Annotated in this window: 46 protein-coding genes, 1 tRNA gene and 4 pseudogenes (2 of these 51 running past the window's edge); 30 read left to right on the top strand and 21 right to left on the bottom strand. The window is 60.5% G+C overall.

Going from position 1 to position 57,017, the window contains the following annotated elements; genetic code table 11:
• From ACNQP3_RS19180 to ACNQP3_RS19155, 6 genes are all read left to right on the top strand, one after another.
• On the top strand, nucleotides 1-297 hold the 3' portion of the coding sequence (locus ACNQP3_RS19180) for a helix-turn-helix domain-containing protein (protein ID WP_012273275.1). Its footprint begins 93 nt before the window's first position; the window shows 297 of its 390 coding nt (coding positions 94-390); the start codon falls outside the window, past its left edge; its stop codon occupies nucleotides 295-297.
• Nucleotides 298-360: 63 nt separating this feature from the next.
• The gene (uvrY, locus tag ACNQP3_RS19175) at nucleotides 361-999 is read left to right on the top strand and encodes a UvrY/SirA/GacA family response regulator transcription factor (RefSeq protein WP_023047491.1); all 639 of its coding nucleotides are present in this window, start codon (nucleotides 361-363) and stop codon (nucleotides 997-999) included.
• Between the two features lie 6 nt (nucleotides 1,000-1,005).
• Nucleotides 1,006-2,829: an excinuclease ABC subunit UvrC gene (gene uvrC, locus ACNQP3_RS19170; RefSeq protein WP_264316334.1), complete on the top strand. Its 1,824-nt coding sequence runs from the start codon at nucleotides 1,006-1,008 to the stop codon at nucleotides 2,827-2,829.
• Nucleotides 2,830-2,862: 33 nt separating this feature from the next.
• Nucleotides 2,863-3,423 (top strand): CDP-diacylglycerol--glycerol-3-phosphate 3-phosphatidyltransferase, encoded by a 561-nt coding sequence (gene pgsA, locus ACNQP3_RS19165; protein WP_060492890.1) that lies wholly within the window; start codon nucleotides 2,863-2,865, stop codon nucleotides 3,421-3,423.
• A 63-nt stretch (nucleotides 3,424-3,486) separates the two neighbouring features.
• Nucleotides 3,487-3,562 (top strand) — tRNA-Gly (locus tag ACNQP3_RS19160).
• A gap of 226 nt (nucleotides 3,563-3,788) precedes the next feature.
• Nucleotides 3,789-5,732 carry a tyrosine-type recombinase/integrase gene (locus ACNQP3_RS19155; RefSeq protein WP_012614046.1) on the top strand — a complete coding sequence of 648 codons (1,944 nt, stop codon included), beginning with the start codon at nucleotides 3,789-3,791 and terminating at the stop codon, nucleotides 5,730-5,732.
• A gap of 66 nt (nucleotides 5,733-5,798) precedes the next feature.
• Here ACNQP3_RS19155 and ACNQP3_RS19150 read toward each other — a convergent pair whose 3' ends face one another.
• Nucleotides 5,799-6,440, bottom strand: a complete 642-nt coding sequence (locus tag ACNQP3_RS19150; protein WP_012614047.1) for a substrate-binding domain-containing protein — start codon at nucleotides 6,438-6,440, stop codon at nucleotides 5,799-5,801.
• Between the two features lie 104 nt (nucleotides 6,441-6,544).
• Here ACNQP3_RS19150 and ACNQP3_RS19145 point away from each other — a divergent pair, with 104 nt between their 5' ends.
• Nucleotides 6,545-6,838, top strand: coding sequence for a helix-turn-helix domain-containing protein (locus ACNQP3_RS19145; protein WP_024082527.1), 294 nt, complete (start codon nucleotides 6,545-6,547; stop codon nucleotides 6,836-6,838).
• A 26-nt stretch (nucleotides 6,839-6,864) separates the two neighbouring features.
• On the opposite strand, the gene ACNQP3_RS19140 is transcribed toward ACNQP3_RS19145, so the two are convergent.
• Together ACNQP3_RS19140 and ACNQP3_RS19135 are read right to left on the bottom strand one after the other, a co-directional pair.
• Nucleotides 6,865-7,758 (bottom strand): LysR family transcriptional regulator, encoded by an 894-nt coding sequence (locus tag ACNQP3_RS19140; RefSeq protein WP_012614048.1) that lies wholly within the window; start codon nucleotides 7,756-7,758, stop codon nucleotides 6,865-6,867.
• A 320-nt stretch (nucleotides 7,759-8,078) separates the two neighbouring features.
• Nucleotides 8,079-8,648, bottom strand: a pseudogene (locus ACNQP3_RS19135) (4-hydroxyphenylpyruvate dioxygenase family protein); the annotation flags it as partial.
• Between the two features lie 25 nt (nucleotides 8,649-8,673).
• On the opposite strand from ACNQP3_RS19135, the gene ACNQP3_RS19130 reads away from it, so the two are divergent.
• Both ACNQP3_RS19130 and ACNQP3_RS19125 read left to right on the top strand, forming a co-directional pair.
• Nucleotides 8,674-8,892, top strand: coding sequence for an Lrp/AsnC ligand binding domain-containing protein (locus ACNQP3_RS19130; protein ID WP_017511446.1), 219 nt, complete (start codon nucleotides 8,674-8,676; stop codon nucleotides 8,890-8,892).
• A gap of 100 nt (nucleotides 8,893-8,992) precedes the next feature.
• Nucleotides 8,993-9,187 carry a heavy-metal-associated domain-containing protein gene (locus tag ACNQP3_RS19125; protein ID WP_012614049.1) on the top strand — a complete coding sequence of 65 codons (195 nt, stop codon included), beginning with the start codon at nucleotides 8,993-8,995 and terminating at the stop codon, nucleotides 9,185-9,187.
• A 74-nt stretch (nucleotides 9,188-9,261) separates the two neighbouring features.
• On the opposite strand, the pseudogene ACNQP3_RS19120 reads toward ACNQP3_RS19125, so the two are convergent.
• From ACNQP3_RS19120 to ACNQP3_RS19105, 4 genes and pseudogenes are all read right to left on the bottom strand, one after another.
• A pseudogene (locus ACNQP3_RS19120) lies at nucleotides 9,262-9,998 on the bottom strand (MauE/DoxX family redox-associated membrane protein).
• Nucleotides 9,999-10,221: 223 nt separating this feature from the next.
• The gene (gene fdx / locus ACNQP3_RS19115) at nucleotides 10,222-10,560 is read right to left on the bottom strand and encodes an ISC system 2Fe-2S type ferredoxin (RefSeq protein ID WP_012614051.1); all 339 of its coding nucleotides are present in this window, start codon (nucleotides 10,558-10,560) and stop codon (nucleotides 10,222-10,224) included.
• 15 nt (nucleotides 10,561-10,575) lie between these two features.
• On the bottom strand, nucleotides 10,576-11,055 hold the full coding sequence (gene cueR / locus ACNQP3_RS19110; protein WP_012614052.1) for a Cu(I)-responsive transcriptional regulator: 480 nt from the start codon (nucleotides 11,053-11,055) through the stop codon (nucleotides 10,576-10,578).
• A gap of 15 nt (nucleotides 11,056-11,070) precedes the next feature.
• Nucleotides 11,071-13,566, bottom strand: a complete 2,496-nt coding sequence (locus tag ACNQP3_RS19105; RefSeq protein WP_017511447.1) for a heavy metal translocating P-type ATPase — start codon at nucleotides 13,564-13,566, stop codon at nucleotides 11,071-11,073.
• A 235-nt stretch (nucleotides 13,567-13,801) separates the two neighbouring features.
• Here ACNQP3_RS19105 and ACNQP3_RS19100 point away from each other — a divergent pair, with 235 nt between their 5' ends.
• A complete protein-coding gene (locus ACNQP3_RS19100) occupies nucleotides 13,802-14,158 on the top strand; it encodes an ArsR/SmtB family transcription factor (RefSeq protein ID WP_015912826.1) in 357 nt (118 codons plus the stop codon).
• 109 nt (nucleotides 14,159-14,267) lie between these two features.
• On the opposite strand, the gene lpdA is transcribed toward ACNQP3_RS19100, so the two are convergent.
• The 6 genes from lpdA to ACNQP3_RS19070 all read right to left on the bottom strand — a co-directional run bounded on the left by lpdA (nucleotide 14,268) and on the right by ACNQP3_RS19070 (nucleotide 22,322).
• The gene (lpdA, locus tag ACNQP3_RS19095) at nucleotides 14,268-15,695 is read right to left on the bottom strand and encodes a dihydrolipoyl dehydrogenase (protein ID WP_015912827.1); all 1,428 of its coding nucleotides are present in this window, start codon (nucleotides 15,693-15,695) and stop codon (nucleotides 14,268-14,270) included.
• A gap of 105 nt (nucleotides 15,696-15,800) precedes the next feature.
• Nucleotides 15,801-16,199: a hypothetical protein gene (locus ACNQP3_RS19090; protein ID WP_015912828.1), complete on the bottom strand. Its 399-nt coding sequence runs from the start codon at nucleotides 16,197-16,199 to the stop codon at nucleotides 15,801-15,803.
• 53 nt (nucleotides 16,200-16,252) lie between these two features.
• A complete protein-coding gene (locus ACNQP3_RS19085; RefSeq protein WP_012614056.1) occupies nucleotides 16,253-19,399 on the bottom strand; it encodes an efflux RND transporter permease subunit in 3,147 nt (1,048 codons plus the stop codon).
• 13 nt (nucleotides 19,400-19,412) lie between these two features.
• On the bottom strand, nucleotides 19,413-20,528 hold the full coding sequence (locus tag ACNQP3_RS19080; RefSeq protein WP_003821159.1) for an efflux RND transporter periplasmic adaptor subunit: 1,116 nt from the start codon (nucleotides 20,526-20,528) through the stop codon (nucleotides 19,413-19,415).
• Nucleotides 20,525-21,076 (bottom strand): hypothetical protein, encoded by a 552-nt coding sequence (locus tag ACNQP3_RS19075; RefSeq protein WP_015912829.1) that lies wholly within the window; start codon nucleotides 21,074-21,076, stop codon nucleotides 20,525-20,527. The genes ACNQP3_RS19080 and ACNQP3_RS19075 overlap by 4 nt, the downstream gene beginning before the upstream one ends.
• A gap of 34 nt (nucleotides 21,077-21,110) precedes the next feature.
• A complete protein-coding gene (locus ACNQP3_RS19070; RefSeq protein WP_223656232.1) occupies nucleotides 21,111-22,322 on the bottom strand; it encodes a TolC family protein in 1,212 nt (403 codons plus the stop codon).
• Nucleotides 22,323-22,720: 398 nt separating this feature from the next.
• Here ACNQP3_RS19070 and ACNQP3_RS19065 point away from each other — a divergent pair, with 398 nt between their 5' ends.
• The 11 genes and pseudogenes from ACNQP3_RS19065 to ACNQP3_RS19015 all read left to right on the top strand — a co-directional run bounded on the left by ACNQP3_RS19065 (nucleotide 22,721) and on the right by ACNQP3_RS19015 (nucleotide 37,368).
• Nucleotides 22,721-22,978 (top strand): metal-sensing transcriptional repressor, encoded by a 258-nt coding sequence (locus ACNQP3_RS19065; protein ID WP_003821156.1) that lies wholly within the window; start codon nucleotides 22,721-22,723, stop codon nucleotides 22,976-22,978.
• Nucleotides 22,979-22,987: 9 nt separating this feature from the next.
• Nucleotides 22,988-24,298 (top strand): MFS transporter, encoded by a 1,311-nt coding sequence (locus tag ACNQP3_RS19060; protein WP_003821155.1) that lies wholly within the window; start codon nucleotides 22,988-22,990, stop codon nucleotides 24,296-24,298.
• 133 nt (nucleotides 24,299-24,431) lie between these two features.
• Nucleotides 24,432-25,454 (top strand): cation diffusion facilitator family transporter, encoded by a 1,023-nt coding sequence (locus ACNQP3_RS19055; protein WP_003821153.1) that lies wholly within the window; start codon nucleotides 24,432-24,434, stop codon nucleotides 25,452-25,454.
• A 43-nt stretch (nucleotides 25,455-25,497) separates the two neighbouring features.
• Entirely contained in the window at nucleotides 25,498-25,875 is a 378-nt protein-coding gene (locus tag ACNQP3_RS19050; protein WP_003821152.1) for an ArsR/SmtB family transcription factor, read from the top strand.
• Between the two features lie 229 nt (nucleotides 25,876-26,104).
• Nucleotides 26,105-26,674 (top strand): DUF4148 domain-containing protein, encoded by a 570-nt coding sequence (locus ACNQP3_RS19045; RefSeq protein WP_034018378.1) that lies wholly within the window; start codon nucleotides 26,105-26,107, stop codon nucleotides 26,672-26,674.
• Nucleotides 26,675-26,840: 166 nt separating this feature from the next.
• On the top strand, nucleotides 26,841-29,555 hold the full coding sequence (locus ACNQP3_RS19040; protein WP_012614060.1) for a heavy metal translocating P-type ATPase: 2,715 nt from the start codon (nucleotides 26,841-26,843) through the stop codon (nucleotides 29,553-29,555).
• 111 nt (nucleotides 29,556-29,666) lie between these two features.
• Nucleotides 29,667-30,972: pseudogene (locus ACNQP3_RS19035) on the top strand (efflux RND transporter periplasmic adaptor subunit).
• Entirely contained in the window at nucleotides 30,969-34,145 is a 3,177-nt protein-coding gene (locus ACNQP3_RS19030) for an efflux RND transporter permease subunit (RefSeq protein WP_012614062.1), read from the top strand. The pseudogene ACNQP3_RS19035 and the gene ACNQP3_RS19030 overlap by 4 nt, the downstream one beginning before the upstream one ends.
• Before the next feature lie 20 nt (nucleotides 34,146-34,165).
• Nucleotides 34,166-35,671, top strand: a complete 1,506-nt coding sequence (locus tag ACNQP3_RS19025) for an efflux transporter outer membrane subunit (RefSeq protein ID WP_003821143.1) — start codon at nucleotides 34,166-34,168, stop codon at nucleotides 35,669-35,671.
• A 49-nt stretch (nucleotides 35,672-35,720) separates the two neighbouring features.
• The gene (locus ACNQP3_RS19020) at nucleotides 35,721-36,107 is read left to right on the top strand and encodes a MerR family transcriptional regulator (RefSeq protein WP_015912830.1); all 387 of its coding nucleotides are present in this window, start codon (nucleotides 35,721-35,723) and stop codon (nucleotides 36,105-36,107) included.
• 79 nt (nucleotides 36,108-36,186) lie between these two features.
• Complete coding sequence (locus ACNQP3_RS19015; RefSeq protein WP_012614063.1) at nucleotides 36,187-37,368, top strand: MFS transporter; 1,182 nt, start codon at nucleotides 36,187-36,189, stop codon at nucleotides 37,366-37,368.
• 163 nt (nucleotides 37,369-37,531) lie between these two features.
• Here ACNQP3_RS19015 and ACNQP3_RS19010 read toward each other — a convergent pair whose 3' ends face one another.
• Nucleotides 37,532-38,104, bottom strand: a complete 573-nt coding sequence (locus ACNQP3_RS19010) for a TetR/AcrR family transcriptional regulator (protein WP_017638772.1) — start codon at nucleotides 38,102-38,104, stop codon at nucleotides 37,532-37,534.
• A 122-nt stretch (nucleotides 38,105-38,226) separates the two neighbouring features.
• Between ACNQP3_RS19010 and merA the strand changes: the two genes are divergently transcribed.
• Both merA and ACNQP3_RS19000 read left to right on the top strand, forming a co-directional pair.
• A complete protein-coding gene (gene merA, locus ACNQP3_RS19005; RefSeq protein WP_003821139.1) occupies nucleotides 38,227-39,681 on the top strand; it encodes a mercury(II) reductase in 1,455 nt (484 codons plus the stop codon).
• A 377-nt stretch (nucleotides 39,682-40,058) separates the two neighbouring features.
• Nucleotides 40,059-40,904 carry an MFS transporter gene (locus tag ACNQP3_RS19000; protein WP_024082530.1) on the top strand — a complete coding sequence of 282 codons (846 nt, stop codon included), beginning with the start codon at nucleotides 40,059-40,061 and terminating at the stop codon, nucleotides 40,902-40,904.
• A gap of 46 nt (nucleotides 40,905-40,950) precedes the next feature.
• Here ACNQP3_RS19000 and ACNQP3_RS18995 read toward each other — a convergent pair whose 3' ends face one another.
• The 4 genes and pseudogenes from ACNQP3_RS18995 to ACNQP3_RS18980 form a co-directional block, all read right to left on the bottom strand.
• Nucleotides 40,951-41,454, bottom strand: coding sequence for a ClbS/DfsB family four-helix bundle protein (locus ACNQP3_RS18995; protein ID WP_003821138.1), 504 nt, complete (start codon nucleotides 41,452-41,454; stop codon nucleotides 40,951-40,953).
• A 181-nt stretch (nucleotides 41,455-41,635) separates the two neighbouring features.
• Nucleotides 41,636-42,169: a nuclear transport factor 2 family protein gene (locus tag ACNQP3_RS18990; protein ID WP_223656234.1), complete on the bottom strand. Its 534-nt coding sequence runs from the start codon at nucleotides 42,167-42,169 to the stop codon at nucleotides 41,636-41,638.
• Nucleotides 42,170-42,277: 108 nt separating this feature from the next.
• A pseudogene (locus ACNQP3_RS18985) lies at nucleotides 42,278-44,011 on the bottom strand (efflux RND transporter permease subunit); the annotation flags it as partial.
• On the bottom strand, nucleotides 44,008-45,240 hold the full coding sequence (locus ACNQP3_RS18980; RefSeq protein ID WP_073661980.1) for an efflux RND transporter periplasmic adaptor subunit: 1,233 nt from the start codon (nucleotides 45,238-45,240) through the stop codon (nucleotides 44,008-44,010). The pseudogene ACNQP3_RS18985 and the gene ACNQP3_RS18980, both read right to left, overlap by 4 nt.
• Nucleotides 45,241-45,359: 119 nt before the next feature.
• Between ACNQP3_RS18980 and ACNQP3_RS18975 the strand changes: the two genes are divergently transcribed.
• Nucleotides 45,360-46,389 (top strand): IS630 family transposase gene (locus ACNQP3_RS18975; protein WP_161789755.1). Its coding sequence is split into 2 segments (ribosomal slippage): nucleotides 45,360-45,814 and nucleotides 45,813-46,389, totalling 1,032 coding nucleotides; the frame shifts between segments, so codons are not numbered across the junction.
• Between the two features lie 230 nt (nucleotides 46,390-46,619).
• On the opposite strand, the gene ACNQP3_RS18970 is transcribed toward ACNQP3_RS18975, so the two are convergent.
• Entirely contained in the window at nucleotides 46,620-50,060 is a 3,441-nt protein-coding gene (locus ACNQP3_RS18970) for a molybdopterin-dependent oxidoreductase (RefSeq protein WP_073661981.1), read from the bottom strand.
• Nucleotides 50,061-50,202: 142 nt separating this feature from the next.
• Here ACNQP3_RS18970 and ACNQP3_RS18965 point away from each other — a divergent pair, with 142 nt between their 5' ends.
• Nucleotides 50,203-50,898, top strand: a complete 696-nt coding sequence (locus tag ACNQP3_RS18965; RefSeq protein WP_003821135.1) for a FadR/GntR family transcriptional regulator — start codon at nucleotides 50,203-50,205, stop codon at nucleotides 50,896-50,898.
• 155 nt (nucleotides 50,899-51,053) lie between these two features.
• Here ACNQP3_RS18965 and ACNQP3_RS18960 read toward each other — a convergent pair whose 3' ends face one another.
• The gene (locus ACNQP3_RS18960) at nucleotides 51,054-51,464 is read right to left on the bottom strand and encodes a hypothetical protein (protein ID WP_012614065.1); all 411 of its coding nucleotides are present in this window, start codon (nucleotides 51,462-51,464) and stop codon (nucleotides 51,054-51,056) included.
• Between the two features lie 180 nt (nucleotides 51,465-51,644).
• On the opposite strand from ACNQP3_RS18960, the gene ACNQP3_RS18955 reads away from it, so the two are divergent.
• The 3 genes from ACNQP3_RS18955 (at nucleotide 51,645) to kdsA (ending at nucleotide 53,661) form a co-directional block, all read left to right on the top strand.
• Nucleotides 51,645-52,346: a DUF305 domain-containing protein gene (locus ACNQP3_RS18955; protein ID WP_003821133.1), complete on the top strand. Its 702-nt coding sequence runs from the start codon at nucleotides 51,645-51,647 to the stop codon at nucleotides 52,344-52,346.
• A 10-nt stretch (nucleotides 52,347-52,356) separates the two neighbouring features.
• On the top strand, nucleotides 52,357-52,614 hold the full coding sequence (locus ACNQP3_RS18950; protein WP_003821132.1) for a glutaredoxin family protein: 258 nt from the start codon (nucleotides 52,357-52,359) through the stop codon (nucleotides 52,612-52,614).
• A gap of 174 nt (nucleotides 52,615-52,788) precedes the next feature.
• Complete coding sequence (gene kdsA, locus ACNQP3_RS18945) at nucleotides 52,789-53,661, top strand: 3-deoxy-8-phosphooctulonate synthase (protein WP_003821131.1); 873 nt, start codon at nucleotides 52,789-52,791, stop codon at nucleotides 53,659-53,661.
• A gap of 50 nt (nucleotides 53,662-53,711) precedes the next feature.
• Here kdsA and mobH read toward each other — a convergent pair whose 3' ends face one another.
• A complete protein-coding gene (gene mobH, locus ACNQP3_RS18940; RefSeq protein ID WP_003821130.1) occupies nucleotides 53,712-55,583 on the bottom strand; it encodes a MobH family relaxase in 1,872 nt (623 codons plus the stop codon).
• Between the two features lie 316 nt (nucleotides 55,584-55,899).
• On the opposite strand from mobH, the gene ACNQP3_RS18935 reads away from it, so the two are divergent.
• Complete coding sequence (locus ACNQP3_RS18935; RefSeq protein ID WP_003821129.1) at nucleotides 55,900-56,526, top strand: integrase; 627 nt, start codon at nucleotides 55,900-55,902, stop codon at nucleotides 56,524-56,526.
• Between the two features lie 12 nt (nucleotides 56,527-56,538).
• A protein-coding gene (locus ACNQP3_RS18930; protein WP_012614066.1) for an RES family NAD+ phosphorylase crosses the window boundary here: on the top strand, nucleotides 56,539-57,017 show its 5' portion. The gene runs 154 nt beyond the window's last position; only the first 479 of its 633 coding nucleotides appear in the window; the start codon lies at nucleotides 56,539-56,541; its stop codon lies off the right edge, out of view.

The raw sequence follows: 57,017 nt of genomic DNA, 5'->3' as shown, positions 1-57,017 counted from the left end.
GCCCAGGGTAAGTACGAAAGCGGTGAGCGCACGCCGCGGGTCGACTACCTGGCGGCACTGGCGGCCAGGGGTGTGGACGCGCTGTACGTGCTCAGCGGCCTGCGTACCCCGGCACCGCTGCAAGGCTTGAGCACCGACGAGTCGGGTTTGCTGGGGGCTTTTCGACAATTATCGCTGGACGATCAGGCGGCGCTCTGGCATCTGTTGGGGCGGTTGGCCGACAACGCCAAGCCTAGGCAAACAGTGAGGCCGCTTACCGTTGAACGTCAGGCTTTTCTGAAGGAAGTAATGCGCTAGGCCCACCGGGAAAAATTTTGTTAAGGTGGCGGGATCCAATCGCCCTGTTTACGAGGTGTGTGCTTGATTAGGGTCTTAGTGGTCGATGATCACGATCTGGTACGAACCGGTATTACCCGCATGCTGGCCGACATCGATGGCTTGCAGGTGGTGGGTGAGGGGGATTCAGGCGAGTCGGCACTCAAGCTGGCCAGAGAGCTGAAGCCGGACGTGGTGCTGATGGACGTGAAAATGCCAGGCATCGGCGGGCTGGAAGCCACCCGCAAGCTGCTGCGCAGCCACCCGGACATCAAGGTGGTGGCGGTGACGGTGTGCGAGGAAGATCCGTTCCCCACACGTTTGCTGCAGGCCGGCGCTGCTGGCTACCTGACCAAGGGCGCAGGCCTCGATGAAATGGTTCAGGCCATTCGCTTGGCTTTTGCCGGCCAGCGTTACATCAGCCCGCAGATTGCCCAGCAGCTGGCGCTGAAACCGTTCCAGCCACAGGGCTCGCCGTTCGACACATTGTCCGAACGGGAAATCCAGATTGCCCTGATGATCGTCGGCTGCCAAAAGGTGCAGATCATCTCTGACAAATTGTGCCTCTCGCCCAAGACCGTCAATACTTACCGTTATCGGATCTTTGAAAAACTCTCGGTCACCAGCGACGTCGAACTGACCTTGCTGGCCGTTCGCCACGGTATGGTTGACGCAAGCCTGTAACCCCCCATGTCCCAAGATTTTGATGCCAGCGCATTCCTGGCGACCTGCAGTGGTCGCCCAGGCGTTTACCGGATGTTCGACGGCGAGGCCCGGCTGCTTTACGTGGGCAAGGCCAAGAACCTGAAAAAGCGTCTGGCCAGCTATTTTCGCAAGACCGGCCTGGCGCCCAAGACTGCCGCCTTGGTCGCGCGTATCGCCCAGGTCGAAACCACCATCACCGCCAACGAAACCGAGGCGTTGCTGCTGGAGCAGAACCTGATCAAGGAATGGCGGCCGCCCTACAACATTCTGCTGCGCGACGATAAATCCTACCCCTACGTGTTCCTGTCCGACGGTGAGTTCCCACGATTGGGCATTCACCGTGGGGCGAAAAAAGCCAAGGGCCGCTACTTCGGCCCTTACCCCAGCGCCGGGGCGATCCGCGAAAGCCTCAGCCTGCTGCAAAAGGCCTTTTCCGTGCGCCAGTGCGAAGACAGCTACTACGCCAACCGCACCCGGCCATGCCTGCAGTACCAGATAAAGCGCTGCAAAGGGCCTTGTACCGACCTGGTGAGCGCTGAGGAATACGCCGAGGACGTGCGCCATTCGGTGATGTTCCTGGAGGGCCGTAGCCAGCAACTGGGCAACGAATTGAATGCCGAAATGGAAAAGGCCGCCATGGCCCTCAATTTCGAAAAAGCCGCCGAACTTCGTGACCAGATCGCGCTGCTGCGCCGCGTGCAGGACCAGCAGTACATCGAAGGCGGCAACGGCGATGTCGACGTGATCGCGGCCTTCGTCAACCCAGGTGGTGCCTGTGTGCACTTGATCAGCGTGCGTGGCGGACGAGTGCTGGGTAGCAAGAACTTCTTCCCGCAGGTGGGCATCGAAGAGGAAGTGGCCGAGGTCATGGCCGCCTTCCTTTCCCAGTACTACCTGGGCAACGCAGAGCGCGAACTGCCAGGCGAGTTGATCGTCAACGTTGTTCACGAAGACTTCGACGCCATTGCCGAAGCACTGCACACACTGCGTGGCCGCGAGCTGACCATCAGCCACCGGGTGCGTGGCACCCGCGCCCGCTGGCAGCAGCTGGCAGTGACCAATGCCGAGCAGGCGCTGAATGCCCGCCTGGCCAACCGTCAGCACATGGCCGCACGTTTCGAAGCCCTGGCCGAAGTGCTGGGCCTGGACGAAGTGCCGCAACGCCTGGAATGCTACGACATCAGCCACTCCAGTGGCGAAGCCACCGTGGCCAGTTGCGTGGTGTTCGGCCCCGAAGGCCCGCTGAAATCCGATTACCGGCGCTTCAATATCGAAGGCGTCACGGCGGGTGACGACTACGCCGCCATGCACCAGGCCCTGACCCGTCGCTACGGGCGTATCAAGGATGGCGAGGGCAAACTGCCTGACGTGCTGCTGGTGGACGGCGGCAAAGGCCAGCTGAACATGGCCCGCGACGTGATGCAGGAGCTGGGCTTTACCGACCTGACCCTGCTCGGTGTGGCCAAGGGCGTAACGCGCAAGGCGGGTTTCGAAACCCTGTACCTGAACGACGTGCACTACGAATTCACCCTCAAAGGCGATTCCTCGGCGTTGCACCTGATCCAGCAGATCCGCGACGAAGCCCACCGTTTTGCCATCACCGGCCACCGCGCCCGCCGTGGCAAGGCCCGTCGGGTGTCCAGCCTTGAAGATGTAGCCGGGGTAGGGCCGAAGCGTCGCCGCGACCTGCTGAAACATTTCGGCGGCCTGCAAGAGCTCAACCGCGCCAGTATCGATGAAATAGCCAAAGCGCCCGGCATCAGTAAAAAGCTTGCCGAATCAATTTATGCCAGCCTGCATAGCGAGTAGAATGCCGGGCTCAACTTGCAGCCAGTCGTACCGATGAATATTCCAAACCTGCTCACCGTTCTACGCGTCCTGCTCATCCCGATCTTCATTCTGCTGTTCTATGTGCCTTATCACTGGAGCTACATGGCCGCCAGCAGTGTGTTCGCCGTCGCCGCCGCCACCGACTGGCTGGACGGCTACCTGGCGCGTCGCCTGCAGCAGAGCACGCCGTTCGGTGCCTTCCTGGACCCTGTGGCCGACAAGCTGATGGTGGCGGTGGCCTTGGTGCTGCTGGTGCAAACCCACGCCAACTTCTGGCTGACCCTGCCTGCGGCAGTGATCATCGGTCGCGAAATCGTGGTGTCGGCACTGCGCGAGTGGATGGCCGAGCTGGGCGCACGGGCACATGTGGCGGTGTCCAACCTTGGCAAGTGGAAGACGGCGGCGCAGATGCTCGCCCTGGTGATTCTGTTGGCCAACCCGCCGGCAGTGACCTTCTGGGTGATCCTGGGCTACGGCCTGCTGCTGGTGGCGGCGGGGCTGACGCTGTGGTCTATGGTGCATTACCTGCTGGCTGCCTGGCCGCACCTGCGCGAAGGCTCGGAACAAAAATAAAACTTTTTTGAATCAAGGGGTTGACGCTGTTTTAGAAATCGCTAGAATGGCTCCCATCACGACGCGGGAATAGCTCAGTTGGTAGAGCACGACCTTGCCAAGGTCGGGGTCGCGAGTTCGAGTCTCGTTTCCCGCTCCAGATAGTGATCTACAGACTTCTACTGACGTCTGTAAGTCGTTGAAAAGAGGGGCTTTGGCCCCTTTTTTCATTCCAGCGAGCGCCACGGAAATCCACCCACAGCTACCGTTTTTGAGTGACCAATTGAGGCACAAGAATACGGTTGGGACGGCTACCGGATAGTTGCTGGGGCTGAGCGGGAACCATGACGAGCATTAGGCCTAAGTCATAACTTAGGAGCCTCGAAATGGCACTCTCTGATCTGACAGTCCGGCAGGCAAGAACCACCGGCAAGCGCTACACCCTCTCCGATAACGACTGCCTGGGCCTGATGGTCTCTGCCGCAGGCGGCAAGTCGTGGATCTTCCGATACTACTGGCTGGGCAAGCAAAAGCGCATGTCCCTGGGTGGCTATCCCGCCCTCAGTCTGCGCGAGGCCCGCGCCGAGCGGGACAAGGCTCAGGTTCTGCTCGCCAAGGGCATTGATCCCCAAATCGAACGCGACCAGCGCCGGCACGCGGCCAAGCTGGCGGGCGAATACACCTTCAAGAACGTCTTCGATGCTTGGGTCGAGCATCGCCGCAAGGAACTCAAGGAAGGCCGTCAGAGCACGCTTTCGCAGATCCTGCGCATCTTCAACAAGGACGTGCTGCCTACCCTGGGGAAGATGTCGATCTACGACATTCGACGGCCCCAGCTCGTGGGCGTCGTGGCGGCGATCGAGAAACGCAAGGCGTTCACCACCGCCGAGAAGGTCCGCACCTGGTTCAACCAGATGTTCCGCTATGCCCTGGTCATCGCCGAAGGGCTGGAAGTCAATCCGGCCGCGGACCTGGACGTGGTGGCCGAGCCCAAGCCCCCGGTGGCCCACAACCCCTATCTGCACCTGCCCGAGCTGCCCGAGTTCCTTCAGAAGCTCCGGCGCTACAACCCCCGGGGCTGGCAGACCCAGCTTGGCGTCCGGCTGCTGTTCCTGACGGGGGTGCGCACGGGCGAGTTGCGCCTGGCCGAGCCTGAGCAATTCGACCTCGACCGCGGCTTGTGGATCATCCCGCCGCAGGTCGTCAAGCAACTCCAGGACGAAATGCGCAAGGCCGGCAAGCGGCCGCAGGACGTGCCGCCCTACATCGTGCCCCTGTCCCTGCAGGCCATCGAGATCGTGCGCTATCTCCTGGGCGTGATGCGTCCAGCGCAGAAGTACCTGCTGTCGCATCGCAGCGAACTCAAGAAGCGCATCAGCGAGAACACCCTCAACAAGGCCGTGCAGCTCATGGGCTACGAGGGGCGCCTGACCGGCCACGGCATCCGCGGCACCATCTCGACCGCGCTCAACGAGATCGGATACCCGAAGATTTGGGTGGACGCTCAGCTTTCGCACTCCGACCCCAACAAGGTGAGTTCGGCCTACAACCACGCCAAGTACGTGGAGCCTCGGCGTCGCATGATGCAGGACTGGGCAGACCGTCTTGACCTGCTCGAACAGGGTGAAGTCGAAGCCGCGAGCGCGCATCTGACCATCCGTATCGACGGGGTGCCGGCAATGGCGGAAGTGGAGGAAGTGGTGGGCGCGGTCTCCACGACTGCTGAGCCTGTTGTCCCCGGCGTGCCGCCCGTGGTGGCCACGCCTATCGTCGTGACCCCCAACAGCGGCGGAATCATGTTCCAGCGGCTGTCGCAGGTGCCGCCGCCTCCGGTGCATGCCCCGGAGCCGGAAGTCTCCGCGATCCAGCGCGAGCGCGAGGAAATGCTGGCCATCTACGAGTCGCCGAACAATCTGCCGGTCCCGCTGTTCGGCAAGCTGGCCGGGAAGTCCAAGGACCAGATCAACCGCGAGCTGAAGGCGGGCAAGCTGCTGTCGATCAGCCTGGGCAACCGGGGGCAGCGGGTTCCCGACTGGCAACTGGTGCCGCTCAAGCACAAGCTGGCCCAAGTGCTCATGAACCAATGCCCGCACGCCGATTCGTGGGACCTGTACCGCATGCTGACCCAGCCTCACCCCGACCTGGGTGATCGTGCGGCCATTGATGCGGTCACGCCAACGAACGTGCCCGCAATCATCCGGGTTCTCATGGGCGACTACCAGCACCATGCGGATGTGCCCGAGGCCGTTGCCCCGCGGCCCATCCCCGAGGACGTGCGGCAGAGCGTCCGCCGACTGGTGGACAGCGCAGCGGTGCTTGAAGGGGTCTAGTCCGGTCTAGTCCCATGCTGCAACCTATGGCCGGGATGAGACGGCTCCGGCCTATAGGAGTGCCTGCTACAGGGCGCCTGCCTCGGCGATCTGCAGCGCCCTGCGCTCGAAACGCTTGGCAGCAGAATCTGCTTGCGCGTGGGGCCGTTGGAGGTACGTCACGATCTCATAGGGGCCATCGGCGAGCGGTCGCATGCTTACCCCCCATTGATGGGCACGCTCGATGCGCGATTGCGCGCATACGCCGATGCCGTAGCCGGCTGAAACCCACAGCGCCATCATCTCGAATGAAGTTGCAGGCAGGATGTTCTCTTGGTCCACTGGCATCAGGGAGGCCAACCTCTCGTCCAGCAAGGGACAAGCCTCCGCCTGCCAGCGATAGATTGGATAGTCCTGAAGATCGGAGATGGTGAGCTTCGCCTGATCAACCAAACGGAACCGCGGTGGTATCGCGACGGCCATGCTTTCGCACCACAGCCTCCGGCTACTCGTCAGGTGATCCCCCGCACTGCTAAGAGATAGCCCCGCGTCGTAGCGGCCCTCATGCAGGCCCGTTACCAGCTCTTGATCCGAAACTTCACGCACGGCGATCGCGACACCCGGCTCGTGCGCTCGCTGCAGTGCAAGCAGCGCCGACAGCCGTGAAGACGGCACACCTGGCGCTATGGCGAGTGTGAAATTCGGGGACGGTCTGATGGCGTTGTGCATGGATGCCCCCAAGAGGCAACGGGATCGAAAAGAGCAGCCGACATCATACTCAAGAGATATCTTTAACGTGGTTAAAGATCAGTGATTCCATGACGCTTCTGCGAATGCAGAAGCGCACTATTCGGCCTGGACGGCCCGCCGGAGTAACCACCTATGAGTCCGCACCGGCGTTGGCGTTCGGGCAAGCGGTGCGAGCCGCTCGCCTGGCTCAGGGGATTGCTCAGGATGAGTTCGCGGGCTTGGCGGGGATCGCGCGCTCGCACATGGGCAAGATTGAGCGCGGCGAGCACATGCCGACACTCGCTCTCATTCTAAAAATTTCCCTGGCTCTCAAGATCAGCTCGGCCGAACTGATGACGGCCACGGAGCGCAACCTCTACCTTCAGGGCGATGCGTGACGCCGGATGTGGCGCAGGCGTCGTAGCTAATCGCTCTTTGGCGAACGCAAACGCTCGATGAAGCGCTCTACGGGTGCGGATAGTCCGCTACCGCCTTCGGGCCGAAGCAGGTAGGTGATGATGACGGCCGAATCGAGCGCCAACGGCCGGATCACCACGTCGGGACGTTGACACGCCGCGATTCGGGTCGCCGTTGCGAAGCCGATGCCGTAACCAGCTCCGACCAATGTGAGCATCATGTCCAGCGACGAGACATGCTCAACGATGGTGGACTCGCGCTCCAGGGGATGTAGCAGCCGGGTCAATTCGCGGCAGTAGCCCTCGCAAAGCTGCGGATCGCACATCACCAGCGGGTAACTCACGAGTTCACGTAGCGACACTTCCTTGTGGGCCAGCAACGGGTGCCGGATCGGCACGGTCACCACCAGCGGGTCCTGCCAGATGGGCTCCGTCACCAGTCCGTCGCCGACGTCCGCGGTGTGTGCGAAACCGATCGCGAAGTCGCCGGATCGCAGTCCCCGCAACTGTTCCGCCAGGGTGACCTCGGAGAGCCGTATTTCGATCTCCGGCTCCTCCTGGCGGCACAGGGCAAGAAGTGCAGACAGCCGCGGGTCGATGGCGCCATCGGAGATGGCGATGCGCACGCTGCCTCTTAGGCCTGCGGCGATCGCCCTGACGTTTTCTCGTGCCTGCTCCAGGTTGGTGAACAGCCTGCGAATGTCCTGAAGGAAGGTGGTGCCCGCTGGCGTCAACCGCGTTCCCCGCCGATCGCGGTCAAAGAGCAGCACCCCCAGTTCGTCTTCCAATTCCTTGATCGTGCGGGACAGCGGCGGCTGCTCGATGTGCAAGCGCTCCGCAGCACGGGTGAAATGCAGCTCTTCGGCGAGAGCCACGAAGCAGCGCAAATGACGAAGTTCCATGGGCACGTCCTTCAGCAATCCTGGTCATTGGGTTGGCCACGGCGCATTGCTGCCGAAGTGCGCTTAGAGGGGGCGACGTAGTGCTGGGTCCCTCTTCAGGGCGAGGAAAAAGGCCATCGGTGTATCTGAATAAGAATACATATGTTCATGTATTAACTCAAGTCAAGGGCGGTAGCAACTGTTTCGGAACGTGACGCCGAAGCCAACCCGCTCAATGCTTGAGCGGCTAAGGCAGTACTGACGCCAAAGTAGCGCGAGCCCACAGAGGGGCTCGCGAGATGTAGGACTGAAGGCGCTCTGCCTTCATGGAAAGGCCCAAATCAGGCCGGGTTGATTTCCAACGAGCCACGGTTGATCTGGTCGCGTTCCATCGACTCGAACAAGGCACCGAAGTTTCCTTCGCCGAAGCCCTCGCGGTAGTTGCCCTTGCGCTCGATGAACTCGAAGAACACCGGGCCAAGCAGCGGCTCGGAGAATATCTGCAGCAGCAGGCGGGGCTGGCCGCCTTCGGTCGTGCCGTCGAGCAGAATGCCGCGCGCCTGCAACTCGGGTACGGGCTGGCCATGGCCGGGCAGGCGCTTTTCCAAGTTTGCGTAATAGATGTCGTTGGGGGCGGTCAGCAGCGGGATACCGGCCATCTGCACGCGGTCGAGCGCATCGAGTAGGTTGTCGCACAGCAGGGCGATGTGCTGGATGCCCTCGCCGCTGAACTGCATCAAGAATTCCTCAATCTGGCCGCCGCCCTGGCGTGCTTCCTCGTTCAGCGGGATGCGGATCAGGCCGTCCGGCGCGCTCATCGCCTTGGAGGCTAGGCCGGTGTACTCGCCGTTGATGTCGAAGTAGCGGATCTCTTGGAAGTTGAAGAACTTCGTGTAGAAGTCGGCCCAGTACTCCGACTCGCACAAGCGCAATCCCATGGACGTGTTCCGCGCGTCTGTCCAGAACTGGCCAGAGGTTGTGGAGTGCCATGCGCTGACCGGCGACATGGACTATCTGCTGCGGGTGGTCGTCATGGACATGGCTCACTACTCCCGCTTCGTGCTCGACACGCTGCTCAAGCACCCCAGCGTGCAGGACTGCAAGACCAGCTTCGTGCTGGATCGCGTAAAGAGCACCACGGCCTTGCCCCTATGAGCATTCGGCCGGTTGGTGTGGCGGGGATGCAAATAGCGATTGACCTTCCAACGGTGGCAAGGAGCACACTTCAAACACCCCAACCCGAAAGGAGTTTTCCATGCAATTCCATCTCGAAGACATGACCTGCGGCGGCTGCGCCCGCACTGTGACGAAAACGATCCAAATGATCGACCCCAACGCCAAGATCGTCACGGACCCGCCGACCCGCCGTGTCGAGGTCCAGACCTCGGCCTCGCAAGAGCAGATCGCCGCGGCCCTGAGCGAAGCTGGCTTCCCGCCGCGCGCGCAGTAACACCGCATCGTGGCCGGCATGCACACAGGACGGCCGATGCGAGCACGTGCGCTGCGCCGTACCTGGCGCGGCGCTCAGTGCATCCCAAGGTAGGCCGACCTTGGCCACAGGGCCATCGCCACCATCATCAGGTTCTCGGTCAGGGACACGAAGCCCAGCGGCACGTTGCTGTCCCCGCCCACGCAGGCGCACTTGAGTTCCCGGCGATCGACATAGACCGCCTTGAAAACCGACACGGCCCCGACGGTCCCGATGAACAGCGCCAACGGAATCGACACCCACATCCCCACGCCCGCGACCATCTGGACGCCTGCGATGGCCTCCGCGAACGGGTAGAAATAGGCATACCGAACCCAGCGCTTGGCCAGCAGGTCGTCGCGAAGCCGTCCACGTCCTTGAGCTTCTGCAGCGCCAGGAGGCACATGGCAAAGGCCACGAACCACTCTGCCGCCTGAATGCTCTAGACTTGGCCGAAGGCCGCCCAGCTCGCCGCCAGCGCCATTGCGGCCGCCGTGGCGAACAGCGCGATCACAGGGGTCTAGGTCACGGCGTTCTTGTCCTTCACGGACATGCCGAAGAATTTGCGTAGGTCGTCGTAGCCGCCCACGCGCCGCCCGTTTATGAAGACCTGGGGCGTGGTCTCGATGCCATGCTCCTTCTTGAACGCATCCGTCTGCTCGCGGCTTGCCAAGTGTTTGTCCTCGACCTCGTAGCCCTTGCGGTTGAGCAGATCGAGCGACTTCAGCCCGTAGGGGCAGGTATGGCCGGGCATGACCATTCGGTAGAGCGTGGCTAGCTTGGGCGCAGACATGCAGGACTTCTCCTGTGGGACTTTCCATGGGCCGGCCGTCACGGATTTAAGGACGTTGATGACCTTTCCAGCCTAACCGACGACCGTGCAAAGGGAGTGTAGACACCTGGCTCGCGGGTTGGTCTGGCCCACGGGTTGGTTATCTGGCGGCAATGCCGTCAGTCCTCCATCTGCCAGAGCAACCCTGCCGCAGGCCGGTGCGCCTGAGGCAGCACGCAGGCTCCTAGTGGTTCTCCTTGGCATGGTTGATCGTGTACTTGGGGATCTCGACGGTCAGGTCTTCGGTCGCAACGATGGCCTGGCAGCTCAGCCGCGACTGCGCCTCCAGTCCCCAGGCCCGGTCGAGCAGATCGTCCTCGCATTCCTCGACTTCGTTTAGAGAATCGAACCCCTTGCGCACGATGCAGTGACAGGTCGTGCAGGCACAGCTCATGTCGCAGGCATGCTCGATCTCGATGCCGTTGTCCAGCAGGGCCTCGCAGATCGAAGTGCCTGCTGGCACGTTCAGTTCGGCTCCCTCAGGCGCCAGTTCAGGATGGGGCAAGACGGTGATTTTGGGCATATCTCTCCTGGCTGCTCAGTGCGCACACGGCTTTTTTCCTGCTGCGTTGGCTCGCGCGCGGCGCGGCACTGCGCCAGTGCGCGCTTCGGGCTTGTTGTCACTGATATCGGGCTGCTCCAGCGTGTGCAGGATCGGGCAGTCGGGCCGTTCGTCGCCGGCGCAACACCGGATCAGCGCCTTGAGCGTCGCGGCCATCTCCAGCATGCTCTCGATGCGCCGGTCCAACTCGTCGATGTGTTGCTGGGCCAGACGCTTTACATCAGCACTCTGGCGCGACTTGTCATTCCACAGTCCCAGCAAGTCCGTGATCTCGGCCACCGAGAAGCCGAGGTCGCGCGAACGCCGGATGAAATGCAACCGGTGAACGTCGTCCTGGGTATAGGCGCGGTAGCCCGAATCGGTGCGGTCAGCCGGAGGGATCAGACCGATTTGCTCGTAGTAGCGGATCATTTTGGCCGAGACCTTCGAGGCCTTGGATGCTTCACCGATGTTCATGGTGTTCCTCCTTTCTCAATGAGCGGTATCCGCCGCCAGCGGCGGCTGGAAGCGGCGCAGGCGCAGCGCGTTGCCGAGCACGAACACGCTGGACAGCGCCATCGCGCCAGCCGCGAAGATCGGCGACAACAGCACACCGTATGCGGGGTACAGGACGCCAGCGGCCACCGGGATCAGGGCCGTGTTGTAGCCAAACGCCCAGAACAGGTTCTGGCGGATGTTGCCGATGGTCGCCTTGGACAGCGCGATGGCGTTGGGCACGCCCTGCAGGTTGCCCGACATCAGCACTACGTCGGCCGACTCCACCGCCACGTCGGTGCCGGTGCCGATGGCCAGGCCCACGTCGGCCTCGGCCAGCGCCGGGGCGTCGTTGATGCCGTCGCCCACGTAGGCGATCTGGCCGTGGCTGGCTTTCAGCCGGCGCACGGCTTCGACCTTGCCCTCGGGCAGCACTTCGGCCACCACCTCGTCGATGCCCAGTTGCTTGGCGATGGCCTGCGCGGTACGCGCGTTGTCGCCGGTGATCATCGCCACCTTCAGGCCGAGCTGGTGCAACGCGGCAATGGCCGCGGGCGTGCTGGACTTGATCGGATCGGCCACCGCGATGATGGCGGCCAGCCGGCCGTCGATCGCGGCGTACAGCGGTGACTTGCCCTCGTTGCCCAGGCGCTCGGCCGTGCGAGCGAAGCTGCCCACGTCCAACCCCAGCTCACGCATGAAGCGATCGGCACCGACCTCGACACGCGCGCCGTCCACGGTGGCGCGCACGCCCATGCCCGTGACCGAATCGAAGTCTGTCATCGTCGGCAGCGCGATGCCACCTTCCACGGCCGACTCGACGATGGCGCGTGCGATCGGATGCTCCGAGCGCGATTCGACAGCGGCGACCTTCGCCAGCACCTGGTTGCGGTCAAAGCCGTCGGCAATCTCCAGGTCGGTCAGGACCGGGCGGCCCTCGGTCAGCGTGCCGGTCTTGTCCACGGCCACCACCTTGGCGTCCTTGAGCAGTTGCAGGGCTTCACCCTTGCGGAACAGCACGCCCATCTCGGCGCCCCGGCCCGTGCCGACCATGATGGAGGTCGGCGTCGCCAAACCCATGGCGCAAGGGCAGGCAATGATCAGCACCGCCACGGCATTGACCAGCGCGAAGGACAGCGCGGGCGACGGGCCGAACACCAGCCAGACCAGGAAGGTCAGCACCGCGGCCAGCATGACGGCGGGCACGAACCACAGCGTCACCTTGTCCACCACGGCCTGGATCGGCAGCTTGGAACCTTGCGCCTGCTCGACCATGCGGATGATCTGCGCCAGCATGGTCTGACCGCCCACGGCGGTGGCACGCAGCGTCAGCGCACCCTTCTGGTTGACGGTGCCGCCGACCACGGTGCTGCCTTCCGCCTTTTCGACGGGAATCGGCTCGCCGGTGATCATCGACTCGTCCACGAAGCTGCGGCCCTCGGTCACTTCACCATCGACCGGCACGCGCTCGCCGGGGCGCACTTCCACGATGTCGCCCTGCGCCACGTCGTTGATCGGGATGTCCACGATGCGGCCGTCGCGCAGCACGTGCGCCTCCTTGGCCTGCAGGCCGATCAGGCGCTTGATGGCCTCGGAGGTGCGGCCCTTGGCCCGTGCCTCAAGAAAGCGGCCCAGCAGGATCAGCGCCACGATGACGGCTGCCGCCTCGTAGTACACGTTCACCGTGCCGGCCGGCAGCAGACTGGGCGCGAACGTGGCGACCATCGAATAACCGAAGGCCGCGGCCGTGCCGACCGCGACCAGCGAGTTCATGTCGGGACCCAGGCGGAACAGCGCCGGGAAGCCCTTCTCATAGAAGCGCCAGCCCGGAATGGCGAGCACCAGCAGGGTCAGCACGAACTGCAGATACCAGCTCTGCTGGATGCCAATGGTGGAAGCCACCCACTCGTGCATGCCGGGAATCATGTGCGAGCCCATTTCGAGCACGAACACAGGCAGCGCCAGCACGGCGGCCAGGGTCAGGTCGCGCTTGAGTTCGGCGCGCTCGGCGTCCTTTTTCTCGGCAGCTTCCTCGTCGGCCTGCATGCCTGTATCGACCGGGCTGGCCTCGTAGCCGACCTTATCGACAGCAGCAATCAGATCCTGCACGGATGCTACGCCACGCACGGTAGCGCGCTCGGTCGCCAGATTGACCACAGCCTCAGTGACGCCCGGCACCGCCTTGAGCGCCTTCTCGACGCGGCCCACGCACGAAGCGCAGGTCATGCCTCCGATCGCCAGCTCGATGGTGCCCTGAGGCACGTCGTACCCTACCTTCTCGATCGCCTGGATCAGCGCCATGCGATCGACAGGACGGTTCAGGCGAATGTCCGCTCGCTCGGTGGCGAGATTGACAGACACGCTTGCCACGCCCTCGACCTTGGCAAGGGCGGCCTCGACTCGGCCGACACAGCTTGCGCAGGTCATGCCCTCGATGGGCAGGCTGATTGCCGCTGCTTGGGCGCCAGCACTACTCGTTGTTGCCATGCTCATGGTGTGCTTCCCATAGTTGAAATTCGACATGGAGGGAGCTTAGGGTTTACCATCGTGGGAAGGTCAAGCGCTTTTTCGGATGCTGTCAGGTTTCAGAAATGACCCGGTGCACGGGGAACGGAGGCCTTGCCTGCCAGGCTCGCACTGGTTCTTTGCTGCGCGCGCCTAAGCGGCCGCTGCCTTGTTAATTCTGAAGGGCGAAAACAGCCATTCGAGGTTAGGAAATATTTTAAAAATGAATACAAGTAAGCCATTCAGTACCCCACCGAAGGGTCCCAGCGCCGATTTGGAATCGCTGTCACAGAATGACGTGACCATCTTGGCTGAGACATTCCGCCTCCTGGGTGACCCGTCCCGGCTGAGAATCATGCTGTGCTGCATGAAAGGCTCTTCCTCGGTCGGGGACATCGCTGAAACCCTCGAACTCTCGCAGTCGCTGGTGAGCCACCACCTGCGGCTGCTGCGCGGTGCTCGCCTGGTCAAGGGCGTGCGCCAAGCCAAACAGATCTTCTATGAGGTGGCGGACAAGCACGTGAACCAGGTGCTGCTGGATATGGCCACCCACATCGCGGAAGACCACAACGACGAGTAACTGTTGGGCATAGCATGCCGTTGCGGCGTGGCCTACGTTCCATGGCGATATGCGCCCCACCGCCCGCAGCTGCGTTCGGTGAGGTGGTTTGGATGCCGCTTCCGATCAATCAGAAGTTGAGCGCGCGCTTGTCCACGGCCAGCGAGGCCTCTTTGAACGTCTCGGAGAGGGTCGGATGGGCAAAGCAGATGCGGGCGATGTCTTCGCTGCTGGCCTTGAACGCCATGGCGATCACGGCCTCGGCCACCAGTTCACTGGCCTGCGGGCCGACCACATGCACGCCGAGTATCTCATCAGTGGCAGGATCGGCGATCACCTTGACGAGGCCCGGCGTGTCGCCCAGCGCACGCGCGCGGCCATTGGCCATGAACGGGAAGGAACCGATTCGATAGGCGGTGCCCTGCTCTTTGAGCTGCTGCTCGGTGCGGCCTACCCAGGCAATCTCTGGGCTGGTGTAGATGACGTTGGGGATCGTATTGAAATCGACGTGACCGTGCTGGCCGGCAATGCGCTCGGCCACTGCGACACCTTCCTCTTCCGCCTTGTGCGCCAACATCGGGCCACGCACCACGTCACCGATGGCCCAGATGCCGGGCACACTGGTGCGGCATTCATCGTCCACCAGCACGGCGCCGCGCTCATCCAGTTGGAGTCCCACGGCGGCCGGATTCAGGCCTTCGGTGTTGGGCACACGGCCGATAGCCACGATCACTTTGTCTGCCTGCAAGGACTGCGTCTGGCCCTGGCTGTCGGTGTAGTGAATAGTCACGCCAGCCTCGGTTGCATTGACTTCGCGAACCTTCGCACCTAGTTCGATCTTCAGGCCTTGCTTGTCGAACGCCTTCTTCGCCTCCTTGGCGATGGCTTGGTCGACGATTGGCAGGAAGCTGGGCAAGCCTTCGAGGATCGTGACATCCGCCCCCAGGCGGCGCCAAACGGAGCCCAGCTCCAGGCCGATCACGCCGGCACCGATGACGGCCAACCGATCGGGCACGGCCGCGATGTCCAGCGCGCCGTCGTTGGAGAGCACGACCCGCTCATCGAACGGTAGGTTGGGGAGTGGCCGCACGTTGGAGCCTGTGGCAACGATGATCTGCTTGCCCACCAAGGTAACAGCCTCATCGGCGGCGACGCTCACCTCGAAGCCACCATCGACAGTCCTGGTGAAAGACGCCAGGCCGTTGAAAAACTGGACCTTGTTTTTGCGGAACAGATAAAGGATGCCTTCGTTGCTGGACTTCACGACCTGATTCTTACGTTCCAACATCGTGGTCACATCCATGCGCAGATCACCCGTGGAGATGCCGTGCGTGCCAAAGTGGTGCTTGGCTTGTTCAAAGTTCTCTGACGACTGCAGTAGCGCTTTCGAAGGGATACAACCGATGTTGTTGCAGGTGCCGCCAGGTGCTGGCTTTCCGTCCTTGTTCTTCCAGGCATCTACACAAGCGACCTTCATGCCTAATTGGGCAGCGCGAATGGCCGCGATGTATCCGCCTGGGCCGGCACCGATAACAATGACGTCGAAATGCATTTCCATGATTTACATCTCCAAAGTTTTTGAGGAAATAGTGAGCGCCTATGTCGCGCCTTTTGTCAGGTGGTCGCCAGATTACAGCTCGTTCCCTGACGATCACGTTGAACACTACGGCAGAACGAACCGGGCGCTCGCGGTATTGCCCCCACGTTCGACTTGGACGACGGCCTTCGTGCCCTTGGCTGCGGCGAAGGTCCCGCTGCCTTCGAGGCGGCTTCCGTCCGCGGCAGGCGTGAGTTGCACCTCCTGCTTTTGTGAGCCGGTCAACAGTGTGAGCTTGGCTTTGGTGTTGCTTACATTGACCTGCTTGCCGTGGTCGCGCAGGTAGAGTTGCGCTGCTGCGGGCTGAACGACCAACTCGTAGTCCACGTCCCGGACTTCGGTCACGACGCCACCATGCAGCGGCTTGTGGTCATGCGCGTGGTCATGGTCGCCTGCGGCGAAGGCGGTGACGGATGCCAGGGCGAGGGCGGTGCCGGCCGTGAGGGAACGAAATCGAACAGACATGAAAGCTCCTATAGGGTTACGGTGGTTGAAATCGGGTGACAGAAGGCGTTGCATCAGAATGCCTCCGCGTCGCGGTCGTCCAGCAGGCGTTCGGCAGGCTTGCGGCCGAACAGCCAGAACATGGCGGGTGTAAGGAAGGTGTCTAGCAGCGTGGAGCTGACCAGCCCCGAGAAGATCACCACCGCGACGGGGTGCAGGATCTCAGTACCGGGTCGGGACGCCTCGAACAGCAGCGGGGCCAGCGCGAAGGCCGTGACCAGCGCGGTCATCAGAACCGGGGAAAGCCGTTCGAGCGAGCCACGCACGATCATCTTCTGGTCGAAGTCCTCGCCCTCCATGCGCATGAGGTTGAGGTAGTGGCTCACCTTCAGGATGCCGTTGCGCACAGAAATACCCGCGAGCGTGATGAAGCCGACCAGGGCGGCCACGGACAACGGCTGGCCAGACAGCCACAGCCCCAACACGGCGCCGACCAGGGCCAATGGAATGTTCACCATGATGAGCGCTGATAGGACGACCGACTTGTAGCGCGTGTACAACACCACGAACATGAGCGTCAGGGAGACGATGGACAGCAGGCCCACCAGTCGCGAGGCTTCCTCTTGTGCCTGGAACTGGCCGCCCAGCGTGATGAAGTAGCCTTCGGGCAAGCGCACTTCTTGGACGACGCTGCGTATGTCGGCCACTACTTCGGACAGCGGCCGTCCCTGAGCGTTGGCCGACAAAACTATGCGTCGACGGCCATCGTCGCGGCTGACCTGGTTGGGGCCGTCGCTGTCTTCGATGGTGGCAAGGCGCGACAACGGGACCCGACCCATGGGCGTGTCGATGAGGATGCGGCTCAAGCCCTCAATCGACCGCGCCTGCTCGGGCAGGCGAACCACCAGCGCGAAGCGGCGGTTGCCCTCGATGACCTCGGTGATCTTTTCGCCTTCGACCAGGCTTTGCAGCGTGGACAGAATTTGCGGTGCGGCCACGCCGTAGCGTCCCGCCGCCGCATAATCCACGCGGATTTTGATCTGCGGCGCTAGGACCTGCTTTTCGATCTCCAGGTCAGCAAGCCCCGGAATTCCGGCCAGCTTGGCGCGCAGCAGATCCGCCTGCCCGCGCAGGACGTCCAGGTCCTCGCCGAACACCTTGATGGCGATCTGCGAGCGCACCCCCGACAACATGTGGTCGATGCGGTGCGAGATCGGCTGGCCAATGCCGATGGAGCCGGGCAAGTGAGCCAGACGCGAACGGATGTCGGCGGTGATCTCCTCCATGGAGCGCTTTAGCTCCGAGGCGGGCAGCAGGCCCACGTCCAGCTCGCTGACATGCACGCCTTCGGCATGCTCGTCCAGCTCGGCCCGTCCGCTGCGCCGGCCCACGTGCTGCACCTCTGGCACCTGCGCGACCAGCAGCTCGGCTTGCTGGGCAAGCGCCGAAGATTCGGCCAGCGTCACACCGGGATTCAGGCGCAGGCCCACCAGCAACGTTCCTTCATTGAACGGGGGCAGGAACGTGGTCGGGAAGAATGGCACCGCGGCGACAGCCAGTGTGACAGCCACAGCGGCCATGCCAAGGGCGGCACGCGGCCGCTGCAAGACCCGCTGCAGGCCGCCCTGATAGCGCGTCTTCAACCAGGCTAGAAGCCGAGTGTCGCCATGGTCCAGCGTCCTCATCTTGGGCAGCAGGTAGTACGAAAGCACCGGAGTGACCGTCACAGAGACCAGCAGCGAGGCCAGCGTGGAGACGATGAAGGCGATGCCCAGCGGCACGAACAAGCGCCCCTCCATCCCCGGCAGCGCGAACAGGGGCAGGAACACCAGCACAATGATCATCGTGGCGTAGAGAATCGCCGAGCGAACCTCCATCGAGGCCCTGGCAACGATGACCAGGGGCGTCAGCCGGTTCTCAGGGTGGCGGGTGCGGTCCTCCTTGAGCCGCCGCATGATGTTCTCCACATCGACCACAGCATCGTCCACGAGACCGCCGATGGCGATCGCCAGCCCACCGAGCGTCATGGTGTTGATTGATAGGCCGAAATAGTGGAACACCAGCCCGGTCACGAAGATCGAGGCAGGAATCGCGGTCAACGCGATCACCAGGGGGCGCAAAGTGCCCAGGAAGAAGAACAGGATCACCGCCACGAAGACCGATGCGCCGATGAGCTTGCCTTGCAGCGTGCTGATGGACGCCTCGATGAAGTTGGCTTGTCGGAAGGTCACCTGTGGCTCGGCCATGCCAGCCGGCAGTGAGCCCTTCATGTCCGCCAACGCTGACTCGATCGAGCGGGTCAGTGCAATCGTATCGGCCGTGGGCTGCTTTTGGATGCCCAGGATCACGGCTGGCAGGCCCTCGAAGCCCGCATCGCCGCGCTTGATGGCTGGCGCAAACTGAACATCGGCGACCTGGTGGAGCAGGATGGGTTGGCCCGCACGCACCGCGAGAGGCAGGTTACGCAGGTCGTCGAGTCGGGACGTGCGGCCCAGGTTGCGGATCAGGTACTCGCGGCCATTGATCTCCAGGAAGCCGCCGGAAGTGTTCGCGGAGAAGCCCTTGAGAGCCGCATCCAGATCGGACGCAGTCACGCCCAGCTCTGACATTCGCGTGGTGTTGGGCTGGACCTGGAACTGACGGACCTCGCCTCCGATCGGGATGACTTGGGCAACACCAGGTATGGCCATCAGCCGGGGGCGTAGCACCCAGTCCGCGTACTCGCGAGTGTCCATGGCCGACAGCGGCGGGGCTGCGTTCTTCTGCCCTGAGGGCTTGGCACCGATGGGGATTGCAATCTGCATGATCTCGCCCATCACTGAGCTGATTGGCCCCATAGTGGGCGTCACGCCCGGGGCTAGCCCTTCCTCCATGGACGTCAGGCGTTCGGAGACCATCTGGCGCGCCCGGAAGATGTCGGTCTTCCAGTCAAATGTCACGTAGATGAAGGAAAGCCCGGCGCTGGAGACCGAGCGCACGCTTTCGACGCTGGGCAGGCCGTTCATGGCCGTTTCGAGCGGGAACGTGATGAGTTGCTCGACTTCTTCGGCAGCCATGCCGCCAGCCTCCGTCATGAGAGTGACGGTCGGCTTGTTGAGATCGGGAAAGACATCTACCGGCGTGCGCGTCAGGGTGAACGCGCCATACGCCATCAGCACCAGCGCCCCGATGATGACCAGGAGCCGGTTTCGTAAGCTATTTTCGAGAAGCCACTTGAACATGGAATGGTGCCCCTCAACGAACTTGATTGATCAGGGACGCGCCCTCGACAACCACGCGGTCGCCGTCCGCCAGGCCCGAAGTGACAGCGATGGATGCACCATCCAAAGGAGTGATGTTCACGACACGCGGCTCGAAGCGCTCGGCCTGGTCTTTGACCCAGACGATGTTCTGGTTGGCAGGGTTCTTCATCAGCGCACCGGAAGGCACGCGGTAGCCAGGTACCGTCGTCGCCTCTTGCACGAAGACCACCACCGGCATACCGACCGCCAAGCGCGAGAGGCTTTCGCTGGTGCCCTTGAACAGCATGGGCAGGGCCTGCTCGCGCAGGCTGCTGGCGGCACCGACGAAGCTCAGCGGCACCTTCTGACCGCCTACTGCGAGTGCAGCACCGGCCAGGTTCTGTGCCATTGCCGGATCGTAGGCAAGCGCCTCGATGCGCAGTTGGGTCGGATCGACCACCTCAAACACCAGTTCGCGCGCATCCACGACCTGCCCGGCAACTGCGGGGCTGGATGCGATGACGCCGCTGACTGGGGCCTTCAGTACGTCCCTGCCGGCGAGGCCCCCGCTCAAGGCGCGGGCGCGTTCGGTCAGGCTGTTCACTTCGCTTTCGGCTGCTTCGATCTCCTTGCGGGGCACGGTCTCCGACAGCTCGCGCAGCCGGGCCAAGCGCTTCTGCGCGAGCGCTTGGCCCGCACGCAGCTCGGCAACCTGGGCCATCTGGCCTGAGCGCTCCAGCACACCGCTGGCCGGTTCGATGTAAGCCAGCACCTGGCCCTTGCGCACGGATTGGCCGATCTGCGGCAGACCATCCGGCCCGGGCACCAGCCGGCCCATTACCATTGCCTGGACCTTGCCGCCTGTCGTCGGGTCCATGATTACTTTGCCAGCCAGTTCATGGCTGCGGGCCAAGGGCTCCTGCTTGATCAGCTGGGTGCGTACACCGATCTGACGTTGCGACGGTTTCGGAAGAAACACGCTGCCATCAGGCTGGCGCTGGGGGCCATTGGAAGACGCAGCCGGCGCTTCGTCGCCGTGGTCATGGCCGTCGTGAGCGAACGCGGGAGCAGCCAGAGCCAATGCAGCCGCCATGGCCGTCGTCATTAGGAAACGGAAGTTGCGCTTCATGCTGCACCTCGCAGTGCACCGTTGGTGCGTGTACGTCTGCGCAGCGCCCACGCTAGGACACCGACGCCGAGGACTGCGGCACCGCCACCTAGTACGACCACACGGCCGGATGCGACGGCATGCTCGTGTTCGGCGTCTTCGCTATGAACATCGAGAACGCCCGTCAACAGGTCCGATTGGCCCTGCGCAGTAATAGTGGCCATGATTGAGGTCTCGCCATCGGATAGCGGCTCAGTCAGATCGGCCTCGAACTCTCCAACCCCGTGTGAGCTGACCTTTACCTGTTGACCACCCAGCTCGAGGGTCAGCTCGCCATCGGTCACCGGCCGGTTGTCGGCAGCATGGTCGAGGTAGAGTGTGAGACGCTGGCCGTTCAGCACACCCACCAGTTCGAAGTCATCGGAAACTGCGGCAAAGCGCGGAAGCGCGGCCGCTGCGGGGGCAGGAGCGGCTTCGCCATGGTCATGGCCGTCGCCGGCCCACGTTGCGCTACTGCCAAGCAGGAGGCTGGACAAGGCAGCTGCACGCCAGAAAGAGGATTGCGACATTTCTAAGGTTCCAGGATGGTTGAGCGCGCGCCGATCAGCGCGTGCCGGAGATGTCAGTGAAAGTCTCGGTCGGCTGCGGCAGCGTGCCTTGTGCCTGCAACAGGGACGAGATGGCCGCGGCATGCTCCACCTTGGCGAGCAGCGCCGCGCGCTCGGCCTCGGTGGCCTCCTGCTCGATGCGAAGGCGTGTCGGCATGTCCGTCTCGCCCATCGCGAACGACTTTTGGTAGAAGGTGCGCGTTTGTTGGGCTAGTCGCTGGCGCTCCGAAGCGGCCTGCATCTGGGTGCTGGTTGCCAGTTCGCGCGATTGGGCAGTTCGAATTTCCGAGAGTAGCCGGGTGCGCTGGGCCGCGAGTGCCGACTCAGCCTCCAGTGCCTGCGCATTGGCGCTGGACAATTGCTCGGTATGACGGCTACCCGTACCGAAGGGAATGCGCACACCCACCGTGATCGTCTGGTTGTAGCGTTCGCCGTAGCCGCCCCGATCCCGCGTGGTCGCCAGGGTCAGTTCGGGGTTGGCGTACTTCTGATGGGACACCAGTTCCGCAGAGCGGCGGGCCGCCAGCGCCTTGTGCTGCAGTTCCAGCAGCGCAGGGTGGTTACCCAACAACGCGCCGGACGGCTGTGCCGATGCCGGTTGAACTCGGACACCTGACTGCTCCGGCTGCGCGGAATCGGCCTGCGACGGGATACTCTCGATGCCGGTCAGTGCCAACAACGCCTCGCGCTGCGTGATTTCTTCGGCCTGAGCAATGGCCAGGGCACTACGAGCCGACGCCAAGGCGCCATCGGCCTGGTTTCTGTCGGCTTGCGCCAGGTCGCCCGCGCGAACTCGGCGAGCCACATCTTGCGCCAACTCGTCCGCGCTGCGGGTGCGATCCTGCGCCGCCACCAATTCGGCCTGGGCACGCTGCCATGCCCACCATGCCTGGCGAACCTGTCCGGCCGTGCGTAGCTTGGCGGCCAGCATCCGGCTGGATAGCGCGAGGCTTTCCGCGTCCGCCCAGCGTGCCGACGAGGCGCGCTCACCAGGCATCCAAAGGGGAATAGCCACCCCGACTTCATATTCGCGCTGTCCGTTGCGGTTGTTGAACCGATCAGTTTTGGTGGAGGCTTCCAGCGCCATCGGACCTGCCACCCAACTGCCGGCCGTCTCTTGGCGTGCTTGGGCGGCCTGCTGCCAGGCGCCTTCTCCAGCGGCTTCTGGCTGCCGCTGCCAAGCTGACTCCCACAATTGGGCGACCATGTGGCTGTCTGGTCTGGATGGGACGTGAGGGGCGGCTACTGGCTGGGCTAGCACGGTGCCGGCCCAAAGCGTGGATACCGCCCATATCCATCCCTTGCGTATGTCTTTGCGAAGCATTCAATTCTCCATCGGTGTTGCATCAGTACTTACCCCCGGCTGGGTGTTCTCTTTCCGAGCAAGTGCTTGTCGTTGAAAAGCCACTGTTCACTGGCTTAGATATGAACAATTGTATATCTATTCATATGAATGGGAAAGAAAACCTTACATCCTTTGAGCACCAATCGCCTTAGAGAGGGCGTCGGGCGCAAGACATCGAGAGGCGAGGTGGGGCTAATCCACTGCGCAAACAGCTATGCAGACTCCTTGAGCATATCCCCCGGGGGGGATATGATTGCTGCATGAAAGAGATGCACAAGCACACCAGCCACCCAGATCTCGTGAAACGGCTCAAGCGCGCCGAGGGTCATCTGCGACACGTCATCGGGATGATCGAAGGAGAAGAAACCTGCCTGGACATCGCTCGCCAGCTCGCTGCGGTGGAGAGCGCCGTCACAGCGGCCAAGCGCGTCCTGATCCATGACCACATCGACCACTGCCTATCTCATGATGAGGACTCCGTTCTAGCCGAAATGAAGGCGCTAACCAGACTGCTCTGAGGTCTCTCGATGCTCTCCGTCCTAAAGAACCGCACCTACCGCCACCTGTTCACCGCGCAGGTGATCGCACTCGTCGGCACAGGCCTGATGACGGTAGCGCTCGGCCTACTTGCCTACGAGCTGGCCGGGGCCGATGCAGGTGCGGTGCTCGGGTCGGCGCTGGCTATCAAGATGCTGGCCTATGTGGGAGTCGCTCCAGTCGCACAGGCCTTCGCCGACCAGTTCCCGCGACGGTCATTGCTCGTAGCGCTGGACCTGGTACGAGCGGTTGTCGCGATCTGTTTGCCCTTTGTCACCGAGGTCTGGCAGATCTATCTGCTGATCTTTGTCCTGCAAGCGGCATCCGCCGGCTTCACGCCGACTTTCCAAGCCACTATCCCGGACATCCTTCCCGATGAAGAGGACTACACGAAGGCGCTGTCGCTGTCCCGGCTGGCCTATGACCTGGAAAGCCTGATTTCCCCGATGCTGGCTGCTGCGCTGCTGACCGTCATCAGCTTTCACAACCTGTTCGCGGGAACAGTGCTCGGTTTCCTCGTTTCAGCCGCGCTCGTGGTCAGCGTGCGGTTGCCCACAACTATTCCCGGACCGCGCCGCGGCATTTGGGATCGCACGACCCGCGGCACACGCATCTATCTCGCTACGCCACGCCTGCGGGGCCTGCTGGCGATCAGCTTGGCCGTCTCGGCGGCGGGCGCCATGGTGATCGTGAACACGGTGGTTCTCGTGAAGGCGCGCTTTGGCCTAGGCGAGGTCGAAGTGGCGTCGGCACTGGCGGCATTCGGAGGCGGTTCGATGGTGGCAGCCTTCGTTCTGCCATCCTTACTGGAAAAGGTGGCCGACCGAACCGCGATGCTCACCGGCGCTACCGTACTGGTCGTGGGCACGGGGATCGGCGCACTGCTGCCGAGCTATGCATTGTTGCTGCCGCTGTGGTTGATCATCGGCTTTGGCTACAGCGTGGCGCAAACGCCATCCGGCCGTCTTCTGCGCCGCTCGGCCCATGCCGAGGACCGTCCTGCGATCTTCGCGGCACACTTCGCGCTGTCGCACGCCTGTTGGCTCATCTGCTACCCACTTGCCGGCCGCTTCGGCGCGGTCATGGGCTTGCCATCGACCTTCATTGTCATGTCCCTGGTCGGCTTGGCCGGCGTGGCGCTGACGCTCTGGCTGTGGCCGGCCAGCGACCCTTCTGACGTGGCGCATGACCACCCCAGCTTGCCGCCGGATCACCCTCATTTACGCACACACGCAGACCAAGGCAGGCACCATCACCAGCTGATTCTGGATGACCTGCACCGTATCTGGCCGAAAGGATAGGCACATTTTCTCGTTGCGGCATCACAACGCATGGCTTCGGAGGCTGAGAAGGGTGAGCGAAAATATATCACATGAACACATATTCATGTGTTATATTTCGCCATAGTCAAACACTCAACCAGCAGAGGCGCCCATGTCCCAATCCAATGCACATGACCATGGTCACGACCATGATCACGACCACACCCCCACAGTGACGAGCGCCAACGAGCGCAAGGTTCTGGTTTCCTTCTTCCTGATCTTCGGCTTCATGCTCGTGGAAGCTGTCGGCGGCGTGCTGTCGGGCTCGCTAGCCCTACTTGCCGATGCTGGCCACATGCTGACCGACGCCGTGGCACTTGCCCTGGCTTACGCTGCCTTCCGATTCGGTCGCCGCGCAGCCGACAGCAAACGCACATTCGGTTACCTGCGCTTCGAGGTCATCGCCGGCTTCCTGAACGCCGTGACCCTGTTCGCGATCGTCGCATGGATCGCCTACGAGGCGTGGGAGCGGCTGCAGGCGCCGCCCGTCATCCTCGCCGGCCCGATGATGATCGTCGCCGTGCTCGGCTTACTGATCAACGTCCTCGTGCTGTGGATCATGACCCGCGGCGAAACCGATCACGTCAATGTGAAAGGTGCCATCCTCCACGTGATGGGTGACCTGCTCGGCTCTGTCGGCGCCATCGTTGCAGCGATCGTCATCTACTTCACCGGCTGGACTCCGATCGACCCCATCCTGTCGGTTCTAGTAGCGGCGTTGATTCTGCGCAGCGCCTGGAAGCTCCTGGCCAAGTCGATCCATATCCTGTTGGAGGGTGCGCCAGAGGACGCTTCGCCGGAAAAGGTGGAACAAGGCCTGATGAGCACTGTGCCCGGCCTGGCGGCTGTCAGCCATGTTCACGTGTGGCAACTCACTTCCGGTCGCACGATGGCCACGCTACACGTTCGACCCAACGTGGACGAGGAGGCGCGAGCTGTGGTCAAGCGCGTCGAGGCGGTGCTGCGAGAGCAGTTCAGCATCGAACACGCCACAGTCGGAATCGACTGGAACTCGGAGGCTGACGAGAACATCTGCAGCCTGCAACCCACGACAGGCCGTCAGGACCACAGCGGCCACGACCACAGTGAGCACAATCATGACCATGACCACTCCGCTCCCGGTCACAAGCATTGAGGCCGTGCTAGACGGTTCGCAGTTCACTTGAGGGTTTGAATCCATGACATCCCGCAAAACCACCAGCGCCGCTATTGTGCAATGTTCGACCTCTAACCACGGCACGACCACTGATGTCCTCGCACTATCGCAAAGTGACGTCGCTGTTCTGGCAGAGACCTTCCGCCTGCTGGGCGACCAATCGCGATTGAAAATCCTGTTGCAGTGCATGCGCGGATCGGTCGCAGTGGGCGACATTGCTGGCTCGCTAGACCTGTCGCAGTCCTTGGTCAGCCATCACCTGCGCCTGTTGCGCGGCGCGCGCCTCGTGCGCGGCGAGCGCCAAGCCAAGCACATCTTCTACGGCATTGCCGACCAGCACGTCAGCCAGGTACTCCAGGACATGGCGGTTCACATTTCGGAGGACAGACACGACGATTGACTGAACATGTGAGTGCGCGCCGGCCTACGCCTTCAAGGGGTAGGCTTTTTTTGGCTATTAATCTAGAGAGACACCGGCGCGCCTTGCTGAATGCCTAGAAGACCCCAAGCAAAAAGCACTCTAAAAATAAACACTTGAACATATCTTCATGTGTTTTATTATTTGTCTACGGGGTATCCGAAAGGCGTAAGGACCACGCCATTATTTTTAACGTCAAGGAGTATTGACCATGTCCAAGAAAATTCGCTTTGCTGTTCTGCTTTCCGCACTTTTTGCTGCTGGAGTAAACGCTCAACCGTTCGCCGCAGATATGACACGGCAACAGGTCCAGGAGGATCTGGCTGCTTGGAGGCAATCTGGGTTGGAAGCGTTGTCTCGCGGCGAAAGCGGCCCGGATACGTTCAGCCCTCAATACCAGGCTGCCTTTCAGCGCTACTTGCAATTGACCCAAGGTGATATGTATCAGGCGCCCTCAGCAGGAAAGACTCGTGCTGAAGTGATGGCTGATTTGGAACTGTGGAAAATCTCCGGCATGCACGCGTTCACCTCGCGCGGAATCACCACCGCTTCGCACACCCAAGCCTACCAACAAGCCTACGAGAGCTATCTCCAGCTCAAGCTGGTTGCGGCTTACAAGGCTCCGGTGGCATTGACTCGTGCTCAAGTAAAGAGTGATTTGGCAGATTGGCAGGTTGCGGGAATGGCTGGATTCTGGGCTGGTGAGCAGACGCCTGATACCTATAGTGATGCCTACCGCACCGCATTTGAAACCTACCAGATGCTGCGCAACAAAAAATGACTTAATGGCAGCTGCATAAAGCAGCGGTCGGATGGTTCAGCCAGAAAGAGATTCTTTCTTTTTTTTGAATAAACATACAAACAAGTGTTCATTTGTTTGCATAACATTCCGATCGCTGATTTGTGCGTCCTGCCACGGCGATTACTCAGAGAACCAGGAGATTGATATGTCTTTGGAAACATTGGACGGCACAGGAGCGCAGGACGAACAACTGGGCTTTCGGGTCGAAGGTATGGATTGCGCCAGTTGCGTCGGCAAGATTGAAACAGCGCTTGGTCGAATTGATGGCGTATCAAATGTACAGGTTAATTTTACAAATGAGACGCTGACGTTGACGCGCAGCACAAGTAGCCGAAATACTGCACGCGACATTGCCAAGAAAATCCGGTCCCTGGGCTTCGACGTGCAGGCACTGCCCGCGTCCGAAATGTCCGCAGCACCTGCACCGTGCCATGCGGCCCACGCGCATGACCACGCCGGCTGCGGCGGCCACCATGACCATGGGCATGCCCACGACCACGGGCACGATCATTCGCACGGCAAAGCGTGCGGTGATGACCATGGGCATGGCCATGCTCACGGCCATGCCCATGCCCATGACCACGGTCACGATCACGGGGCCTGCAGCGGGCATGACCATGCGCCGGCCTCTGCCTCCCGTGGAGCACCCAGCACGCCCCCCAACGTGTCCATGCGCGTCGAGGGCATGGACTGCGCCAGTTGCGTCGGCAAGATCGAAACGGCGCTCGCTCGCATGGATGGCGTGTCCGATGCCCGCATAAACTTCACCGCAGAAACGCTGGAATTGACGCTCGCGTCTGGCGGCCCCACGCAGCTCGGCCACATCGAGAAGACCATCAAGAGCCTGGGCTTCGGCGTCTCCGACGTGCGCCGCCATGATGGCTCAGCACCCGCGGCCCCAGCAGCAGCATCGACGGCGCGCCATCAGCGCTGGTGGCAGACGAAGAAAGGCAAGCACGTGCTGGGCCTGGGCGGCCTGATGGGCTCGGCCTACGCGATCGCGCAGTTCGTTCCTGGCTACGCTGAATGGATCTTCGCCGCTGCGGTGATCGCGGGCGTGCTGCCGTTCGCTCGCAAAGCCTTCGCGCTGGCTGTGTCAGGCTCGCCGTTCTCTATCGAAACGCTGATGGTCGTCGCCTCGCTGGGCGCGCTCGTGATAGGCGAGGCCGAGGAAGCTGCTGCCGTGGTGTTCCTGTTCGCGATCGGCGAGCTGCTGGAAAGCGTGGCCGCCGGCCGCGCGCGCGCCGGCATCAAGGCGCTGGCCTCCCTGGTGCCTAAGACGGCGGTACTGCTCGATGCCGCGGGCGGGCAGCGCGAAGTGCCCGCCGCTTCCCTGCGCGTGAGCGACCGCGTGCTGGTGCGCCCTGGTGACCGGGTGCCTGCGGACGGCAAGATCCTCCGCGGTGAAAGCAGCCTGGACGAGTCGCCTATCACCGGCGAGTCCGTACCGCGTCAAAAGGCTATCGGTGCCGACGTGTTCGCCGGCTCCATCAACGTCGATGGCGTGCTCGAAGTACAAGTCGAGAAGACGGCATCGGACAACACCATTTCTCGCATCATCCAACTGGTGGAGCAGGCGCAGTCCTCCAAGGCGCCCACGGCTCGCTTCATCGAAAAGTTCAGCCGCTACTACACCCCTGCCGTCATGGCCATCGCGGCGTTGATCGTGGTGGTTCCGCCACTTGCCATGGGTGGCGACTGGGGTACCTGGCTGTACCGCGGCCTCGCACTGCTGTTGATTGCCTGCCCATGTGCGCTGGTGCTCTCCACACCGGCGGCCATCGCCTCGGGCCTTGCGGTGGCCACGCGACGGGGCCTGCTGATCAAGGGTGGCAACGCGTTGGAAACCATCGGCCGCGTGCGCGCCATTGCCTTCGACAAGACTGGCACGCTGACCGAGGGCAAGCCGCGCATCACCGAGGTCCTGCCCTTCGGGCTGTTCAAGCATCAACAGGTCCTTGCGCTTGCCGCCGCTGTCGAGTCCGGCTCAAACCATCCCTTGGCGAAGGCCATTGTCGCCCATGCCAAGAGCCTGGACGTGGCGATTCCCCAGGCCACGGGCGCATCGGCCATTGCCGGCAAGGCGGTGCGCGCCACCGTGAACGGCAGTGCGCTCGCTGTCGGATCGCCCGCCCATGCGGAACAGACGGCCACGCTGACAGCCGCGCACCGCAGGGAAATCGACAAGCTGGAGGATGGCGGCAAGACCGTGGTGGTCCTGTTCGACGAAGCCAGCAAGAACGTTCTGGGCCTGCTGGCCCTGCGCGACGAGCCCCGCCGCGACGCGCGCGAAGGCGTGGCCCAGCTCAACGCCATGGGCGTGCGCTCGGTCATGCTGACCGGCGACAACCGCCGCACCGCGCAGGCGATCGCCGGCAAGCTGGGCATCGAGTGGGAGGCCGAGCTGCTGCCGCAGGACAAGCTGCGCTTGGTCAACGAGATGAAGCGTGATGCCAAGGTGGCGATGGTCGGCGACGGCATCAACGACGCGCCGGCCCTGGCGACCGCCGACGTGGGTATCGCCATGGGCGGCGGCACGGACGTGGCGCTGGAAACCGCCGATGCCGCGCTGCTCAAGAGCCGCGTCACGGACGTGGCCCACCTGGTGGCCCTGTCGCGGGCGACGATGGCCAACATTCACCAAAACGTCGTATTCGCCATTGGCCTCAAGGGCTTGTTCCTGGTCACCACCGTGTTGGGTATCACCGGCTTGTGGGTTGCCGTGCTGGCCGACACCGGCGCCACGGCCCTGGTCACGCTGAACGCACTGCGCCTGCTGCGCTTCAAGGGCGCGCCGGAGGCCAACCACGGCGACGACGCCGGGCGTCCCACCACCTTGTCCGTGCCGTCTGCCCGCTGAGGCAACAAGAGGGCTTGACCTTGCCGTCGTTGTAACGCCTAGCCTCCACACAAATGTCTGCAGAGCGCTTCGGAAGGGCCGGAGTCCTGCATCCAAGAAAGGGTCACTTCCATGCGTAAAAAAATCAGAATCATTGTGGTGGCAGGCGTCATCGCAGCCGTCGGGGGGATAGCGATCGCTGCCCGCGACGCCAAGGACGAGGGCAAGGCCGCGGCGCCCCCGGCGGGCGCGCCGATGGCGCCGCAGGTGCCCGTGGCCGAGGTCATTACCCGCACGGTCGCGCCATCGGCCGAGTACACCGGCTTCCTGGCCGCGCCCAAGACCGTCGAGCTGCGCTCGCGGGTCGGCGGCGCCGTCGATGCGGTGAGCGTTCCCGAAGGTAGCCTCGTGCGCAAGGGCCAACTGCTGTTCCAGATCGACCCGAGGCCGTTCCAGGTTGCGCTCGACACGGCCGTGGCGCAACTGCGTCAGGCCGAGGTGCTGGCCAGCCAGGCCCAGGCCGACTTTGACCGCGCCGAGCGCCTGGTGGCGACCGGCGCCGTCGCGCGCAAGACCTATGACGATGCCGCCTCCGCACGCAACGCGCGCCAGGCTCAGGTGCAGGCGGCTAAGGCCGCCGTTGCTGCGGCTCAGCTGGACCTGTCCTACGCCCGCGTCACTGCGCCCATCGCCGGGCGCGTCGACCGCGTGCTCGTGACCGAGGGCAACTTGGTCAGCGGTGGCGGCGCCGGCGCGGCCACGCTGCTGACCACGATCGTATCCATCGACCCGTTGCACGTGTACTTCGACATTGATGAGGCCACCTATCTCAACGTCGTCAGCCGCTCGCGGCCCGCTGCGGGCGCCGGTAGCAAGGCTTCGCTGCCCGTGCAGGTCGGGCTGACCACGGACAAGGGTTTCCCGCACAGGGGCGCGCTCGACTTCGTGGGCAACACCATTGACCGAAGCACCGGCACGATCCGCGCGCGCCGTTGTGCCCAACCCGGATGGGCGCATGGCACCCGGCATGTTCGCCCGGGCCAAGCTGTCCACCGGCGCGGCGCGCGAGGCCGTCCTGATCGACGATCAGGCCGTGGGCACCGACCAAGGGCGCAACTACGTGCTGGTCGTGGGCGAGAACAACCAGGCCCAGTACCGGCCCATCGAACTGGGGCCGGTGGTGGACGGGCTGCGCGTCATCAACGGCGGCCTGCAGGCCGGTGAGAAGATCATCATCAAGGGCCTCGTGCGCCCCGGCATGGCGGTCACGCCGCGCATGGTGCCCATGCAGGCGCCCGCGGCACCGGCCGCCGGCGCGACCGGCGCGACCAAGGCTGCGGCAAACGCTCCGGCTCCCGCTGCGGCGCCTGCCAAGGCCGGTGGCGCGGACCCCGCCAAGGCTGACGGCGCGGCCGGCTCGGCGGAGGCCCGCAAATGAATTTCCCCCGCTTCTTCATCAACCGGCCGATCTTCGCCATCGTCCTGTCGGTGCTGATGCTGATCGCGGGCGCGATCAGCTATTTCCAGCTCCCCCTGAGCGAGTACCCCCAGGTCACGCCGCCGACGGTGCAGGTCACCGCCAGCTATCCCGGCGCCAACCCGCAGGTGATCGCCGACACCGTGGCATCGCCGCTGGAGCAGGCGGTCAACGGCGTGGAAGGCATGATGTACATGCAGTCCCAGATGTCCACGGACGGGCGGATGGTGCTGACCATCTCGTTCGAGCAGCACATCGACCCCGACGTCGCGCAGATCCAGGTGCAGAACCGCGTCTCACGCGCGCTGCCCCGGTTGCCGCCCGAGGTCCAGCGCATCGGCGTGGTCACCGACAAGACCGCGCCCGATATTCTCATGGTGGTGCATATGCTCTCGCCGGGGGACCGCTACGACCCGCTGTACGTGTCCAACTACGCGATGCTCAACGTGCGCGACGAACTGGCGCGCCTGCCGGGCATCGCCAACGTGATCATCGGCGGTGAAGGCGAGTACGCAATGCGCGTCTGGCTCGACCCCGAGAAGGTCGCATCGCGGGGCATGACCGCCAGCGATGTGGTCGCCGCCATCCGCGAGCAGAACGTGCAGGTCGCAGCCGGCTCGATCGGCCAGCAGCCGAATGCGTCGGCCGCCTTCCAGGTCAGCGTCAATGCGCTGGGGCGCCTGACCACCGAAGAGCAGTTCGGCGACATCGTGATCAAGGCCGGCGCCAACGGCCAGGTGACCCGCCTGCGCGACGTCGCACGCCTGGAACTGGGCTCGGACAACTACACCATGCGCGGCCAGCTCGACGGCGAGAACGCGGTCGGCCTGCAAATCCTGATGACGCCCGGCTCCAATGCCCTGGACACGTCCAGCGCGGTGCGCGCGACGATGGAGCGGCTGCAGGCCAAGTTCCCCGAAGGCATCGAGTACAAGATCGCCTACGACCCCACAGTCTTCGTGCGCGCCTCGCTCCAGTCCGTCGCCGTCACGCTGCTGGAGGCCATCCTCCTGGTGGTGATCGTGGTGGTGCTGTTCCTGCAATCTTGGCGCGCGTCGATCATTCCACTGATCGCCGTGCCGGTCTCGCTGGTCGGCACGTTCGCGGTGATGCACATGTTCGGCTTCTCGCTGAACACGCTGTCGCTGTTTGGCCTCGTGCTCTCCATCGGCATCGTGGTGGATGACGCCATCGTGGTGGTGGAGAACGTGGAGCGCCACATGGCGCTGGGCGAATCGCCCAAGGATGCGGCGCGCAAGGCGATGGATGAAGTGACTGGCCCGATCCTGGCCATCACCTCGGTGCTGGCAGCGGTCTTCATCCCCTCGGCGTTCCTGTCGGGGCTGCAGGGCGAGTTCTATCGCCAGTTCGCGCTGACCATCGCGTTCTCGACCATCCTGTCGGCGATCAACTCGCTTACGCTGTCGCCAGCGCTGGCCGCCATCCTGCTCAAGCCGCACCACGGCGCGGCCAAGCCCGATCGTCTCACGCGCATCATCGACGGCGTGTTCGGCGGCTTCTTCCGCCGCTTCAACCGCTTCTTCGATCGCGCCTCGAATTCCTACGTCGGGGGCGTGCGCCGCGCGGTGCGCGGCAGCGCCATCGTGCTGCTGCTCTACGTCGGCTTCCTGGGCCTGACCTGGCTGGGCTTCCACAAGGTGCCTGCGGGCTTCGTGCCGGCCCAGGACAAGTACTATCTCGTGGGCATCGCCCAGCTTCCGACCGGCGCCTCGCTGGATCGCACCGAGGCGGTCGTCAAGGAGATGACCAAGATCGCACTGGCTGAGCCGGGCGTCGAGAGCGTGGTGGCCTTCCCGGGCCTGTCGGTCAATGGACCGGTGAACCAGCCGAACACCGCGCTGATGTTCGCCATGCTCAAGCCCTTCGATGAGCGCAAGGACCCGTCGCTGTCGGCCTTCGCCATCCAGGGCAAGCTCATGGGCAAGTTCAGCCAGATCCCGGACGGCTTCGTTGGCATCTTCCCGCCGCCGCCGGTGCCGGGCCTGGGTTCGATGGGCGGCTTCAAGCTGCAGATCGAGGACCGGGCGGGCCTGGGTCCCGAGGCGCTTGCGCAGGCACAGGGCCAGATCATGGGCAAGGCCATGCAGGCGCCCGAGCTGGCGAACATGCTCGCCAGCTTCCAGACCAATGCGCCGCAGTTGCAGGTGGACATCGACCGGGTGAAGGCCAAGTCGCAGGGCGTATCGCTGACCGAGGTGTTCGACACCCTGCAGGTCAACCTTGGCTCGCTCTACGTCAACGACTTCAACCGCTTCGGTCGCACCTACCGGGTCATGGCCCAGGCCGATGCGCAGTTCCGCATGCAGGCTGAGGACATAGGCATGCTCAAGGTGCGCAATGCAGCGGGCGACATGATCCCGCTGAGCGCGATCGCGACCATCGAGCGCAGTTCCGGCCCCGACCGGGTGATGCATTACAACGGCTTTCCCTCGGCCGACATCAGCGGCGGGCCAGCGCCGGGCTACTCGTCCGGCCAGGCCACCGCCGCGATTGAGAAGATCGTGAGCGAATCGCTGCCGGACGGTATGACCTACGAATGGACGGACCTGACTTTCCAGGAAAAACGGGTTGGCAACACGGCGATCTACATCTTCGCGCTGGCGGTGCTGCTCGCCTTCCTGTTCCTGGCGGCCCAGTACAACAGTTGGTCGCTGCCGTTCGCTGTGCTGCTGATTGCACCCATGGCGCTGCTCTCGGCGATCGCCGGCGTCTGGCTCTCTGGGGGCGACAACAACATCTTCACGCAGATCGGTTTCGTGGTGCTGGTCGGCCTGGCTGCCAAGAACGCGATCCTGATCGTGGAGTTCGCCCGCGCGAAGGAAAGCGAAGGGGCCGATCCGCTGGCAGCCGTGCTCGAAGCCGCGCGCTTGCGGCTGCGCCCGATCTTGATGACGTCGTTCGCCTTCATCGCTGGCGTGGTGCCGCTGGTGCTGGCCAGCGGTGCGGGCGCCGAGATGCGCCACGCCATGGGCATCGCGGTGTTCGCCGGCATGCTGGGCGTGACGGTATTCGGCCTGGTGCTGACGCCGGTGTTCTACGTTGTGGTGCGCAAGCTGGCGCTGCGCCGCGAAGCGCGCCATGCCCGTGGCGGCATGACCGACCAGCACGCATGACGGCCAGGAGGACATACGACATGAAAACATCTTTCGCATTCACACGACCCGCCAGGACGCTGGCGCCGCTCGCCCTCGCGGCGGCGCTGGCTGGCTGCTCCATGGCACCGAAGTATGACCGGCCCGCAGCGCCGATCGACACGGCCTATCCCTCGGGCGCGGCCTATGTGGAACTGGCGGCCGCGACGCCCGACGACGCGATCACGGCCGAGATCGGTTGGCGGGACTTCTTCCGCGACCCGCTGCTGCAGCAGTTGATCGGCATTTCGCTGGAGAACAACCGCGACATGCACAAAGCCGCGCTCAACGTGGAGGCGGCTCAGGCGCTGTACCGTATCCAGCGTGCCGAGATGCTGCCGAACCTGGGCGTTTCCGCCCGCGGCGCGTCAGAGCGCGTACCGGCCGACCTCAGTACCACGGGGCAAAGCGACGTGCTCCGGCGCTACGACGTGGCCGGGGTGACGGCCGCCTGGGAGCTGGACCTGTGGGGCCGCATCCGCAGCCTCAACGACCGGGCGCTGGCGTCCTACCTGGCCCTCGACGAGACCCGCATCGCCACGCAGATGAGCCTGGTGTCCGAGGTGGCCAGCGCCTACCTCACGCTGCGCGCCGACCAGGAACTGCTGCGCCTGACGAGCGACACCCTCGCCACACAGAAGCGCTCCTATGACCTGACCACCCAACTGGTGGAAGCGGGAAATTCCACGCAGCTCGACCTGCGCCGCGCGGAGATCGCGCTGCGCACCGCCGAGGCCAACCGCGCCGCCTACACGCGGCAGGCGGCCAAGGACCGCAACGCGCTGGTGCTGCTGCTGGGCCAGCCGCTGACGCCGGAGCTGTCCCGGCAGCTTGACGAGGCCGTGGCGCTGCCGGACGACATCGTGCCGACCGACCTGCCGAGCGGCCTGCCGTCCGAACTGCTCGCGCGTCGGCCGGACATCCGCGCCGCCGAGCAGATGCTGATCGGCGCCAACGCCAACATCGGCGCGGCGCGGGCCGCGTTCTTCCCGACGATTAGCCTCACGGGCTCGGCGGGCACGGCCAGCGCTTCGCTGGACGGCCTGTTCGATTCGGGCTCGCGGGCCTGGAGCTTCCTGCCGCAGATCACGCTGCCCATCTTCCGCGGCGGCGCGTTGCGAGCCAATCTGGACGTGGCACAGGTACAAAAGAGGATCGAAATCGCCAACTACGAGAAGTCTATCCAGGCGGCCTTTGCTGAGGTGGCTGACGGCTTGGCGGGCAAGCGCACGCTTGATGAGCAGATCCGCTCGGAGCAGCTCCTGGTAGCGGCTAGCCAGAAAGCCTACCAACTAGCCGAGCAACGCTTCCAGGAAGGCGTGGACGACAACCTCACCTTGCTCGATGCGCAACGCACACAGTACGGTGCGCAGCAGACCCTGGTGCGCACGCGCCTGACGCGGCTGAACAACCTCATCCACCTCTACAAGGCGCTGGGTGGCGGCTGGACTGAGCACACGGTGCAATCGGGCGCCACCGGGCAACCATCCGCCCGGTCGCCGGGATAAGGGCTATGCGCAACGGCGGCGTTCCCCATCGTTGCGCACGGAGAACCGGATGAGGATCGGTGAACTTGCGCGCTTGACGGGCACCCCCCCGGAGAACATTCGGTTCTACGAGCGGGAGGGCCTGTTGCAAGCCCCGGAGCGGTCACGCAACAACTATCGGCGCTATGGCCCGGCCCATGTCGAACGGCTTCACCTGATTCGCAACTACCGTGCCTCGGGAATCGGCCTGGATGACGTGCGCCGCCTACTGGGTTGGGCACATGAGGGGTTCCTGGAACCTGAGCTGCTAAGGCAGGCTGTCCAAGGCCATCTCGCCTGTGTTGAGGAACGCATGGAGCAACTGATCCAGGTGAAAGAGCACCTGCTCGCATTGGCCCTGCACGGTGCTGCTTCCGCCGGGGCTTCCGAGGATGGACCGGCTCGCGATGGTTCGTGAGCATCGCATGTCCATATAACTGAATATATATTCATGCGTGTAATATTTCCGGCCAGACAAACGAATAAGAAAGACGCCCATGACCGACCAGAGCATCACGCGCCGAAACATCGGCGTTCTCACCGCCGCGCAGGCGCTCGGCGGCGCCAGCGCGCCCATCGTGATGTCGCTGGGTGGGCTGGTCGGCCAGCAGCTTGCCAAGAATTCGGCCTGGATCACCTTGCCCGTGAGTCTGTTCGGCCTGGGTCTTGCCATCGGCACCTTGCCTGCCGCCTTCATCATGCGGCACCATGGCCGCCGCAACGGATACGTGGTGGGGGTCGGCTTCGGCGTGGCCTCGGGCCTGATCGCCGCGTTGGGCATCATGCTGGCCTCGTTCTGGATCTTCTGCGCCGGCACCTTCCTGGCGGGCTTCTACGGCGCGTATGTGCAGAGCTACCGCTTCGCAGCCGCCGACACCGCCGAGGACGCGCTTAAGGCCAAGGCCATTTCCTGGGTCATGGTGGGCGGTCTCGCGGGCGCCATCATCGGGCCGCAGTTGGTGATCTTCACGCGCGATGCGGTAGCGGGCACGCCCTACGTTGGCAGCTTCCTCAGCCAGGCGCTGCTGCCGCTGATCGCCTTGCCGATCCTGCTGATGCTGCGCACGCCGAGCCAGACCCAGGCCGAAGCAGTCGCCGATAGCGGTCGGACGGTGCTGCAGCTCTTGGCGATGCCGCGCTATCTGCTGGCCGTGGCTGCGGGCGTGGTGTCCTATGGGGTGATGGCGTTCGTGATGACGGCCGCGCCGGTGGCGATGGTCAACCACGGGCATTCGGTGGACAACGCCGCCCTAGGAATACAGTGGCACCTGCTGGCGATGTTCGGGCCGAGCTTCTTCACCGGGCGACTGATGGTGCGCTACGGCAAGGAGCGCGTGACCGCCGTCGGCATGGTGCTGCTCGCCGCCTCCGGGGTGGTGGCCCTGGGCGGGCTCGGCCTGTCCCACTTCTGGGGCTCGCTGGCGCTGTTGGGCATCGGCTGGAATTTGAGTTTCATCGGCGCCACGGCGATGGTCACCGACTGCCACACCCCGGCCGAGCGGGGCAAGGCGCAGGGCATGAACGACTTCTTCGTCTTCGCCGCCACGGCGGCCGTGTCGTTCCTCGCGGGGTCGATCCTGCACAGCTCGGGCTGGCAAGCGGTCAACTGGATGATCTTCCCGGCCTTGGCGCTGATCTTGGTGCCGCTGCTGTGGCAGGGGCGGTACGGTTGCAACTGACTTGACTTGGGGCATTGATCGAGGACTGGAAGCCGATAAGTGGCCCGTTCCGGCACTACACGACTTGTCTCCACTGCTGAAACTTCGGAAAGCTACTTTGCCGTTCCACCTTTATTGATGGTCAAAGAGTTGTATGGACAGATGAATTTAGTTAGTTAGTTAGTTAGTTAGATTTATCAAGAAGCAGTTTAACCACGGCTTTGGCTTTGCGAGCAGCGTGCAGATCTCCAAGAACGTGAGCCTGAATAATCGCCCCTTCAAGCAACATAGCAATTGTTTCAGAGATTTGAACTATCGATTCTCTGGACGTTATGACAAGTGAAGTGTGGTGTGTGATCCATCGCAGCATAGCCTCTTTGTTTCGGGCGCAAAGCTTATGTATATCATGATCCGGATTGCTGAATTCGGCGCTGACATTAATGAAATAACAACCCAAGAAAAGTGGCTTGGATTGATCGAGACCCTGAAACAGATCGTCAAAAGCATCAAGCATGGCATACAAGGCGTCCCTACCTGGCGTCGCTTCGTGCAAACGCAAATCGAGCCAAGAGAAATACTGCTGATCACAATATTCGACGGTCGCAGCAATTAGATCTTCCTTGCTGGAGAAATGGTTATATAGCGTTTTCTTGGCAATGCCGGACTCTTCAAGTACCCGATTGATGCCAACAGCATGAATGCCGTACTTATAAAAAAGGTTAAAGGCAGTTGCGACTAACTGTTCTTTTTTGTCCATGATGTTATTCATCGTTGTGAGGATTCATACGCGACATGTTGACACAAGGAGACAGGGTTGTCTACAATCCCTCAAGGAGACCGATCTGTCTCTTTCTTTGCAATTTCCTTGAGGCTTCTTTTATGAACACGACAACAGCGGCTTCCGCACAACAGCCCTCCGTCATCTATGATCTAGTCACGATAGGTTCCGGTTCGGCGGCTAGAGCCGCAGCGAACGAAGCACGTAGGCTCGACAAAACAGTCGCCATGATCGAACAGGGGTTGGCAGGAGGGACCTGTCTCAATGTAGGATGCGTTCCTTCAAAGACGTTGCTTGCGGCGGCTTCTGCTCGCATGTCTGCTGCGCATGGGAAGTTCCCAGGTATAGCGACCTCGGCCGGGCCTGTCGACTTGTCTTTGCTTGTCAGAGATAAAGATCAAATGATCGGGCACTTCCGGCAGTCTTTCCATGTACAAGCACCCAAGGATGCAGGTATTGCGGTATTTCGCGGCAAGGCGACCTTTGTAGCGTCAGATGAGCCAGATATCGTAGCGCTCGTCGTCGCGGACTCAGACGGAAACACAAACCTGGTGTACGCCAAGCAGGTACTGATCGCCAGTGGGGCAGCGCCATTCATTCCTTCCATTCCTGGCCTCAGTGAGGTGGACTTTCTCACTTCCGGCTCGGCCATGTCCCTTGAGCAGGTGCCTGAGTCCATGCTGGTCGTCGGCGGCAATGCGATCGGTCTGGAGCAAGGTCAATTGTTCGCTCGACTGGGCAGCAAGGTTGAAGTGGTCGAGATAGCTCCTCGAATTGCACCGTTCGAGGATCCCGCGATTTCTGCGGCACTGGAGCAGGCGCTGTCAGCGGAGGGCATCATGTTCCATACTGGCGCCAATCTGACAAACGTCGTACCACACGAGAGCGGGGTGCTTGCAACTGTCGTCGCCGAAGGACGTACTCAGCAAATTTTCGCCCATAAGATTCTCATAGCGACGGGGCGCCGTCCGGCAACTGAAGGACTCAACTTGGATGCTGTCAATGTGTCCAGGGGCGATCGAGGCGAAATAATTGTGGACGAACATCTGCGAACCTCAAATCCTCGCATCTGGGCAGCGGGCGATGTCACTGGTATGGCTCAATTAGTGTATGTCGCTAGTGCGCAGGGGACCGTGGCCGCGAGCAATGCTCTGGGCAACGAGCCTCGGTCCCTAGACTACACCGCCTTGCCCCGCGTCATTTTCACGTCGCCCGAGATGGCTGCTGTCGGCATGACTCCTATGCAGGCTGAGGCGGCCCAAATTGCCTATGATGTTCGTGAAATTCCGGTTTCCTTTGTTCTACGTGCTATTGTAAGTCGTCACGACAAAGGGATAATCAAGATGATATCCGAGCGTGAGACAGGAAGGATTCTGGGTATTCATATGGTAGGCGAATCTGCTGGAGAGGTTATTGCAGCTGCAACCTATATTATCTCCGCAGGACTTACGGTTGACCAACTTGCAAAACAGTGGTCTCCGTACTTCACTATGGCGGAGTCGCTTAAAAACGTAGCAAGCAGTGCGCCAACTTTGGAAGATTCGGCTAATGGCTAAATCTTATTATTACTATGCGCTTAAATTTCAAGGGATCGTTTCAGGGTAAAGTTTCCTGATGTGAGCATGTTTGAGTTTTTTGCTATGGCGGGATCGCTCAATGGGCTTCCCGCCTTTTTTGTGGTGAATCATTAAAGAATTTGCCGATCTTGAATATATGCATAAAAACTCAGGGGGTGCCGTTCAGTCTGTTGACGAGAAAGATAGGATTCTTTTACTGAGAAATTCCCGTCAGAACTTCAATTTATCTTCTCTAAATTTGAAAGGTTGTCAGGCAATTCATGCGCGATGAGTAGACACGCTGGCCTGCTTCAGTGCCCCCGAGTACTGCGACCAGAAGGAAAGGGGTTATTCGTTTCATAGTTCGATTTCCTGCTGTGGGCTACTGCTTCGCAGCCGCCGTCACCGCCGAGGACGCGCTTAAGGCCAAGGCCATTTCCTGGGTCATGGTGGGCGGTCTCGCGGGCGCCATCATCGGGCCGCAGTTGGTGATCTTCACGCGCGATGCGGTAGCGGGCACGCCCTACGTTGGCAGCTTCCTCAGCCAGGCGCTGCTGCCGCTGATCGCCTTGCCGATCCTGCTGATGCTGCGCACGCCGAGCCAGACCCAGGCCGAAGCAGTCGCCGATAGCGGTCGGACGGTGCTGCAGCTCTTGGCGATGCCGCGCTATCTGCTGGCCGTGGCTGCGGGCGTGGTGTCCTATGGGGTGATGGCGTTCGTGATGACGGCCGCGCCGGTGGCGATGGTCAACCACGGGCATTCGGTGGACAACGCCGCCCTAGGAATACAGTGGCACCTGCTGGCGATGTTCGGGCCGAGCTTTTTCACAGGACGACTGATGGTGCGCTACGGCAAGGAGCGCGTGACCGCCGTCGGCATGGTGCTGCTCGCCGCCTCCGGGGTGGTGGCCCTGGGCGGGCTCGGCCTGTCCCACTTCTGGGGCTCGCTGGCGCTGCTGGGCATCGGCTGGAACTTCAGCTTCATCGGCGCGACGGCGATGGTCACCGATTGCCACACCCCGGCCGAGCGCAGCAAGGCGCAGGGCATGAACGATTTCTTCGTCTTCGCCGCCACGGCGGCCGTGTCGTTCCTCGCGGGATCGATCCTGCACAGCTCGGGCTGGCAGGCGGTCAACTGGATGATCTTCCCGGCCCTGGCGCTGATCCTGGTGCCGCTGCTGTGGCAGGCCGCGCGAAAGCCGGCGCTGCCAGCTCCGGTCTGATCGGAGCGGTGCAAGAGGCGCTCCGCGCAGTGGGTCGCCTCGGCCGCTACAGCACCTGCTTCCACTGGCGCAGCCTCGACAGCGCGTCGTCGTAGGCGGTGGAGGTGAAGAACTGGATCTTGCGCCCGAGGGTCTTCATCGGGCTCAACGCGGGATCGAAAAGCGAGGCGTTCGAATGGTGCGCCACGCAGTCGAGCACCCGGTCCTGTCCCTCCGTGAGCATGGCTTCCAGCTCGCGAAGGTCTCTGCCCGCGAAACGGCGCTGGAAGCCGGCAGAAAGACGCTCGGCCCGCTGCGCCATCGCACTCGGCGAGTAAAAGGACGCCGAAGGTCCAGGCGTCCGATCATGCGCGAACTGCAGGATCATCGTGTTCCAGACGATGACGTCCACCAGGACCATCGCAGCGTTGGTATGCAGGCGCGGCTCCTGCCAGATCATGGCCGTGTGCCGGTAGTGGCTGGCGGGAATGGTGGCAGCTTCTACCCCGAGCTTTCGGTGGCTGGCGCGAACCTTGTCAAGGAGTTCCTGCTTCGTGGTTGGTAGTTTCATTCGGGATTTCTATTTCATCGAGACAAGGCTCGATAACCGGCGTGTCAGATATTCATCAAGTCACCAGCGCAATTACCTTGGATTGAGGAAAAGCGCTTGCCTCACCGCTGCGCTGGCGGCGCCGAGGGCTTGTGCATGATGAAGCGGGACATGTCGGTGATTTCCTGTTTGCGGATTTACGTTACTGCTGAAGCTGCTTCTGCATGGTGTTGTGGTTGTAGTAGTCGCTGGCATAGACAATCTTTCCGTTCGAAACACGGAAGAAGCTCGCGCCGAAATAACTGATGGTCGAACTGGAGGGCGACGTCCCGCCATTGCTGTTCTTGGTGGCGGTGAATTCCCACTCGATCGCCACACCATCGCCGGAGGCAACCGGCTGCGAACGGATTTTCATTTTTCGGTCGGGCAGGATTTTCATCAGAAACTGCGAGACTTCGGTAATGGCTTGAGGCCCAGTGCGGGACGCTTCATTGCTGGTATTGAAATAGACGACGTTGGAATCGAGCACTTTTTCCATCGCGTCGGTTCGCCCGCCATTCCAGGCGTCAAGGTATTGCCGGACCACCTTCACGTTCTCTGGCTCATCTGCCGCCTGCGACGTGACGCTATAGGCGAGTGAAGCCAGCCCGAGGAATATCGCTCCCAAAGCCTGCACCGGACGGCAGCGCAAGCCGTCTGAAGAACGAAGGGGCCTGAATGACAGGGCGTGCTGCATGTTGTTCATGGTCGAAATACTCCAAAAGGTGTTGAAAAAAATCCCGCTCGCACGGGCGTGGTGGAAAATCGCATGTCGCGCGCAACGAAGCACAGGCCGTCGGCAATATTTATCCTGAGCAGGCACAAAACCACCAGGAACCTGTTTGAAGCCCAGGAAGGTCAGTGCCAGAAAACCAGCATACAGAATGAGTACAATTGTACTTCCGCGAACGATACGTCGAATCGTCCCAACATAGGAATTCGACAGGCTATCAAAGAAACGGTTAAAACGACGGAAAAAAGATCCGAAAAAACGATCCATTACACGAGTCAACAAATCTTGCTTCTCTATACCTTGATGTGGTTTCAGTAGTACGGAAGCTAATGCCGGAGACAATGTTAAGGAGTTGATAGCCGATAAAATCGTTGAGATAGCAATCGTCAATGCAAATTGACGATAGAATTCGCCCTGAAGCCCCGAGAGGAATGCTGATGGAATAAACACAGCTGCCAGTACTGAGGTAATAGCCAGAATTGGCCCCGTTACCTCGTCCATTGCTTTTCTTGCGGCGTCTTTTGGTGAGAGTCCTTTTGCAATATGGCGCTCAACGTTCTCAACCACAACGATTGCATCATCAACAACAATACCAATTGAAAGAACCAGACCAAATAAAGATAGCGTATTGAGTGAGAACCCAAATACATCCATTAATGCAAACGTACCCACTAATGAAATAGGCACTGCGATCAATGGGATGATTGATGCTCTCCATGTTTGCAAAAATAGCATCACGACCAGCACAACTAATATTGTGGCCTCTAATAAAGTCGTCGTGACAGATTTCAGGGAAGCACTAACAAACACGGTCGGATCATAAGCGATACTGTACTGAATACCTTCCGGAAACCTTACTTTCAGGCGTTCCATTGTTGACCTTACCGATGCAGACACCTCAAGTGCATTGGCGCCCGGGGTCATAACAATCTGCATACCCACTGCATTTTTATTATTTAGTAAACTCCTCATGGAGTAGTTATCTGAACCGAGTTCAAGACGAGCCACATCACGCAAGCGCGTAATTTGTCCGTCATCTCCGGTTTTAATAACTATATCGCCGAACTGTTCCTCAGTAGTTAGGCGCCCTAAGGCATTCACAGTGACCTGGAATGATGACGATGCATTAGGTTGCTGTCCGACAGAGCCAGCCGCTACCTGAACGTTTTGTTCTTTAATCGCAGCAGTGACATCACTTGATGTTAACCCTCTGGAAGCCACTTTATTAGGATCTAACCATACTCGCATGGCATATTCCCCTTCACCTCCCAGCGCTATGCTTGCGACACCTGGTAAGCGTGAAAGCTCATCACGTACGTTTAACATTGCATAGTTAGAAACATAAAGTGGATCATAACGCTCATCAGGAGAGAACAAATGCACCACCATAAGAATATCCGGCGAGGTTTTTTCAGTCACAACCCCTATTTGCTGGACTTCCGTTGGTAGCCGAGGCAAAGCCCGTGATACCCGATTCTGAACCTGAATTTGCGCAATATCGGGGTCAGTTCCCTGTCTGAAAGAGATGGTTAAAATCATTCGGCCGTCAGAAGCAGTTTGAGAACTCATGTAAAGCATGCCTTCAACCCCATTGATGGCTTGCTCAAGCGGGGCGGCAACAGTATCTGCTATTACATTGGGGTTTGCTCCGGGGTAGCTTGCCGTTACCTGAACGGTTGGCGGTGTTACGGACGGATATTCACTGAGAGGAAGTTGAAAAAACGCTAAAGAACCCGCTATCAGCATAAAAACTGATAAGACAATTGCAAATATGGGGCGCTGGATGAAGAAATGAGGAAATTTCATTTACTACCTCCCTCATTTTTGCCATTCGATTTTTTAGATGCACCTTCAGGCTGCCTCTCAGGTACGCTCAACAGCGTTTGCATCGATACGATGTCTGGCGTAACGGCCATCCCCGGTCGTACGAGCCCTTTTATGATAATTTTTTCCCCGGCCTTCAGACCGTCGCTGATAACACGTAATCCATCGACCATTGGCCCCAACACTATCGGGCGATACTGCGCCTTATTATTGGCATCAACAACAAGGACATACTTATTGCCCTGATCTGTGCCTACGGCTTGATCGTTTACCAAAATTACTTTTTGCTCACTACCAGTGCCTAACTGAACTCTGGCAAATGCTCCAGGAGTAAGAAGACCATCAGCATTCGGGATAATAGCCCGGACACGAACAGTGCCGGTATTACGATCAATTTGGTTGCCAACAAAATCAAGCGCCCCCCCGTGCGGATACCCCTTCTCATTTGCCAGACCTATATGTACGGGTAATTTTTCGTTGCTACGTCCGACAACATCAGGCCGAGCCTTACTGACAGTATTGAGATATGTCGCTTCATCAATATCAAAATAAACATATAAAGGGTCGGACGAAACGATTGTTGTCAATAGAGTCGCGGCCCCCCCCTGGCTGCTGCTAACCAAGTTACCTTCAGTTACTAAAATCCGATCGATACGGCCATCAATTGGCGCAGTCACACGCGAGTATGACAAATCCAGCTTTGCTGCTTCGACTGCAGCCTTCGATACCTGAACCTGTGCAACGCGGGCATTTTTCTCAGAAGATGCATCATCATAGTCTTTACGCGAAACAGCACCTCCGTTTACCAGACGGCTAATACGCTCGTAATTGCGGCTTGCCTGGAACGCCTGAGCTTCTGCCTGTCGTAATTGCGCTTGTGCACTATCAAGCACAACCTGGTAGGGCCGCGGATCGATTTGAAATAACATCTGTCCTTTCTGAACCAGACTTCCCTCCGGCACCGTAACAGATTCGATTGCCCCTCCTACCCTGGGGCGTAGCTCCACTGTTTTAATAGCCGCTAAAGAACCGGTAAATTCAGCAGAAGGTATAATATTCCGTGATACGGCAACAGCCACGGGTACCTGTGGACCTGCAGGCGCATTTGCAGTTTTTTTTTGCGTTTCGCTTGCATCATCATTTGCAAGTACCACTTCTGTATTGGCTGTCACTGCAACTGCCATCAGCAATATCCCAACTTTCATTTTCATCATAACGATCCTTTCATTCACCAAAACTCTTCGGCCAGTCCGAAGTTGGCGTCTGTAGTAATACCAATTGTCTTAAAAGTTTGATCTAATAGTGGTATTCATATTCGAGTGATTTTGATATGCATACAGCCGACGACTTTAAACAATTAGCAAAGCAAACCTCCAACGGGCAACTGCGAACCCGCTATCTAGCTTTGTATCATTTCAAGAATGGGGAAACACGAACCCAGATAGCAACTTACCTTGGGGTTGCCAGAGGCAGTGTTAATACCTGGGTATCCAACTATCTGGCGCACGGACTTGAAGGTCTGCAATCCAAACCTAGTCCGGGTAGACCCTGTCAGCTCTCCGTCTCCCAGCGAGAACAGATCGCACATTTTATCAAAGAAAATGCGGTTAAAAAGGAGGGGGGGCGTTTGATTGCACAGGATGTACGACAATACATTAGCGACACCTTCCAAATCGATTATCAGTTGCGAAACGTATACCGCATCATGGATGCGCTCGGTTTCAGTTGGATAACCAGTCGCTCTAAACACCCTAAACAATCACAACAAACCCAGGACACTTTTAAAAAATTTCCTGCTGGAAACGATCCTTCACACTCCCGGTCATCTTCCTCTGGATCGCGTTGACGTCTGGTTTCAAGACGAAGCACGATTCGGTCAGCAAAATCAGACGTCCAGAATATGGGCAGCCAAGGGCAGCAGGCCAAGAGTAGTAAAGCAACAGCAATTCGATTATGGCTATGTCTTTGGGGCGGTGTGTCCGAGCAATGGTAATACTCAGGCGCTTATCAGCCCTCTTGTGAATAAAGAGGTGATGAAGCAGCATCTGAAATTAATAAGTGAAGCGACAGAGCCTGGGCGTCATGCCGTTGTTGTAATGGATGGCGCGGGCTGGCATACGATCGATACGGCCAGCCCATTTACCAATGTCAGTCTGTTAAAACTCCCACCTTATTCTCCGGAGCTGAACCCGATGGAGCAAGTATGGCAATGGTTACGGCAACGTTGCTTATCAAACCGCGTATTTCGAGGTTACGAAGAAATAGTGGAACAGGTCTCTCGCGCTTGGAATACATTCATTGCGGATGTTGAACGAGTCAAAAATCTCTGTTGGAGAGAGTGGATAAAGTTGGTCAATTAATTAATGCAATTGGTATAATTTCTTACAGGCTAAAGCTTGTAGTAACTGGAAGGTCAAGGGGGAGGATGATAAAAACTTAGAAAGATCGCACTGATAAAATTGATTAAATCGGCTATTGAGGTGAATTCGTACAAAAAATTGAAAATTGTTTAAAACATAATGTTATTCATAGAAAAAATCAGGCCACTGAAATGGCCTGATGTAAAGGATGCTAATAGCTAGTACTTACCTCAAGCATCAATCGTGATATCACCGGCAGGAATGCACTGACATGTCAAACATGCCCCCTCATCAGAGGGCTCCACACCATTCAGATGCTGTACGTTCCCTGCAATCACCCTAGTTGAACAGCTTTCACATTGTCCAACACGACAACCACTAGGCATTTGAATCCCAAGCTTTTCCCCAAAATTAAGTAGAGTACCTTTATCCGTGGTCCAAATCTCTGTTCTTCCTGATTTTGCAAAAATGACTTTATGACGTAATGAGGGATCATTATTTATTTTTGCTGGAGAACGAAATATCTCGTAGAAAATAGCAAATGCAGGTACACCTCTCTCCTGAAGCCCTCGCGATATCGCATCCATCATAGGCTGCGGACCACACATGTAATAACGAGCATTATTCTCAATAAGATATGCCTCGACATCTCCCGCACCAACGTAACCAGCTCTATCATAATCCAATCCTGGAATATCACAGTCGAGGGGCTGATTGTAGATATTAATTACTTTAAGCCTGTCAATAGACGCATTTAGCTCCGCAATTCTTTTCTTAAACGCATGTAGCCTACTATTTTGATTAGCATAGAAAAGCCAGATCTCCGGACCTTCCGCTTGGGGGTTAATAGACTCCAGATAGGAAATGAATGGAGTAATTCCAATACCGCCAGCAAAGATTACGACAGGCTGGACGGCATTGAGCGGGACAATGAAATTCCCCCCAGGAGGGGTAAGTTCAACATCCTTGCCTATCTGCAAATGCGTGTTTATGTAGGATGACATTATTCCTTCAACATACTCACCTTTCTCATCAGTCGCTTTCTGATGACGGACAGAAATGGAATAGGTTTTACGGTCATGAACAAACGCAGGGCCTGTCAGCGAATACGCCCGGGTAACGATCTCTTCAGAATCGCTCATCGGACAACAGCTAACAGTGATATGCTGGCCCGGTTCATAATCAGGTAAGTAGCCTTCACTGTTCGATTGGAAGGTAATTGTCGTAACATTATCTGCTTCTTTTTTCAGTTCAATGACTTTGAATGTTTTACGACCTTCCCAGGGGCGCCTTATCAGCTCAAAATCATTCAAGCGGCGAATGCGGCAGCGGAATGAACGCAAAGGTAAAGCACCGCTGACTGGATCATAGCTATCACCGCTGATTAAACTATTGTAATTGCTACTGTACTCACCTTTAACCGGGTATGAAGGTTTGCCAAAATCAGGACAAGCCTGCCACCACCCAAACTCAGCAATTACAGTTTCATGAGAGAGTTTGGCTTCCACTTTTGCTCTAAATCGAGCAAGACCTGCTCTCGTTTCAATTTCTACCCAATCCCCCGTCTTGATACCTTCTTCGTCAGCCAGAGTTGCCGAAATGTCTACCGTTGGATAAGGTGCTTTTTTTCGTAGGCTAGTCAGGCTTCGATGTTGGCTATGACAGAAGAATCCGCTTTTAACGGATGTCAGCATTAATGGATAATCAGGATCGTTGCGCTGGTATTCTTGCGGCTGTACATACTCAGGTAAAGGATTGTAACCATAGTGATGAAGGATCTCAGAGTAAAACTCTGCACGTTTTGTTTCTGTATTGAAACCTGCCAGATATCCACTATTTGGGTCTCTGAAAGCATATTTTCTGACTTTATGCTCAAGCGGGATATCGTAACCTTCTGGCTTATTTCTGAGCATCTCAACAGTCAAACCTAATGGTTCTAGTTGATAATTCCAGGCTGCCTCAATATTGCCGTCGAAGAACGCTTCATTCATTCCTAACCGGCATGCAAGATCGAAAACAATCTCAAGGTCGGAACGGCTTTCACCGCGCGGAGAGACCATTTTTTTTCTCAACTGAATGTGGTCCTGAGCAGCAGCACTACTTTCAAACCCGGTTCTTAGGCCTTCGCGCTCCCAGGCAGTGTTAACTGGCAGAAGGATATCAGCATACTTTGATGTAGGCGTTTCAAACAAATCTACATGGGCATAAAACTCAAGCGCCTCAAGCGCCTGTTGTCCGAGAGAAGTATCACTTTGTGAAAGTAATATGTTGGCACCAAAGCCAATTAACCCGCGAATTTTATAGGGTGTACCTTCTAATACTGAATGCCAGATATCCTGAGAATGAACCCAACCTTGTGAAGGCGGCCCGATAGGCCTTTCTTCAAGGCCTAATGCTTTATCCCATTGTGATTTAGGCATCAATGTCGGTGAATTAACCACATTTACCGGGTGGCTGGCATAGATTCGATTACATCCTTCCTGATCGAAACAACCGGTTAAAGCATACAGTGTCGCAATCGCACGTTCTGTTTGGGTGGCATTAGTGTGTTGAGCCACTCCAGACCAACTGTGGTAGGCGATTTTCTTGGCCCCGGCAATCAAACTCGCAGCGGCTTCAATTGACGCAACAGATACCCCGGTGATACGGCTTACGTTTTCTGGGTCATAATTAGCCAACATATCTTTAAAAGATGAAAACGCCGTTTGGCAGGAAATTTTTGCACCATCAGCTATTGCGACTTCAACATTGCCCTCAAGTGCAGCTGTAGGCATCAGCGTTTCTTCAGTTCGAGTCTCGGAATCGATAAATGTGACTTGCTGGTTGTGTTCGTCCCAAACTGTATAGCGATTACTGATGGCAAGTGGGTTAATATCTTTTTCCCGAAGAAAATAACCATTATCATTTCGAACCAACAAAGGACCATTAGTCCAGTTTCGAACAAACTCATGATTAAACAGGTTTCGTTCTACCAGGAGATGGCTTAACCCCAAAGCTAATGCACCGTCAGTTCCAGGATTGACATCAAGCCAGGCATTTGCTTCTTTCGCTAAGGGTGTCGGGCGAGGATCCACGACAATCAGTTTTGCGCCGTTATTTCGACCAGTACCAATCGCACTAGCCTGGGCAAGCCAAGTATTCGCGGGGTTATGCCCCCAAAGAAGAATAAGATCGGCATGGGAATAATCAGCAACAGGAATGCCGCAGCCAAAGGTCCATCGATGTGCAACGTCTTTATGCCAGTTACATATCTCAGTTCCATAGCTGGTATTTGGGCTGCCATAGATACGAACAAATCGCTCTAACCATTCAATTGCATCACTGAGGGGGGTACCGCTTGGGCTCGTAAAGCCGAAAGCGACAGATTCAGCTCCATCCTCTCGTTTAAATTTTTCCAGTTGTCCGGCTATCGTTGACATAGCCTCTTCCCAACTTATACGTTGCCAGCCCGGATCCTCTGCACCTTTAGGATGAGTTCTCTTCATCGGGTACAGAATTCTATTTGCGCTGTCCACCAGCTCAGGTGCCGCTTTCCCCTTCATACACATGGCCTTACCATTAGGGTGTTCAGGGTTAGCCCGTACCTTGATCAGGTGGTCATTTGCTACTTCACTCAGCGTCCCACACCGCGAACGGCAAAGTGTGCAATATCCGGGAATAATATCTGACATTGGAAACCTCACTACTAAAAACAGTTAATATTCTTTAAAATTGCTCTTTTGTCAAATACATAGAATCATCCTATGTATAAGGCCTGAGTTGCTACAATCGAGGTCCGATGGGCTCCCGTCTCTACGTCATTTGAGAACCGCGATGAATAACCGCTTCACACTCCCACAGGCGCCGCGGCGTTCGCTCGTCGATTCGACGATTGAGCTGATCCGCGGCCAGATCGAGGGAGGCGCCTGGAAGGTCGGCGAGCGCATCCCCAGGGAGCAGGAACTGGCCGAGATGCTGGAGGTTGGCCGCAACACGGTGCGGGAAGCCATTCGCGTGCTCTCGCACGGCCAGGTCCTGGAAGTCCGCCAGGGTGATGGCACCTACGTGCGAACCAATATCGATCCGGCCGAGGTCATGCGCCGTGTCGGGCGTTCCGGCTTGCGAGAGCACTTCGCGTTGCGCTGCATGCTGGAAACCGAGGCGGCCAGGTTGGCCGCGGTGCATCGGTCCAAGGCGGACGTTGGGCTGCTGCGCCGACTGTTGAAGGCCCGCGGCGAGCAGGAGCAACACGCATCGAGCGCGGCCTTTGCCGAGGCCGATACGGCTTTCCACTGCGCGATCGCCGGGATGTGCGGCAACGGCGCGCTGGCTGAGCTGTACCGCTACTTCGCGAACTCGGTCCGCATGAACACGCTGACTGCGCTGAAGGACAAGGAACTGCCCGAGCCGGGTCTCGCGACCCATGAGGCGATCGTGGATGCTATCGAGCGCCAGGATGGAGAAGCAGCTGCGGCGGCTGTGCGGAACGTGGTCGCTCCGCTGATTGCGGCACTTGAGAAATCGGGTTGATCCGAGCGCGACTCCCGCGCTGGCAATGCCGCTTTCCATCGAGCAGCCGGTCGCCGGCCCCGTTGATCGGAACGCGGGTTGTTTCCCGGAGAGCACGCGGTAGCCGGTCCTCATGGATAGGCCCTTGGTGCGCTACAGCGACCGGACGGTGCTGTTCATATCGAATCTTCGACGCGACCACCCGCCAGGACATACCGGGCCAGCGCCTCGGCATCGGCGTGGGTGGCCCGGGTGGACTGCGGTGTACCGAAAGCCTGGACGAGCTTTGGCAGCATGGCCTCCAACTGGGCTCGCTTATCCGAATCCGGTTCGACGTGGATGAGCGCGAGCAATGTGCCGCCAAGCGTCTCCTTGTGAGTCTTCAGCCAGACGCCGCGCTGAGCGCGATCGTCGAGAGTCTCTTCTGGCCCTCCCGCGACGTAGATAAGCACGAAGGGCTTTCCGCAGGCGACGAGTTCATCCATTTCCGCGCACCAGGCGCTGCTGTATCCGTTGTAGATGCTTGCGCCGTCGAAGCGGACGATGGGGAAATCGCTGGTGTCGTGAACTTTCGGTTGCTGGGACATGATCCTGGACTCTCGCTATTAACGTCCTAACATCCTACCTTTGTTGAGAATTACTTGCAACTGAAATGGGCATGGGCACACCGCCGTGCAGCGCCAAGTGACGGGCGAAATAAGGGCTTGACCTTCCAACAATGGGAGGCCCTACAGTGAACCCATCAACCTCATTCAAGGAGTTTTTTCATGAAGGTCAACAAGTTCAGCCTCTTGTTCATTGCGGGCGCCGTCGTGGTCGCCGCCGGCCTGATGGCCGTCCAGAAGAAGGTGGTCGTCCCGTCGGGTGAAGCGATGCAGGCCAGTGCGGGCGGAGGTCACCAAGGGCACGCGATGCCCTCCAGCGCCTCGGCCAATGACAGTCCTTCCACGACCGCGTATCGCGCCGTGAACGACCAGATGCACGCCGGGATGGGAGCGCAGTTCACTGGCAACGCCGACGTCGATTTCATGCGTGGCATGATCCCGCACCACCAGGGCGCGATCGACATGGCCAAGGTGGCGCTGCAGTACGGCAAGGACCCGGAGGTTCACAAGCTGGCCCAGGAGGTCATCACCGTGCAGGAAGGCGAGATCGCCATGATGAACAAGTGGCTGGGCGACAACGGCCAGCAGGCGGCGGCCGGCAGCTCGGGCGATGCCTCGACGGCCGCCTACCGTGCCGGCAACGACCGCATGCATGCGGACATGATGATCGACTTCAGCGGCGACGCCGATGTGGACTTCATGCGCGGCATGATCCCGCACCACCAGGGTGCGATCGACATGGCCAAGGTGGCGCTGCAGTACGGCAAGAACCCGGAGGTCCGCAAGTTGGCTCAGGAGGTCATCTCCGCGCAGGAAGGCGAGATCGCCATGATGAAGAGTTGGCTTGTCGCTCGGGGCAAGTGAAGGCACGACCATGAACCAAGCCAACACCCCGCGCATCCTCATCTATAGCACTCCAACTTGCCCGGACTGCCGGGCACTAAAGGAGTGGTTGTCCCAGCAGGGCATCGCGTTTGAAGAGCGCGACCTGACCGACCCGAAGATTTCCGCGGAGGCCAAGTCACGAACCGGCGTGCGCGTGGCCCCGATCACGATCGTCGGCGACGAGGTCTTCTATGGCACCTTCGCGAGCCAGAAGCCGAGGCTGATGAAGGCGCTCGGTCTTCAGTGAGCCGCTGAAGGAAGACCGTGGTCACGGGCGGAGTCGCCGGTGCGGACCCCGGTCGGACCCTGTAAGCGCTGTTGTGGACGCGTCTGCACGCAAAGCTCAAGACCGTGAGGCATTCTTCGCCGACGACGCTCGGCGCTTTCGCCTGCGGTCGTTGACATCACGAGAGGAATTTTTATGCGATCGACATCATCAGCCACCTCCCTGCACGTCGCCATTTCCGAGGGCATCACAGTCGCCAACGACCTGCCGTTCGTGCTGTTCGGCGGCATCAACGTCATCGAGGATCTCGATACGACCCTGGCTGCGGCTGAGCACTTCGCGGAGGTGACGCGCAAGCTGGGGATACCCTTCGTTTTCAAGGCGTCGTTCGACAAGGCCAATCGCTCGTCGATCCATTCTTTCCGAGGTGTCGGCCTGGAGGAAGGGCTGCGGGTCCTCGATGCGGTCAAGTCGCGGTTCGGATGCCCAGTCTTGACCGACGTGCATGAGGTTGAGCAGGCCATGCAGGTCGCTGCCGTTGCCGACGTACTGCAAGTTCCGGCCTTCCTGGCCCGGCAGACCGATCTGGTGGCCGCCATTGCCCGCACCGGTCGGGTAGTGAATGTCAAGAAGCCGCAGTTCCTCAGCCCGGGCCAGATCAGGCATGTCGTCCACAAACTGCACGAGGCTGGCAACCCGCGCGTCCTGCTGTGCGAGCGTGGCACGCAGTTCGGCTACGACAATCTCGTCGTGGACATGTTGGGCTTCCGCGAAATGAGCGTTGCCAGCAGTGGCCTGCCACTGGTGTTCGACGTAACCCATAGCCTGCAGCGGCGAGAAGCGGATGCGTTGGCTTCGGGTGGGCGTCGCCAACAGTTGCCCGAACTCGCGCGGGCCGGCATGGCGGTCGGCATTGGCGGTTTGTTCCTCGAAGCACACGCCGACCCGGCGCATGCACGTTGTGACGGACCCAGCGCTCTGCCACTGGACACGCTCGAACCGCTGCTGCGGCAGGTCAAGGCGGTGGACCAACTCGTCAAGTCGTTCGAGCCTCTTCGGATCGACTGAAGCTTGCCACCCGTTCAAACAGAACGTGTGGCACTTCCCCTCTTAGTCGGCTATTTGAGCGACAGATAAGGATTGTTCGGTGGAACGGCATCGAATATGTGCGATGGGTCTTCGAGCAAATAGCCATGCACCTGGCGCGTTTTGCGCGGTCCCATGACCTCGCACGTCCTGATGTTCAGACCCGATGGCTGTTTCCTGTGGAGTCCGAGTTTTTCAAAGCGCTTCTGCACCCACTGCCAGTCCTGCAGGGCCGCGTCCTTCGCAAGCGGCCCAATGGTTGGATGCTCTTGTGCGTAGCGCTGGAAAACACCAGGGCTGATCAGGTAAACCGTGTCGGACACGGTATGTACCAGGGCCTTGGCGTCATTGATGATGAGCTTGCGGGTCTGGACGGCCTGTTTCAGCCAGGCCATGAAATGCTCGCCCGATGGCCGCCCGGTAAATGAGGCGAAATCGTGCGGCGCAGGCGCGGCGGTCGGCGCCGAAGGACCTGGGGCCGATGCGGGAGGGTCGAGCGGCACCGCTGCATCGTCGGCACCCTCTGGCGGGGCTTCGACGGACTGCTCCGGCTCAGGCGTTGTCTCGAACATCGCCAGCATGCTTTCCAGTGGGTCGGCCGGATTGCGCTGCGTGCTGGGAGGTATGGCGTGACTTCCGCCCGACTGATCTGGACGGCTGCTTGCTGCGGGCTCCTTCTCCGTTGCCACCGCTGCTCCAGGTAGCAATGCAGCGTCGGGTGCGGACGGGCGCGGCCCGTCCTCGGCCTCGCCGGCGTTGTCCACGGTCACGGTTCCCGCAAATGGGCTGGGTCGCTCCGAGGGCTCCCAGATCAGCGCCGGGGCCAGGCGCAGGAGCGTGAAGGCATGGGACCAGCCACTCTCACTGGTAATAGTTGCGCGCCAGATGGCCTTGCCGGAGGCGGTGGGCTGCAACATGGCATGATCCTGTAGCACGTTGAACACGGCCGTGTTGTTCGCGGGGATGCCATCGACCCCCTGGGACAGCAGGTGCGCGCGCAGCTTGTCCGAGACTGTCTTGCTCACCAGCCACAGCGCGTCCTCGGTGAGCCAGCCATCGGAGGCCTCCGGCTGGTTCAGTTTCAGCTCTTCCTTGAGCAGGTAGCGCAGCCCGTTGACCAGCTTGCGTTGGAGCGAGTGCTTGGGCGCGGCCATGGCGCGCGCGGGATCGCCGCCCAGCTCCTGGGCGACGGAGGCGCGGTCGGCCTGCACGACAAGCTCGCCCAGAACCCCGGCGTGCTCGTACTGCCCAGCCAAGACGTAGAGCAGCGGCGCCCACAAGGATGGATAGCCACTGAGCCAGTCCAGCAGATCGCGATTGAGCAATTGCTGGTACAGCAAGCCTGTCGCGGCGCTATGAAGCCGGTACTCGCGGTCGTCGCGGTAGCGGAAGCGGTACGGTTGGCGCAGCGGGCCGTGCCATGGGTGCCAGGTGCTGCCGTCGGCCAGCTCGACGTGCAGATCGACGGCCACCTTGCCGATGTCATGGAGCAGTGCGGCATAGGCGACGGCCGCAGTCCAGGCTTCGGCCTGCGCCGCCTGGTCTTCGGGGCTGGCCCCGATGGGCAGCAGATGGGACTGCCGCAGCTTTAGGCTGTAGGCGACGATTTCGAGGCCATGGTCGAGCATGCCGCCCGGGTAGGCATGGTGATGCGCTTCGGAAGCCGGGAAGGCCTGGACCAGCTCGGCGTAGCGCTCCAGCGGCGCGCGGTACAGGGAGGCGAACTGCTTGCGCGAAAGCGAGGTGCGCTGCCAGATGTGTTCCAGCAGCTTCTGCCGGCGCGGGGTGGCGAGCAACGATGCGGCCGACTCCGGCCGCATCAACCCTTTCGGGAGGTCGGTGGCGGGTGCTGGCGACGGCGCGGCAGCGACCGGGGGCCGTTTTCGCTGGAACAGGGAGAGCATGTCGGTGTCCTGATGGCGGGCCGGGCGGGAGGCCTTTTGGCCTTTTCAAGGTAGGGCCTTTCCCCTTGCACCCCATTCCCTTGCCGTTTCGACCCTTTGGCCTTTAACCGTTTCGGTATAGCGGGGCCTGGGCTGCGGCTCCAGCGTCAATGCGGAACCCGCACGAATGGATTAGACGGCGACCTGGCGCTGGGCCCCGGCCTATGCTGCCGGGGCGCTACACCGCCAGGTAGGCTCCCACCCGGGCGACTAAGTTGACAAATGCGACAAAGGAGACTAGAGTGAATCCTGTCTCAAACCTACCTGGGAGCTGACCATGCCCACTGCGATCGAATTCATTGCCGACCGGCTGCCGCGAGTCACGGTGGAGGATGTGCGACGCTTCGCCGATACCGTCGAAATCCGGGATGCACCGGCGTTCGCGGCTGAGTTGCAGGCGTTCATCCACGAGCGCGTGGAGGCGGTGACGCTGCCCGCCAACCTGGAAGGTGAAACGGTGGCGCAGGCCTTGCAGCGCAAGGCGGCCGCGTTGCGCTCCGACACGCGCTGGACACCGGCTGAAACCGATGTCCAGCGAGGCCGCGCCTTGCTGCTGGAAGCCTTCAACCAGCCGGACAACCTGCCGCCTGCCGAGTTCGCCAAGCTGGCGGACAAGTCGCGCCAGCAAATCTACAAGGACATCCTCGCCCGTCGGCTGCTGGCGCTGAACGTGGGGCCGCGCGGCCAGAAGCTGCCCGACTGGCAGCTCGACCCGGTGAAGCAGCAGTTGACCCAAACCGTGCTCCAGGAGGTCGAGGGCATCGACCACTGGACGATCTACCGCGCGCTGTCCGAACCCCTCGAAGGCCTGGGTGGTCGCTCGCCCGTGGATGCGGTGACGCATGGCACGATCGATGACGTGGCCGAGGCCGTGTTCAACGTGCTGGGCGTCCAGGTGCATTGAAGCGAGACCGCCATGAGCCACGAGCTGCCTTCGTTCCTGATCGATGCCGGTGAACTGCTCCAGCATGTGAGCCGCGTCGTCTATCGGGGCAGCCCGCTGTACTATGGCCGCAGCAGCACGAATCGCTACGATGACCCAGCGGGGGCCTACGGCGTGCTCTACCTGGGGCGCGACCTGCCCACGGCGCTGATGGAGTCGGTGTTTCACAAGCACCAGTGGCTTGCGGACACGCAACGCTCGATCGCGCTGAAAGAAGTCCAAGCCCGGATGGTGCGCGCAGTAGGCGTGATGGACGACGTGTTTCTGGCCGATCTCACGGCGCAGGGCGTCATGGCGGGCTACTTCGGCCTGAACCTGGAGCAGTTGGCCAGCCGCGACTACACGCACACGCAGCGGGTGTCCGCCCAGGTGCATGCGATGCTCGGAGATGATGGCCAGGCGCTGTTCGACGGGGTGCTCTATCCGTCGCGCAACAACTATCCCGCCAAGAG

Origin of the sequence: Pseudomonas sp. LFS074, from assembly GCF_047978165.1 — a bacterium.
In the GTDB taxonomy this organism is placed as follows: Bacteria; Pseudomonadota; Gammaproteobacteria; order Pseudomonadales; family Pseudomonadaceae; genus Aquipseudomonas; species Aquipseudomonas putida_P.
Note: the sequence above shows the minus strand (reverse complement) of the source record. Positions and strands in the feature narration are given on the sequence as shown.

Bases quoted from the DNA above. Each gene is read 5' to 3' on its own strand.
- ACNQP3_RS19015 (WP_012614063.1), top strand. From the start codon at position 36,187: ATGACCGACCAGAGCATCACGCGCCGAAACATCGGCGTTCTCACCGCC.
- ACNQP3_RS19075 (WP_015912829.1), bottom strand. From the start codon at position 21,076: ATGTCGCAATCCTCTTTCTGGCGTGCAGCTGCCTTGTCCAGCCTCCTG.
- pgsA (WP_060492890.1), top strand. From the start codon at position 2,863: ATGAATATTCCAAACCTGCTCACCGTTCTACGCGTCCTGCTCATCCCG.
- ACNQP3_RS19140 (WP_012614048.1), bottom strand. From the start codon at position 7,758: ATGGAACTTCGTCATTTGCGCTGCTTCGTGGCTCTCGCCGAAGAGCTG.
- ACNQP3_RS19150 (WP_012614047.1), bottom strand. From the start codon at position 6,440: ATGCACAACGCCATCAGACCGTCCCCGAATTTCACACTCGCCATAGCG.
- ACNQP3_RS19065 (WP_003821156.1), top strand. From the start codon at position 22,721: ATGAAAGAGATGCACAAGCACACCAGCCACCCAGATCTCGTGAAACGG.
- ACNQP3_RS19040 (WP_012614060.1), top strand. From the start codon at position 26,841: ATGTCTTTGGAAACATTGGACGGCACAGGAGCGCAGGACGAACAACTG.
- ACNQP3_RS19050 (WP_003821152.1), top strand. From the start codon at position 25,498: ATGACATCCCGCAAAACCACCAGCGCCGCTATTGTGCAATGTTCGACC.
- cueR (WP_012614052.1), bottom strand. From the start codon at position 11,055: ATGAACATCGGTGAAGCATCCAAGGCCTCGAAGGTCTCGGCCAAAATG.
- ACNQP3_RS19070 (WP_223656232.1), bottom strand. From the start codon at position 22,322: ATGGTCGCCCAATTGTGGGAGTCAGCTTGGCAGCGGCAGCCAGAAGCC.
- ACNQP3_RS19060 (WP_003821155.1), top strand. From the start codon at position 22,988: ATGCTCTCCGTCCTAAAGAACCGCACCTACCGCCACCTGTTCACCGCG.
- ACNQP3_RS18965 (WP_003821135.1), top strand. From the start codon at position 50,203: ATGAATAACCGCTTCACACTCCCACAGGCGCCGCGGCGTTCGCTCGTC.
- ACNQP3_RS19155 (WP_012614046.1), top strand. From the start codon at position 3,789: ATGGCACTCTCTGATCTGACAGTCCGGCAGGCAAGAACCACCGGCAAG.
- lpdA (WP_015912827.1), bottom strand. From the start codon at position 15,695: ATGGAAATGCATTTCGACGTCATTGTTATCGGTGCCGGCCCAGGCGGA.
- ACNQP3_RS19055 (WP_003821153.1), top strand. From the start codon at position 24,432: ATGTCCCAATCCAATGCACATGACCATGGTCACGACCATGATCACGAC.
- ACNQP3_RS19125 (WP_012614049.1), top strand. From the start codon at position 8,993: ATGCAATTCCATCTCGAAGACATGACCTGCGGCGGCTGCGCCCGCACT.
- ACNQP3_RS18995 (WP_003821138.1), bottom strand. From the start codon at position 41,454: ATGAAACTACCAACCACGAAGCAGGAACTCCTTGACAAGGTTCGCGCC.
- ACNQP3_RS19020 (WP_015912830.1), top strand. From the start codon at position 35,721: ATGAGGATCGGTGAACTTGCGCGCTTGACGGGCACCCCCCCGGAGAAC.
- ACNQP3_RS19130 (WP_017511446.1), top strand. From the start codon at position 8,674: ATGGACGTGTTCCGCGCGTCTGTCCAGAACTGGCCAGAGGTTGTGGAG.
- fdx (WP_012614051.1), bottom strand. From the start codon at position 10,560: ATGCCCAAAATCACCGTCTTGCCCCATCCTGAACTGGCGCCTGAGGGA.
- ACNQP3_RS18935 (WP_003821129.1), top strand. From the start codon at position 55,900: ATGCCCACTGCGATCGAATTCATTGCCGACCGGCTGCCGCGAGTCACG.
- ACNQP3_RS19010 (WP_017638772.1), bottom strand. From the start codon at position 38,104: ATGGACAAAAAAGAACAGTTAGTCGCAACTGCCTTTAACCTTTTTTAT.
- ACNQP3_RS19085 (WP_012614056.1), bottom strand. From the start codon at position 19,399: ATGTTCAAGTGGCTTCTCGAAAATAGCTTACGAAACCGGCTCCTGGTC.
- ACNQP3_RS19045 (WP_034018378.1), top strand. From the start codon at position 26,105: ATGTCCAAGAAAATTCGCTTTGCTGTTCTGCTTTCCGCACTTTTTGCT.
- merA (WP_003821139.1), top strand. From the start codon at position 38,227: ATGAACACGACAACAGCGGCTTCCGCACAACAGCCCTCCGTCATCTAT.
- ACNQP3_RS18980 (WP_073661980.1), bottom strand. From the start codon at position 45,240: ATGAAAATGAAAGTTGGGATATTGCTGATGGCAGTTGCAGTGACAGCC.
- mobH (WP_003821130.1), bottom strand. From the start codon at position 55,583: ATGCTCTCCCTGTTCCAGCGAAAACGGCCCCCGGTCGCTGCCGCGCCG.
- ACNQP3_RS19105 (WP_017511447.1), bottom strand. From the start codon at position 13,566: ATGAGCATGGCAACAACGAGTAGTGCTGGCGCCCAAGCAGCGGCAATC.
- ACNQP3_RS18990 (WP_223656234.1), bottom strand. From the start codon at position 42,169: ATGCAGCACGCCCTGTCATTCAGGCCCCTTCGTTCTTCAGACGGCTTG.
- kdsA (WP_003821131.1), top strand. From the start codon at position 52,789: ATGCGATCGACATCATCAGCCACCTCCCTGCACGTCGCCATTTCCGAG.
- ACNQP3_RS19030 (WP_012614062.1), top strand. From the start codon at position 30,969: ATGAATTTCCCCCGCTTCTTCATCAACCGGCCGATCTTCGCCATCGTC.
- ACNQP3_RS18950 (WP_003821132.1), top strand. From the start codon at position 52,357: ATGAACCAAGCCAACACCCCGCGCATCCTCATCTATAGCACTCCAACT.
- ACNQP3_RS19145 (WP_024082527.1), top strand. From the start codon at position 6,545: ATGCAGAAGCGCACTATTCGGCCTGGACGGCCCGCCGGAGTAACCACC.
- ACNQP3_RS19100 (WP_015912826.1), top strand. From the start codon at position 13,802: ATGAATACAAGTAAGCCATTCAGTACCCCACCGAAGGGTCCCAGCGCC.
- ACNQP3_RS18955 (WP_003821133.1), top strand. From the start codon at position 51,645: ATGAAGGTCAACAAGTTCAGCCTCTTGTTCATTGCGGGCGCCGTCGTG.
- ACNQP3_RS19025 (WP_003821143.1), top strand. From the start codon at position 34,166: ATGAAAACATCTTTCGCATTCACACGACCCGCCAGGACGCTGGCGCCG.
- uvrC (WP_264316334.1), top strand. From the start codon at position 1,006: ATGTCCCAAGATTTTGATGCCAGCGCATTCCTGGCGACCTGCAGTGGT.
- ACNQP3_RS18970 (WP_073661981.1), bottom strand. From the start codon at position 50,060: ATGTCAGATATTATTCCCGGATATTGCACACTTTGCCGTTCGCGGTGT.
- ACNQP3_RS18960 (WP_012614065.1), bottom strand. From the start codon at position 51,464: ATGTCCCAGCAACCGAAAGTTCACGACACCAGCGATTTCCCCATCGTC.
- ACNQP3_RS19080 (WP_003821159.1), bottom strand. From the start codon at position 20,528: ATGAAGCGCAACTTCCGTTTCCTAATGACGACGGCCATGGCGGCTGCA.
- ACNQP3_RS19090 (WP_015912828.1), bottom strand. From the start codon at position 16,199: ATGTCTGTTCGATTTCGTTCCCTCACGGCCGGCACCGCCCTCGCCCTG.